Origin of the sequence: Miniimonas arenae, from assembly GCF_006351005.1 — a bacterium.
Taxonomy (GTDB): Bacteria; Actinomycetota; Actinomycetes; order Actinomycetales; family Beutenbergiaceae; genus Miniimonas; species Miniimonas arenae.
The window spans coordinates 1-57,671 of record NZ_VENP01000017.1 but is presented as its reverse complement, the minus strand read 5'-3'; the positions used below and the strand labels follow the sequence as shown (position 1 = coordinate 57,671).

General features: G+C 73.3%; 47 protein-coding genes, 1 tRNA gene and 1 pseudogene (1 of these 49 running past the window's edge). 24 read left to right on the top strand and 25 right to left on the bottom strand.

The window, feature by feature from the left end; all coding sequences use genetic code 11:
- The 3 genes in view from FH969_RS06420 to FH969_RS06410 are tightly spaced (at most 58 nt apart) and all read right to left on the bottom strand, a layout consistent with a single transcriptional unit that may run on beyond the window.
- Positions 1-443: the beginning of a heavy metal translocating P-type ATPase gene (locus FH969_RS06420; RefSeq protein ID WP_139986530.1), read on the bottom strand. Its footprint begins 2,116 nt before the window's first position; 443 of the gene's 2,559 nt are visible here — the first part of the coding sequence; its start codon is at positions 441-443; the stop codon falls past the left edge of the window.
- Positions 440-817 carry a heavy-metal-associated domain-containing protein gene (locus FH969_RS06415; protein WP_246071739.1) on the bottom strand — a complete coding sequence of 126 codons (378 nt, stop codon included), beginning with the start codon at positions 815-817 and terminating at the stop codon, positions 440-442. The genes FH969_RS06420 and FH969_RS06415 overlap by 4 nt, the downstream gene beginning before the upstream one ends.
- A gap of 58 nt (positions 818-875) precedes the next feature.
- Positions 876-1,157 carry a metal-sensitive transcriptional regulator gene (locus FH969_RS06410; RefSeq protein WP_108718810.1) on the bottom strand — a complete coding sequence of 94 codons (282 nt, stop codon included), beginning with the start codon at positions 1,155-1,157 and terminating at the stop codon, positions 876-878.
- 190 nt (positions 1,158-1,347) lie between these two features.
- Here FH969_RS06410 and FH969_RS06405 point away from each other — a divergent pair, with 190 nt between their 5' ends.
- From FH969_RS06405 to FH969_RS06395, 4 genes are read left to right on the top strand one after another with little or no spacing between them, the layout of a single operon-like run.
- Positions 1,348-2,490 (top strand): DUF2330 domain-containing protein, encoded by a 1,143-nt coding sequence (locus tag FH969_RS06405; RefSeq protein ID WP_139986529.1) that lies wholly within the window; start codon positions 1,348-1,350, stop codon positions 2,488-2,490.
- A 10-nt stretch (positions 2,491-2,500) separates the two neighbouring features.
- Entirely contained in the window at positions 2,501-3,571 is a 1,071-nt protein-coding gene (locus tag FH969_RS06400; RefSeq protein WP_139986528.1) for a class I SAM-dependent methyltransferase, read from the top strand.
- Positions 3,572-3,593: 22 nt separating this feature from the next.
- Positions 3,594-4,652 (top strand): hypothetical protein, encoded by a 1,059-nt coding sequence (locus FH969_RS15185; RefSeq protein WP_180359700.1) that lies wholly within the window; start codon positions 3,594-3,596, stop codon positions 4,650-4,652.
- Between the two features lie 41 nt (positions 4,653-4,693).
- On the top strand, positions 4,694-5,764 hold the full coding sequence (locus FH969_RS06395; protein ID WP_180359699.1) for a DUF2330 domain-containing protein: 1,071 nt from the start codon (positions 4,694-4,696) through the stop codon (positions 5,762-5,764).
- Between the two features lie 48 nt (positions 5,765-5,812).
- Here the strand turns inward: FH969_RS06395 and purB are convergent, their stop codons facing one another.
- The gene (gene purB / locus FH969_RS06390; protein WP_139986526.1) at positions 5,813-7,273 is read right to left on the bottom strand and encodes an adenylosuccinate lyase; all 1,461 of its coding nucleotides are present in this window, start codon (positions 7,271-7,273) and stop codon (positions 5,813-5,815) included.
- Positions 7,274-7,578: 305 nt separating this feature from the next.
- Here purB and FH969_RS06385 point away from each other — a divergent pair, with 305 nt between their 5' ends.
- Entirely contained in the window at positions 7,579-7,980 is a 402-nt protein-coding gene (locus FH969_RS06385; RefSeq protein ID WP_139986525.1) for a hypothetical protein, read from the top strand.
- The gene (locus FH969_RS06380; protein WP_139986524.1) at positions 7,977-9,437 is read left to right on the top strand and encodes an alpha/beta hydrolase family protein; all 1,461 of its coding nucleotides are present in this window, start codon (positions 7,977-7,979) and stop codon (positions 9,435-9,437) included. Before FH969_RS06385 ends, FH969_RS06380 begins: the two co-directional genes overlap by 4 nt.
- 184 nt (positions 9,438-9,621) lie before the next feature.
- Here the strand turns inward: FH969_RS06380 and FH969_RS06370 are convergent, their stop codons facing one another.
- On the bottom strand, positions 9,622-10,017 hold the full coding sequence (locus tag FH969_RS06370) for a phage holin family protein (protein ID WP_108718816.1): 396 nt from the start codon (positions 10,015-10,017) through the stop codon (positions 9,622-9,624).
- Positions 10,018-10,097: 80 nt separating this feature from the next.
- Here FH969_RS06370 and hisC point away from each other — a divergent pair, with 80 nt between their 5' ends.
- From hisC to FH969_RS06345, 5 genes are all read left to right on the top strand, one after another.
- Positions 10,098-11,186 carry a histidinol-phosphate transaminase gene (gene hisC, locus FH969_RS06365; RefSeq protein WP_139986523.1) on the top strand — a complete coding sequence of 363 codons (1,089 nt, stop codon included), beginning with the start codon at positions 10,098-10,100 and terminating at the stop codon, positions 11,184-11,186.
- Between the two features lie 618 nt (positions 11,187-11,804).
- Positions 11,805-13,124 (top strand): pyruvate dehydrogenase (acetyl-transferring) E1 component subunit alpha, encoded by a 1,320-nt coding sequence (gene pdhA / locus FH969_RS06360; RefSeq protein WP_425462450.1) that lies wholly within the window; start codon positions 11,805-11,807, stop codon positions 13,122-13,124.
- Positions 13,125-13,145: 21 nt separating this feature from the next.
- Positions 13,146-14,192, top strand: a complete 1,047-nt coding sequence (locus FH969_RS06355; protein WP_139986522.1) for an alpha-ketoacid dehydrogenase subunit beta — start codon at positions 13,146-13,148, stop codon at positions 14,190-14,192.
- Positions 14,193-14,278: 86 nt separating this feature from the next.
- A complete protein-coding gene (locus FH969_RS06350; RefSeq protein ID WP_139986521.1) occupies positions 14,279-15,835 on the top strand; it encodes a dihydrolipoamide acetyltransferase family protein in 1,557 nt (518 codons plus the stop codon).
- Between the two features lie 289 nt (positions 15,836-16,124).
- On the top strand, positions 16,125-17,138 hold the full coding sequence (locus tag FH969_RS06345) for a type IV toxin-antitoxin system AbiEi family antitoxin domain-containing protein (protein WP_342776996.1): 1,014 nt from the start codon (positions 16,125-16,127) through the stop codon (positions 17,136-17,138).
- A 280-nt stretch (positions 17,139-17,418) separates the two neighbouring features.
- On the opposite strand, the gene FH969_RS06340 is transcribed toward FH969_RS06345, so the two are convergent.
- From FH969_RS06340 to FH969_RS06315, 6 genes are read right to left on the bottom strand one after another with little or no spacing between them, the layout of a single operon-like run.
- Positions 17,419-18,348, bottom strand: coding sequence for a hypothetical protein (locus tag FH969_RS06340; RefSeq protein ID WP_139986519.1), 930 nt, complete (start codon positions 18,346-18,348; stop codon positions 17,419-17,421).
- Complete coding sequence (locus FH969_RS06335; protein ID WP_139986518.1) at positions 18,345-19,349, bottom strand: vWA domain-containing protein; 1,005 nt, start codon at positions 19,347-19,349, stop codon at positions 18,345-18,347. Before FH969_RS06335 ends, FH969_RS06340 begins: the two co-directional genes overlap by 4 nt.
- A complete protein-coding gene (locus FH969_RS06330) occupies positions 19,346-20,389 on the bottom strand; it encodes a vWA domain-containing protein (RefSeq protein WP_108718823.1) in 1,044 nt (347 codons plus the stop codon). Before FH969_RS06330 ends, FH969_RS06335 begins: the two co-directional genes overlap by 4 nt.
- Complete coding sequence (locus tag FH969_RS06325; RefSeq protein WP_139986517.1) at positions 20,383-20,910, bottom strand: DUF4381 family protein; 528 nt, start codon at positions 20,908-20,910, stop codon at positions 20,383-20,385. The genes FH969_RS06330 and FH969_RS06325 overlap by 7 nt, the downstream gene beginning before the upstream one ends.
- The gene (locus FH969_RS06320; protein WP_139986516.1) at positions 20,897-21,829 is read right to left on the bottom strand and encodes a DUF58 domain-containing protein; all 933 of its coding nucleotides are present in this window, start codon (positions 21,827-21,829) and stop codon (positions 20,897-20,899) included. The genes FH969_RS06325 and FH969_RS06320 overlap by 14 nt, the downstream gene beginning before the upstream one ends.
- 10 nt (positions 21,830-21,839) lie before the next feature.
- Positions 21,840-22,850 carry an AAA family ATPase gene (locus tag FH969_RS06315; RefSeq protein ID WP_139986515.1) on the bottom strand — a complete coding sequence of 337 codons (1,011 nt, stop codon included), beginning with the start codon at positions 22,848-22,850 and terminating at the stop codon, positions 21,840-21,842.
- A gap of 627 nt (positions 22,851-23,477) precedes the next feature.
- Between FH969_RS06315 and FH969_RS06310 the strand changes: the two genes are divergently transcribed.
- The 4 genes from FH969_RS06310 to FH969_RS06295 all read left to right on the top strand — a co-directional run bounded on the left by FH969_RS06310 (position 23,478) and on the right by FH969_RS06295 (position 36,803).
- Positions 23,478-24,746, top strand: a complete 1,269-nt coding sequence (locus FH969_RS06310) for a collagen-binding domain-containing protein (RefSeq protein ID WP_139986514.1) — start codon at positions 23,478-23,480, stop codon at positions 24,744-24,746.
- Between the two features lie 144 nt (positions 24,747-24,890).
- Entirely contained in the window at positions 24,891-26,942 is a 2,052-nt protein-coding gene (locus FH969_RS06305) for a bifunctional copper resistance protein CopD/cytochrome c oxidase assembly protein (protein WP_139986513.1), read from the top strand.
- The gene (locus FH969_RS06300; RefSeq protein ID WP_108718828.1) at positions 26,939-27,469 is read left to right on the top strand and encodes an adenine phosphoribosyltransferase; all 531 of its coding nucleotides are present in this window, start codon (positions 26,939-26,941) and stop codon (positions 27,467-27,469) included. The genes FH969_RS06305 and FH969_RS06300 overlap by 4 nt, the downstream gene beginning before the upstream one ends.
- Before the next feature lie 235 nt (positions 27,470-27,704).
- Entirely contained in the window at positions 27,705-36,803 is a 9,099-nt protein-coding gene (locus FH969_RS06295; RefSeq protein ID WP_139986512.1) for a DUF7927 domain-containing protein, read from the top strand.
- Positions 36,804-36,963: 160 nt separating this feature from the next.
- On the opposite strand, the gene FH969_RS06290 is transcribed toward FH969_RS06295, so the two are convergent.
- The 3 genes from FH969_RS06290 to FH969_RS06280 all read right to left on the bottom strand — a co-directional run bounded on the left by FH969_RS06290 (position 36,964) and on the right by FH969_RS06280 (position 38,946).
- A complete protein-coding gene (locus FH969_RS06290; protein WP_139986511.1) occupies positions 36,964-37,689 on the bottom strand; it encodes an LmeA family phospholipid-binding protein in 726 nt (241 codons plus the stop codon).
- Between the two features lie 13 nt (positions 37,690-37,702).
- Positions 37,703-38,185 (bottom strand): Cys-tRNA(Pro) deacylase, encoded by a 483-nt coding sequence (gene ybaK / locus FH969_RS06285; RefSeq protein WP_139986510.1) that lies wholly within the window; start codon positions 38,183-38,185, stop codon positions 37,703-37,705.
- 143 nt (positions 38,186-38,328) lie between these two features.
- The gene (locus FH969_RS06280) at positions 38,329-38,946 is read right to left on the bottom strand and encodes a TetR/AcrR family transcriptional regulator (RefSeq protein WP_108718832.1); all 618 of its coding nucleotides are present in this window, start codon (positions 38,944-38,946) and stop codon (positions 38,329-38,331) included.
- A gap of 139 nt (positions 38,947-39,085) precedes the next feature.
- On the opposite strand from FH969_RS06280, the gene FH969_RS06275 reads away from it, so the two are divergent.
- Positions 39,086-39,343 carry a DUF4235 domain-containing protein gene (locus FH969_RS06275; protein ID WP_139986509.1) on the top strand — a complete coding sequence of 86 codons (258 nt, stop codon included), beginning with the start codon at positions 39,086-39,088 and terminating at the stop codon, positions 39,341-39,343.
- 23 nt (positions 39,344-39,366) lie between these two features.
- On the opposite strand, the gene mnhG is transcribed toward FH969_RS06275, so the two are convergent.
- The 6 genes and pseudogenes from mnhG to FH969_RS06245 all read right to left on the bottom strand — a co-directional run bounded on the left by mnhG (position 39,367) and on the right by FH969_RS06245 (position 46,969).
- The gene (gene mnhG, locus FH969_RS06270; RefSeq protein WP_313554849.1) at positions 39,367-39,819 is read right to left on the bottom strand and encodes a monovalent cation/H(+) antiporter subunit G; all 453 of its coding nucleotides are present in this window, start codon (positions 39,817-39,819) and stop codon (positions 39,367-39,369) included.
- Positions 39,816-40,226, bottom strand: coding sequence for an MrpF/PhaF family protein (locus FH969_RS06265; protein WP_139986508.1), 411 nt, complete (start codon positions 40,224-40,226; stop codon positions 39,816-39,818). The genes mnhG and FH969_RS06265 overlap by 4 nt, the downstream gene beginning before the upstream one ends.
- Positions 40,223-41,032: a Na+/H+ antiporter subunit E gene (locus tag FH969_RS06260; RefSeq protein ID WP_139986507.1), complete on the bottom strand. Its 810-nt coding sequence runs from the start codon at positions 41,030-41,032 to the stop codon at positions 40,223-40,225. The genes FH969_RS06265 and FH969_RS06260 overlap by 4 nt, the downstream gene beginning before the upstream one ends.
- A complete protein-coding gene (locus FH969_RS06255) occupies positions 41,029-42,768 on the bottom strand; it encodes a Na+/H+ antiporter subunit D (RefSeq protein WP_139986506.1) in 1,740 nt (579 codons plus the stop codon). The genes FH969_RS06260 and FH969_RS06255 overlap by 4 nt, the downstream gene beginning before the upstream one ends.
- Before the next feature lie 350 nt (positions 42,769-43,118).
- Positions 43,119-43,553, bottom strand: a pseudogene (locus tag FH969_RS06250) (Na(+)/H(+) antiporter subunit C); the annotation flags it as partial.
- Positions 43,554-43,594: 41 nt separating this feature from the next.
- Positions 43,595-46,969 carry a Na+/H+ antiporter subunit A gene (locus FH969_RS06245; RefSeq protein WP_180359697.1) on the bottom strand — a complete coding sequence of 1,125 codons (3,375 nt, stop codon included), beginning with the start codon at positions 46,967-46,969 and terminating at the stop codon, positions 43,595-43,597.
- A 271-nt stretch (positions 46,970-47,240) separates the two neighbouring features.
- On the opposite strand from FH969_RS06245, the gene FH969_RS06240 reads away from it, so the two are divergent.
- From FH969_RS06240 to FH969_RS06230, 3 genes are all read left to right on the top strand, one after another.
- Positions 47,241-48,140, top strand: a complete 900-nt coding sequence (locus FH969_RS06240; protein ID WP_108718838.1) for a hypothetical protein — start codon at positions 47,241-47,243, stop codon at positions 48,138-48,140.
- A gap of 80 nt (positions 48,141-48,220) precedes the next feature.
- Positions 48,221-50,008, top strand: a complete 1,788-nt coding sequence (locus FH969_RS06235; RefSeq protein ID WP_108718839.1) for an outer membrane protein assembly factor BamB family protein — start codon at positions 48,221-48,223, stop codon at positions 50,006-50,008.
- 51 nt (positions 50,009-50,059) lie between these two features.
- Complete coding sequence (locus tag FH969_RS06230; protein ID WP_139986504.1) at positions 50,060-52,111, top strand: PQQ-binding-like beta-propeller repeat protein; 2,052 nt, start codon at positions 50,060-50,062, stop codon at positions 52,109-52,111.
- 30 nt (positions 52,112-52,141) lie between these two features.
- Here the strand turns inward: FH969_RS06230 and FH969_RS06225 are convergent, their stop codons facing one another.
- Entirely contained in the window at positions 52,142-53,077 is a 936-nt protein-coding gene (locus FH969_RS06225) for a hypothetical protein (protein WP_139986503.1), read from the bottom strand.
- Between the two features lie 29 nt (positions 53,078-53,106).
- Positions 53,107-53,685 carry a dCTP deaminase gene (dcd, locus tag FH969_RS06220; RefSeq protein ID WP_108720126.1) on the bottom strand — a complete coding sequence of 193 codons (579 nt, stop codon included), beginning with the start codon at positions 53,683-53,685 and terminating at the stop codon, positions 53,107-53,109.
- A 71-nt stretch (positions 53,686-53,756) separates the two neighbouring features.
- On the opposite strand from dcd, the gene FH969_RS06215 reads away from it, so the two are divergent.
- From FH969_RS06215 to FH969_RS06205, 4 genes are all read left to right on the top strand, one after another.
- A complete protein-coding gene (locus FH969_RS06215) occupies positions 53,757-54,248 on the top strand; it encodes a hypothetical protein (protein WP_139986502.1) in 492 nt (163 codons plus the stop codon).
- Between the two features lie 117 nt (positions 54,249-54,365).
- Positions 54,366-54,542 carry a hypothetical protein gene (locus FH969_RS15180; protein WP_180359696.1) on the top strand — a complete coding sequence of 59 codons (177 nt, stop codon included), beginning with the start codon at positions 54,366-54,368 and terminating at the stop codon, positions 54,540-54,542.
- 298 nt (positions 54,543-54,840) lie between these two features.
- Positions 54,841-55,308, top strand: coding sequence for a hypothetical protein (locus FH969_RS06210; RefSeq protein WP_108718844.1), 468 nt, complete (start codon positions 54,841-54,843; stop codon positions 55,306-55,308).
- 1 nt (position 55,309) lies between these two features.
- On the top strand, positions 55,310-55,507 hold the full coding sequence (locus tag FH969_RS06205) for a helix-turn-helix transcriptional regulator (protein WP_108718845.1): 198 nt from the start codon (positions 55,310-55,312) through the stop codon (positions 55,505-55,507).
- Positions 55,508-55,663: 156 nt separating this feature from the next.
- On the opposite strand, the gene FH969_RS06200 is transcribed toward FH969_RS06205, so the two are convergent.
- Entirely contained in the window at positions 55,664-56,707 is a 1,044-nt protein-coding gene (locus FH969_RS06200; RefSeq protein WP_139986501.1) for a glutathione S-transferase family protein, read from the bottom strand.
- A 134-nt stretch (positions 56,708-56,841) separates the two neighbouring features.
- Between FH969_RS06200 and FH969_RS06195 the strand changes: the two genes are divergently transcribed.
- Positions 56,842-56,912 (top strand) — tRNA-Gly (locus FH969_RS06195).
- 101 nt (positions 56,913-57,013) lie between these two features.
- On the opposite strand, the gene FH969_RS15175 is transcribed toward FH969_RS06195, so the two are convergent.
- Both FH969_RS15175 and FH969_RS15170 read right to left on the bottom strand, forming a co-directional pair.
- Entirely contained in the window at positions 57,014-57,235 is a 222-nt protein-coding gene (locus FH969_RS15175; RefSeq protein WP_180359695.1) for a hypothetical protein, read from the bottom strand.
- Positions 57,232-57,369, bottom strand: coding sequence for a hypothetical protein (locus FH969_RS15170; RefSeq protein WP_180359694.1), 138 nt, complete (start codon positions 57,367-57,369; stop codon positions 57,232-57,234). Before FH969_RS15170 ends, FH969_RS15175 begins: the two co-directional genes overlap by 4 nt.
- Positions 57,370-57,671: the final 302 nt, after the last annotated feature.

The following is a 57,671-nucleotide window of genomic DNA, read 5'->3' as shown; positions in this document are numbered from 1 at the left end:
GGGGCCGAGGTGTCGGCGTCGCCCGTGTGGCCGGCGTGGTCGCCGTGGCCCGAGAGCGCGTGCTCCACGTCGGCGCTCGCGGCCCGCTCGCCGTCGGCCGTGTGCGCGTGCGCGTGGTCGTGCCCGGCGTGCGGGTGGTCGTGCGCACCATCGACGAGGTCGGTGCGCTCGGTGACGCGCGCGGTGTAGCCCGCGGACTCGACGGCGCGCAGGAGGGCGGCGTCGTCGGTCGGTGCGGTGAGCACCACGTGCGCCGTCTCGAGCGCGAGGTTCACCTCGGCGCTCACGCCGGGCAGGCGGCCCAGCTTGCGCTCGACGCGTGCGACGCAGCTCGCGCACGTCATGCCCTCGACGGCGAGCTCGACCTCGGCGACCGGCGCCGGCTCGGCGGCGGTCGCGGAGCTGGTCCCGAGGGACGAGTGCGGGTCGGCGTGGGTCGTCATACCGTGCTCCCGTCAGCCCCTTCGCCGCGCTCGACCGCCTCGCGCGTGGTGAGCTCGACGCGCTGCGGTCCCTGGCCGCCGTCGGCGGTGCCGTAGACCTCCTCGCGCGCGTCGGCGAGCTGCGCGAACTCCTCCTCGGGGGTGCGCACGTCCACGCCGGTCACGTCGTAGCCGGCCTCGTCGACCGCGCTGCGCAGGGCGTCCTCCGGCAGCGGCTCGGAGGACAGCAGGGTGACGCGGGACGTGCCCCCGTTGTGCAGCTCGACGCTGACGCGGGTGACGCCGTCGACCGTCTCGAGCTCCTTGGTCACGGCGCTCACGCAGTGGCCGCAGGTCATGCCGGTGACGTCGAGGGTGGTGAGGGTGGTGGACACGATGTGCTCCTGTTCGTGGGGATGGTTCTGTGCGGGTGTGCCGGTGGGGGTGGTCGCGTCAGCTCCGGACGAGCCGCGCGATGGCGTCGGCCGCCTCGCGGACCTTCGCCTCGCCGTCGGCGGTGGAGTGGCGCGCCGCCTCGACGACGCAGTGACCGAGGTGGTCCTCGACGAGGCCGAGGCTCACCGCCTGGAGCGCCTTCGTCACCGCGGCGACCTGCGTGAGCACGTCGATGCAGTACACGTCCTCCTCGATCATCCGGGCGATCCCGCGCACCTGGCCCTCGATGCGACGCATGCGGCGGGTGTACTCGTCCTTGGTGCCGCTGTAACCGGGCATCGGACCTCCTTCGCTCCCGTTCACCGTATACCCCCCAGGGGTATTGTTCAAGGGCGCCGGCGGGCGCGAACGGCCGGCCGCCGGCGCCCGATCCGCGTCCTCGGGCGGCAGCCGTCACGATTTGGTGAAGATCCTGAGGCCGCCTCGGCTGCGGTTCGGGCCCACCTGTGACGTCCAATAGCGTGTCCGCATGACAGCCCGCCGCGCCGCTGCAGCCCGTGTCTCTCGCGCGCGGCGCCCGAACGGGATCGCGCGTGCGGCGGCCGTCGCCGGCGCCGTCGCCGTCCTCGGCGGCTCGCTCGCCGGCCCCGCCGCGGCAGCGGGCGGCGTCACCACCACCGCCGGCGAGCTCGGCGTGATCCGCCAGGAGGCCGCGATGGCCCTCGTCGACGGCAACGAGCACCTGGTCATCGATCTCAACGTCACGGGCGAGCTGGACGCCGGCACCGGCGGGATGCTGCTGGTCGCGACCCCCTCCCAGCCGACCGTGACGCCGCTGGCCGACGACTCCCTGCTGGACGCGTTCCGGTCCGCCACGGCGCCGGTGGAGATCGTCGAGGAGCGGTGGTGGCCGGACCTGGAGAGCTTCTCCGGAGCCGCCGACGAGGTCGACCCGGGCGATCAGCCGGTGCTCCCGCTCGTCGCCGACGAGACGGGCGGGGTGTACGGCCTGGGCCCCGCGGGCGGCAACGACGTGGCCGGGTGGTTCACCGCTCGGGGCTACGCCGTCTCGCAGGGGATGCTCAACGCCATCAACGCGTACGCGGCCGGCGGCTGGCACTTCACCGCGATCGGGTTCACGGCGAGCCCGACCGGAGCGGGCGACCTCGCGGACGGCACCGCGGCGGACGACCGCACGGTCGAGGCGCGTCTGCCCGCCGTCGAGCTCGTCTTCCCCACGGGGGAGCTGGTCTACCCGATGCTGCTGTCCGCCGACAGCAGCGACGCGCTCGAGCTGCGCACCTACGTCCTCGGCGCCGAGCGGCTCGACCGCACCGACCCGATGCGTGGCCTGTCCAAGGTCTCCTTCGCGGGCGCCGTGAGCACCTCCGTCGAGCCGGGGCTCGCGCCGTGGCTCGACCCGCTCGGCGGCAGCGGCTACATCACGGCCGTGGACCAGACCTTCACCAGCCCCTCCCGGATCTCCTCCGACATCCGGTTCGCCACCTCGGGCTACGGCGACGTCACGCCCGAGCCGGTCACGGTGGCCGAGCGCAAGATCCTCCTCGGCATGCCGGCCGGTCCCGTGCTCGTGTTCGGCGGCATGGTCGTGCTCGCGATCGTCGGGATCGTCGTGTCCCGCGTCCTGCAGGCACGCGACGACGAGCGGTAGTCCCGAGGACGTGACCGAGGTCGTGCTCACGGTGCTCGCGGGTGTGGCCCCGGCCGCGCAGCGCGAGCTCGAGCGGCTCGGGTGGGAGCCGCAACCCACCGGGACACCGGTCGCGACGGCCGAGGAGCTGCGCGTGACCCTCCCGCGCTCGGCTCAGACGATGGCTGCGCTCCAGGCTCTGCGCACCGTGGTCGCCGCGTTCCTCGTCGTCACCTCCCCCGCCCCCCGCCCCACCGGCCTGCTCGCCACCGCCGCGGTTCGCGCCTTCGCCGAGGCCCTCGAGGCGATCGCCTGGCAGCGCCCCCGCGTGCGCTTCCACGGCCTGCGCCTCGAGGCCGCGGGCGCGCACACGCCCGAGATGCGGCGCCTGGCGACCGAGCTCGCCGAGCTCGCCGACGTGCCCGTCGACGACGACGACGGCGACCTCGTCGTCCGCGTCCGGCGTGCGCCTGATCGAGGGTGGGAGCTTCTCGTGCGCACGACCCCCCGCCCGCTGGCGACGCGCGCCTGGCGCACCGAGTCCTACCCCGGCGCGCTCAACGCGACCATCGCGGCGGCGGCGGTCGACGAGCTGGGGGTCTCGCCGTCGGACGCGTTCGCCGACCTCATGTGCGGCTCCGGGACCCTGCTCATCGAGCGGATGGCGCGCGGACCCGCGGCTCGGCTGCTCGCCGCCGACGCCTCGGCGCACGCGATCGACACCACGCAGCGGCACCTGCGGGGCGCCCGCGTGCGCGGCCGGGTCGAGACGCGCGTGAGCGACGTCGCCGCGCTCGCTCGAGACGGTGGGACGCCCGACGGCGAGCCCACCCTCGCGGGCGCGTTCACCACGGTCGTCGCGAACCCGCCCTGGGGGGATCTGTGGGGCGAGCACGCGACCAACGCGACGCTGTACGCGGACCTGCTGGACGCCGTCGACCGCCTGGGGACGCGCGAGGTGCGTGCCGGGGTGCTCACGCACGACATCCGGCGCTTCGAGGCGGTGCTGGCCGACGATCCGCGCTGGCGGGTCGTCGCGATGCCGCAGTTCTTCGCCAAGGGCCACCGGCCACGCCTGTTCGTGCTCCGGCGGGCGGACTGACCACAGGGCCTACGCTGCCCCGATGACCAAGGTGTACAAGGCGCCGCTCCTGCCGCGGCTGATCCTTCTCGTGGCGGGAGCGTTCGTCATCGTCCTGATCTGCGTGAACGCGCTGCCGCAGGAGCTGCCGCGCTCGCTCGGCGGGCTGAACCAGCGCCGGCTGATCTCCCTGCTGATCGCACTCGTGCCGGTTGCGCTGGTCGCCTGGTGGACGCTCGTGTGGCAGAACCGCTCGCTCGCGGTGACGCCGACGGCGGTCGAGGTGCGGCGCGGGAGCAAGGTGAGGCAGCAGTTCGACCGCGCCACCACCCGGTTCGGCTCGCATGTGACGCAGCAGCGGTCCTACGGGATGAAGACCGGCGCCGTGCGCAGCCTCGTGGCGATGCCGCAGGGCGCGTCGAGGCCGGTGCAGGTCACCGTTCCCGGGCTGTCGAAGAACGACTTCAACGAGCTGTACGCGAGCCTCGTGCCGCTCGACGTGCCGCATGCGCCCGCTCAGGCGCAGGCGCCGGCCGCCCCGTGGGCCGCGCCGGGTGGCGTGCCGGCGTCGCCGTCGCAGGCGCAGGCGCCGGCTGCACCGTGGGCGGCGCCGGGGGGCGCTCCGGCGTCGCAGCTCCAGTCGCAGCTCCAGTCGCAGTCCCAGTCCCAGTCGCCCGCGGCGGCCCCGTGGGCCGCCCCCGGCGCGACGCCGCAGCAGCAGCCGGGCGGCCAGCCCGCCTTTCCCCACCCCGGCGCGGGACAGCCGGCGGGTGCCACCCCGAGCTCGTTCGCGCCACGTCGTGACTGGGCCGGCGGCTCCGGGCGCAAGGTCCCCGAGCGCATCGACGTCTCCGCGGGTCTACTGGTCGTGGACGGCGAGCAGCTCCCGTTCGCCGCGCTGCGCTCCATCCAGCTCACGCCCCCGGCGTACGACCGCCGCACGCTGACCGTGCGGGCGAGCGACGGCGGCACCCGCAGCTGGTCGCTCGGCCGCAACGGGAGCGACGAGGAGACCCCCTGGTCGACCTACACCGGGCTCATCGACGCGCTCCGGCACGCCGCGGTGGGCTACCCGGGCCTCGTCACGTTCGACCTCGGGTAGCACCCGTCCCTCACCTCCCGGAGGTCGTCGTGTCCCGCCGCGTGCCCCGCCCTCTGTTGCCCCGGACCGCCGCGCTCTCGACCGCGACGCTGGTGCTCGCCGTCGGACTGGTGGTCGCGCCGCCCGCGTCGGCGTGCGGCTGCGGGGGGTTCGTCGCGCAGGACGCGGTGGACGTCCAGCGCGAGCGCGCCGTCGTCTCGCTCGCCGACGGGACCGAGCGCGTGCTGATCGGGCTCGACGCCGTGAGCGAGGCTCCCGACGCCGCGCTCCTCGTGCCCACGCCCGAGCCGGCGACGCTCGCGCTGGGCTCGACGGACGTGTTCGACGCGCTCGAGGAGCTCTCGGCGCCCGTGGTCACGCAGGAGTCGCGCTGGTTCCCGCCGATCCTCGCCGGTTCGGCGGGTGCGGGTGCAGGACCGGACGGTGCCTCGCCGGTCGAGGTGTTCGAGGAGGTCACGCTCGGGCCGCTGCAGGCCGCGAGCATCCGCTCCGACGACCCGGAGGCGCTCACCGACTGGCTGGCGGAGAACGGGTACCAGCTCTCGACCGCGCTCGCCGCGCCGGTCCAGGAGTACGTCGAGGAGGGCTGGGCGTTCGTCGCGGTCCGCCTCGCCCCGGAGCAGGACGCGCTCGACGGCGAGCTCCCGCCCCTGGAGCTCACGTTCCCCTCGGACGAGCTCGTCTACCCGATGCGGATGTCGGCGGCCGCGGCGCAGCCGCAGCGGGTGCGCACGTACGTCGTCGCCGACACGCGGATGGACCGGACGGACGAGGCGGCGCTGTGGTCCGAGGTCGTCTTCGCGGGGCCGCTCGACGCGGCGCGCTACCCGGCGCTCGCGGCCTGGGCCGAGCCGTTCGGCGACCAGGCGTACGTCACGACCGAGGAGCAGTACTTCGGCGATCCCGCGACCGAGATCGTCGAGGACTTCACGTACGCCCCGCCCGACGGCGCGGGGGACCACCGCGAGCACGTCGTGGTCGTGGTGGACCGGATGATCGGACCGTTCTACGCCGGACCGGTGCTCGTCGTGGTCGGACTGCTCGTCCTGGCGGGCGGCATCGTCGCACTCGTGGTGGCCACCGCCCGCCGGGGTGCGCGCCGTCGGGCGTGAGCCGACCGCCCGGAGGCGAGGCTCGCCGTCGGGCGTGACGCGCCGGCGTCAGTCCAGGTGCGCGACGAGGCGCTCGGCGTACCCCGTGTACGAGGCGGGCGTCAGCGCGAGGAGGCGCTGCTCGACGTCGGACGGCAGGCCGAGGTCGGCGATGAAGGCGCGCATACCGGCGCCGTCGACGCGACGTCCGCGCGTGAGCTCCTTGAGGCGCTCGTAGGGGTCGGCCATGCCAGTCGCGCCGGCGATCCCGGCGGCGCGCATCGCGGACTGGACGGCCTCGCCGAGCACCTCCCAGTTGGCGTCGAGGTGGCGCGCCATCGCGGCGGCGTCGACGTCCAGGCCCGCGAGGCCGCGCGTGACGTTGGCGATCGCGAGGAGCGAGTGGCCGAAGGCGACGCCGATCGTGCGCTGGCTGGAGGAGTCGGTGAGGTCGCGCTGCAGGCGCGAGGTGACGAGCGTCGCGGACAGGTTGTCCAGCAGCGCGTTGCTCACCTCGAGGTTCGCCTCGGCGTTCTCGAACCGGATCGGGTTGACCTTGTGCGGCATGGTCGAGGACCCGGTGGAGCCCTGGGCGGACAGCCGCTGCGCGAAGTAGCCGAGCGAGATGTAGGTCCACACGTCCGTGGCCAGGTTGTGCAGGACGCGGTTGAACCGCGCGACGTCGGCGTACAGCTCGGCCTGCCAGTCGTGGCTCTCGATCTGCGTGGTGAGCGGGTTCCACGTCAGTCCGAGCCCCTCGACGAACGTGCGCCCGACCTCCTGCCAGTCCGTGTCGGGCACCGAGATCGCGTGCGCGCCGTAGGTGCCCGTCGCGCCGTTGATCTTGCCGAGCGTCTCGTCGCTCTCGATCCGGGCGAGCTGGCGGCGCAGCCGGTGCGCGAGGACCGCGAGCTCCTTGCCGAGCGTGACCGGCGTCGCCGGCTGGCCGTGCGTGCGGGCGAGCATCGGGGTGGCGGCCTCGGCGCGCGCGAGGTCGGCGACGGCGTCCGCGAGCGCCGTGGCCGCCGGGAGCCACACCTCGTGCACCGCGGAGCGGATCGTGAGGGCGTAGGAGAGGTTGTTGACGTCCTCGCTCGTGCAGAAGATGTGCACGAGCTCGCTCGCCGCGGGTAGCGAGGTGCCGTCGCCGAGGGCGTCGGCGGCGCGGCCCAGGCGGCGCTTGAGGAAGTACTCCACCGCCTTGACGTCGTGCCGGGTCTCGGCCTCGATCGCGGCGAGCTCGGCGATCTGGGCGGGACCGAACGTGGCGACGACGTCGCGCAGGTACGTGACCTCGGCGTCGCTCAGCGTGGGCGCTCCCGGGATCGCGCCGGCGGCGCACAGGTGGATCACCCACTCGACCTCGACGTGCAGCCGCGCCCGGTTGAGCGCGGCCTCGGAGAGGTGGTCCACGAGCGGCGAGACGTCGCCGCGGTAGCGCCCGTCCAGCGGGCCGAGGGCGATGGCGGAGTCGTCGGCGAGGGTCACCCAGGGTCGGGTCGCGTCGGGCATGGCGGCATTCTCCCGCATGCGCCCGACGGCGCGGCGTCGCGTCCGCGGGACGGGCGGCGGTCGGGTCGTGCGTGCGTGGCGAGCGCCCGACGGCGTGTGTCGCGTCCGTGGTGCGGCTGGTGGTGGGGTGGTGGGTGCGACGGCGCCGGACGGCGTGTGTCGCGTCCGCGGTGCGGCTGGTGGTGGGGCGGTGGGTGCGACGGCGGCCGACCGCGTCGTGCACACGGGGCGCGGGCTGTCCCCAGCCCGGCCGGGCGAGGGGGCGCTCGGCGTCGTGCACACGGGGCGCGAGAATCCGCGGTCCGCCGACCTAGCGTCGCGCCATGCCCTCGCTCCTGTTCCCCGCCGACCCGGTCGCTGTCGCGCTCGCCGCCGCCGAGACCGCCGTGACGTTCGCGCGCGCCGCGCTCGCCTGCGCCGAGCCGCGAGCCTGGTCCGACGGTGGCGCCACGAGCTTCCTCGTGGCGCGCGCCGAGGACCTTGCGGCGCTCGACGCCCTCCTCACCCAGGTCGAGTCGGCGCAGTCCGCGGCTGCGGCGCACCACCGCGCGACCGCAGCGTTCGCGCTCGCGCTGGGCTCGCCGTCGGGCACGGCGGCGCTCGGCCCGACGGGCGGCCTCGGCTCCAGCGGGCAGCACCCGCTGCTCGGGCCGCCGTCACCGCCCGCGTGGGCGGCACGGCCCGACCTGTTCCCGGGCCTCGCACCGACGGGAGGGCGGGGATGACCACGGGGCTGTGGGTGAGCACCGACACCGAGGAGATCGAGGGCATCGCGGCCGGGTTCGACGAGGCGCGTCGGCAGCTCGATCTGGCGTTGCTGCGGCTGCGGGCGGCGGCCGCGGCGCTGCGCGATGGGGGCGCCTACCCGCCGCTGGTGACCGGGGCGATCGCGGCGGCCGCGATCGAGGCGGCACGCGCGTCGTGCGAGGACGCGGTCGGCCGGGTCGCCGGGCGCGCGGACGCGCTGCGCCAGGCCACCCGCGGGTACGACGAGGCGGAGTCGAACGTGCTGGGCCGCCTGCTCGCCACGCCGCTCCCCGGGTCGGTGGTGGGTCCGTTCGGCGCGTCTCCGTTCGTGCTGGGTGGCGCGGCGGCAGGCGCGATCACCGGGACGTCGGTGCTGCCGGGCTGGCTCGCCGCTGCCTTCTCCGACAGCAGCAGGATGGGTGCGCTCGGCGGCACGCTCTCACGGGTGTTCGCCACGCCGGGCGCCGCCCAGGCGGAGGACGCCGTGCGAGCCGTGCGCTCGGCGGCGCCCGGGCTTGCGGCCGCCGGACCGCTGGCCGGGGTTCTCGACGGCGCGCTCGGGCTCTTCTCGGTGCTCGACGCGCGGCCGAACGATCCCGTCGCAACGGCGGAGCGAGAGGTCCCGGTCGGCCCGGGCGAGCGCTCCACCGCGCCGGCGGCCGCGGGCGGTGTCGCCGACCTGGCCGACCGGATCGGCATCGCCTACGACGCCTCGGGACCGTCCGACGCGGCGGTCGAGGTGCAGCGCATCGACCACGCCGACGGCAGCGTGAGCTGGACCGTGGCCGTCCCCGGTCTGCAGGGCGGGGTGCACGGCGCGGGACCCGACGGCGTGCCGATGTCGTGGGACTCGACGGTGCCCGCCTTCGTCGGCACGTCCACCGCCGTCGACGCGCTGGTCATCTCGGCCATGGCCTCGGCGGGCATCAGGCCGGGCCAGCCGGTCGTGCTGGCGGGGCACTCGCTCGGCGGCATCGTCGCGACGAACCTCGCGCTCGACCCCGCCGTCCGCGAGCGGTTCTCGGTCGCCGCCGTCGTCACGTACGGCGCGCCGGTCACGCACCTGCGGGCACCCGACGTCCCCACCATGACGATCCAGCACGTCGAGGACGGTGTCCCGGCGCTGAGCGGGGAGGTCGGTGCCCGGCCGGGCGGCCCAGCGCCGGGGGAGGTGATCGTGGTGCGCGAGCTCGGGTCCGACGGCGAGCGCGCGGGTCTGCTCTCGGAGCACCGGATCGAGGACTACGCCGAGACGGCGCGGTTCGCGACGGAGTCCGACCAGCCCGCGACCCTGGCCTGGGAGCGCGACACCGCGGGCCTGTGGGCGCAGGAGGGCGATGTCGTCACCGCGACGACCTATCGCGGTTCACGGGCCGAGCTCGGGGCGCCGCAGAACTCGTGGCTCTCCCCGATCTGGTGGCCGTGGTGGCTGTGACCGGCACCCGAGGTGCGCAGGTGCGGGTGCTGGGGGTGGGCTGGTGCGGGTGAGGTGCGCTTGGGGCGCGCTGGTGTGGCCGGTGTGGCTCGCGTGGCTGGTACGGCTCGCGTGGCTGGTCCGGCTCGCGTGGCTGGTACGGCTCGCGTGGCTGGTACGGCTCGCGTGGCGGGTACGGCCGGCGTCAGCGGTTGTCGCGGCGCGGTCGCGGCAGCACCGCGGTGAGGATCATCGTGGCGATCGAGATGACGATGCCGCCGAGCACGGCCGAGGGCCAGAACCCGTCGACGGTGATGCCCCACGAGAAGCTCTGCGTCAGCCACGAGCAGAGCATGAGCATGAGGGCGTTGACCACGATCCCGAACAGGCCGAGCGTGAGGATGTAGAGGAGGAACGTCAGGACCTGCAGGATCGGCTTGACGATCATCTGCACGATCGCGAGCACGGCTCCGACCACGACGTACACGAGGACCTGCTGCCACCACTCCTCGACCTGCGTCACCGCGATGCCGCGGACCAGGAGGTCGGCGACCCAGACGGCGACCGCGGTGACGCCGACGCGCCAGAGGAACTCCTTCATGCCGGCCATCCTCGCACCCGGCCCCTCCGGGCGGCGAGAGACCCGCCCGGGGCGTGCTCGCCGTCGGGCATCCTTGCTCCATGGCTGCCAAGAAGGTCCGACTGCGCGACCAGGTGATCTCGCTGCCCGCCTACGTCCCCGGCGCGCGCCCGCGCGGGACGATGAACGAGAAGCTGTCGTCGAACGAGAACCCGTACCCGCCGCTGCCGCGGGTGGTGGCCGCCGTGTCCGACGCCGCCGCGGACCTCAACCGCTATCCGGACATGCTCGCGGGCGAGCTCGTCGAGGCGATCGCCACGATGTTCGGGCTCGACGTCGACCAGGTCGTCGTCGGCAACGGGTCGGTGGCCGTCCTGGAGTCGATCCTCGCCGCGCTCTGCGAGCGCGGGGACGAGGTCGTGTACCCGTGGCGGTCGTTCGAGGCGTACCCGATCGCGGTCGCGGTGGCGGGCGCCACCGGCGTGCCGGTGCCGCTGCTGCCCGACGGGCGGCACGACGTCGACGCGATGATCGCCGCCATCACGCCGCGCACGAAGGCCGTGCTGCTGTGCTCGCCGAACAACCCGACCGGACCCGCTCTCACCGACGCCGAGGTGCGCCGGATCCTCGCCGCGCTGCCCCCGGACGTCATGGTGCTGCTCGACGAGGCCTACATCGAGTTCGTCCGGAAGCAGGACGAGGACGAGCCCGTTGCCGACGGCGTCGCGATCCTTCGCGAGGACCCTCGCCTCGTGCTGCTGCGCACCTTCTCCAAGGCCTACGGGCTGGCGGGTCTGCGGGTGGGGTTCGCGCTCGGGCGCTCGCGGCTCGTGTCGGGGTTCCGCGCGACCTCGACCCCGTTCGGCGTGAACGCGCTGGCCCAGGTCGCGGCGCTGGAGTCGCTCCGGGCGCACGACCAGCTCATGGAGCGCGTGGACGCGATCGTCGACGAGCGCGAGCGCGTCGTGGCCGGTCTGCGTGCCCAGGGCTGGGACATCCCCGAGGCGCAGGGCAACTTCGTGTGGTTCCCGGTGGGCGACGAGGCGGGGGTGCTCGCGCGGGCGTTCGCGGAGTCGGGGGTGCTGGTGCGGCCGTTCGCGGGCGACGGCGTCCGCGTCAGCATCGGTGAGCGTGAGGCCAACGACATCGTGCTTGCGGTGGCGGCGGAGTACCGCGACTCCGCGATCTGATCCGTTCCGAAGCCGGCACAGATCGCTGATGCCTGCCCATCGCCGACTGAACCCAGCGATCTGTCTCGGTCCCGGGCGTGAACCCAGCTATCTGTCCTGGTGTGAGGCGTGGATCCAGCGATCTGTGCCGGTCTGGAGCCCGAAGCCGGCACAGATCGCTGGCACCAGCCCACCGTCGGGCCGAACCCAGCGATCTGTCCCGGTGTGAGGCGTAAACCCAGCGATCTGTGCCGTTCTGGAGCCCGAAGCCGGCACAGAACGCTGGCACGAGCCACAGTCGACCCGAACCCGGCGGCGTAAACCCAGCGATCTGTGCCGTTCTGGAGCCCGAAGCCGGCACAGATCGCTGGCACCAGCCCATCGCTGACCGGATCCCGGCGTTCGATGGCGGTGCGTAACCGCAAGTCAGCGTTCGGAGTGCGAGCGTGCCCGACAGGCGTCGCGGCCCGAGCGCTGCGCCCGCGATCGAGCCGACACGCCGGGTGTGCCGTTGACCACGGGTCCTGGTCGTGGTTACGGTGCCGTAGGCTACGATGACGTAGGTTACGGGAGCGTAGGTTCGGCGCCGCACCCTCCCACCCGCCCCCGTGGCGGTAGGCGCGAGAGGAGACCAGTCCGTTGGAGACCGACGTCGAGCAGGTCGACGCAAGCACCGTCGATCCTGTGCCCCCCGCCGACACCACCCCCTTCGGCACCAGCGCCACCCCCTCCGGCACCACCCCCGCCGCCGCCGACGCCACCAGCACCCCCGCCGACCAGTCCGACACCGCCGTGCCGTGGCCGGACCCGTGCGAGGTCGCCGGCACCATCCGGTTCGTCGCACCCGAGGGGAGCCGGGTGCCGGAGGCGATGCTCGCCGTCGTCGATCCCGCCGTCCGCGCCGAGGCCGACCGCCTCACGGGCGAGGACCTGCGGGCGATGTACCGGGACATGGTGCTGGTGCGCGAGTTCGACCGCGAGGCCACGAGCCTGCAGCGGCAGGGTGAGCTCGGGCTGTGGCCCGAGTGCCGGGGCCAGGAGGCCGCCCAGATCGGGTCCGGCAGCGCACTGCGCCCCCGCGACCACGTGTTCCCGTCCTACCGCGAGCACGGCGTCGCGCACGTGCGCGGCGTCGACCTGCGCGAGCTGCTCCCGATCTTCCGCGGCATCGCGCAGGGCGGCTGGGACCCCGTTGCGCACGGTTTCCACCTGTACACGCTCGTCATCGGCTCGCACACGCTGCACGCCACGGGCTACGCGATGGGCATCCAGCGCGACGGCGACGTCGGCACCGGCGACCCCGAGCGCGACCGCGCCGTCGTCGCCTACTTCGGCGACGGTGCCACCGCCCAGGGCGACGTCAACGAGGCGTTCGTCTTCGCCTCGACGGTCTCGGCACCCGTCGTCTTCTTCTGCCAGAACAACCAGTGGGCGATCTCCGCGCCCACCACTGTGCAGACCACCGTCCCGCTCGTGGACCGTGGCGCCGGTTTCGGCATCCGTGCGTTCCGCGTCGACGGGAACGACGTCGTGGCCGTGCGCGCCGTCACCGAGGTCGCGCTCGAGCACGCCCGCTCGGGTGCCGGGCCCGTCCTCGTCGAGGCGGTCACCTACCGGATGGGCGCGCACACCACGTCCGACGACCCCACCCGCTACCGCGAGCGTGCCGAGGAGGAGGCGTGGCGTCGTCGTGACCCGATCGACCGTCTGCGCACCCTGCTGCTCGCCGAGGGACTCGCCACCCAGGAGTTCCTGGACGGCGTGGACGGCGAGGCGCGTGAGCTCGCGGCCGCCGTCCGCACCTACTGCCGGGCGCTCACCAAGCCGCCCGCGACCGTGATGTTCGACCACGCGTACGCCGCCGCCCACCCCCTGGTGGCCGAGGAGCGCGCGTGGTACGAGGAGTACGCGGCGTCCTTCGACGGTCCGGTGGCGAGCTCCTCGCCGTCGGCGCACTGAGCACCCGAGAGCGAGGCAACGATGACGACCACCCTGCCCACGCCGTCGGGCACGACGGCGCGCACCACCCAGCGCCTGCCGCTCGCCAAGGCGATCAACGCCGGCCTGCGGCGCGCCCTGGCGACCAACGACCGCGTCCTGCTGATGGGGGAGGACATCGGTCGGCTCGGGGGTGTGTTCCGCGTCACCGACGGCCTGCAGGCCGAGTTCGGTCCGCTGCGCGTGGTGGACTCCCCGCTCGCGGAGTCCGGCATCGTCGGTACCGCGATCGGCCTGGCGATGGCCGGGTACCGGCCCGTGCTGGAGATCCAGTTCGACGGCTTCGTGTTCCCCGCGTTCGACCAGATCACGACCCAGCTGTCCAAGATGAACGCGCGGACCCTCGGCCGCCTGCCGATGCCCGTGGTCATCCGCATCCCCTACGGCGGCCACATCGGCGCCGTCGAGCACCACAGCGAGTCGCCGGAGGCGCTGTTCGCGCACACCGCGGGCCTGCGCATCGTCAGCCCCGCCACGGCGGCGGACGGCTACACGATGATCCAGCAGGCGATCGCCTCGCCCGACCCCGTGATCTTCCTCGAGCCCAAGGCCCGCTACTGGGACAAGGCCGAGGTCGACCTCTCCGACGACGCCGCCCCCGACCTCGGTCCCGACGGCTGGGCCGACCTGCACCGCGCCCGCACCGTGCGCGCCGGTGAGGACGTCACGATCGTCGCGTACGGCCCGACGGTGCCGGTCGCCGTCGCCGCCGCGCAGGTCGCGGAGCAGGAGGGGCGCAGCGTCGAGGTGATCGACCTGCGCTCTGTCTCGCCGATCGACGTCGACGCGATCGTCGAGTCGGTCGAGCGCACGGGCCGGCTCGTCGTCGTGCACGAGGCGCCGACGTTCTTCGGTCCCAGCGCCGAGATCGCCGCGCGCGTCACCGAGCGGTGCTTCCACCACCTCGAGGCGCCCGTGCTGCGCGTCGGGGCGTTCCACGCGCCGTTCCCGCCCACCGCCGTCGAGTCGGAGTACCTGCCCTCGCTCGACCGGCTGCTCGACGCGGTCGACCGCGCGTTCACGTACTGACGCCCCCGGCCGCCCGACCCGCGCCGTCCCGCTCCGACGCACCCGACGTCCCCCGACTCGACCGACCTGCTCCGAGGAAGAGAACCGTGCCCCAGCTCCAGCGTTTCGCCCTGCCCGACGTCGGTGAGGGCCTCACCGAGGCCGACATCGTCACGTGGCGCGTCGCCGTCGGCGACACCGTCGCGGTCAACGACGTGATCGTCGAGATCGAGACCGCCAAGTCGCTCGTCGAGCTGCCGTGTCCCTGGGACGGCGTCGTGCGCGAGCTCCTCGTCGCCGAGGGCCAGACCGTCGACGTCGGCACGCCGATCCTCGTCGTCGAGACCGAGGACGCGCCCGGCGCGGCGGGCGGGGACGCCGGCGCGGGTGCGGCGGGTGCGTCCGGCGGTACGTCCGACGGAGCGTCCGACGGCGAGCAGGAGACCTCCGGCGGCGTCCTCGTCGGGTACGGCACGGCCCACGCGCCCACGGCGCGGCGTCCGCGTCGGCACGAGGGCGCAGGTTCCGCCGCGTCGCCGGCCTCCGGGGCTGCAGCGTCCGTCGCCGCGCCCCGGCCCGCGCCCGTCACTGCCCGGCCCGCTGTCCCGGTCGCTGCCGCGCAAGCCCCCGCGCCCGCTGCCCCGGCCGCACCGCCGCCCGCCGCACCCCCCGCGCCCGCCGCACCTGCGCCGTCGGCCGGGTTCGCCTCGGCCGGCCACGGCCCCTCCGCCCTGGTGTCGACCCCGACGTCGTCCGGGCTGCACGTGCTGGCCAAGCCGCCCGTGCGCAAGCTCGCGAAGGACCTCGGCATCGACCTGGAGACGGTGACGCCGTCCGGGCCGGGCGGCATCGTGACGCGCGACGACGTGATCTCCCGTGCGCGCCAGGGCGAGGCGCGCACCCTGGCGACCTACCCTGGCGACGACTCGCCGTGGCTCGCCGACGGCGTCGTGTCCGCGGACGGTCGCCAGACCCGGGTGCCCGTGAAGTCGGTGCGTCGGCGCACGGCCGAGGCGATGGTGGCGTCGGCGTTCACCGCGCCGCACGTGACCGTCTTCCACACGGCCGACGTCACGCACACGATGAAGCTGGTCGCCCGGCTGCGCGAGGACCGCGAGTTCGCCGACGTCCGGGTGACGCCGCTGCTCATCGCTGCGAAGGCGCTCATCCTCGCGATCCGTCGGCACCCGGAGATCTCGGCCTCGTGGGACGAGGAGCGCCAGGAGATCGTCTACAAGCACTACATCAACCTCGGCATCGCGGCGGCGACGCCCCGCGGGCTCGTGGTGCCCAACGTGAAGAACGCGCACGCGATCACGCTGCGCGAGCTCGCGGACGCCCTCGCCGTGCTCACCCGCACGGCGCGCGAGGGTCGCACGCAGCCGGGCGAGATGTCCGACGGCACGGTGACGATCACCAACGTCGGCGTGTTCGGCATCGACACCGGGACGCCGATCCTCAACCCCGGGGAGTCCGCGATCCTCGCGTTCGGCGCGATCACGCAGCAGCCGTGGGTGCACCACGGCAAGGTCAAGCCGCGCTGGGTCACCCAGCTCGCGCTGTCCTTCGACCACCGCCTCGTCGACGGCGAGCTCGGCGCGCGGGTGCTCTCCGACGTCGCCCGGGTGCTCGAGGACCCCAGCCGCGGCCTCGTCTGGGGCTGACGCGCCGTCAGCGGTCCGCGGTCCGCGGTCCGCGGTCCGGAACGTAGCTGCGGACCGGTGGTGCGCATCTGCGGACGTCTGCTCGCTCGGCGTTGGGCCGAAGGCCAGCATGTGGCGCTGACCTGCACGGACGCGGAGCCGCTGGGGCCGAGGGTCTCGTCTGACCCCCCAGTCGTCCGCGGTTGCGTACCGGGTGTCCGCGGCTGTGCACCGGCTGTCCGCGGCTGCGCACTGAGGACCCGGCGACGCCACCCGTCCACAAGCGGGCCAAACACGGTCAAACGATGTCATGATGACACTCATGACTGATCTACGTCGTGAACTCCGTAGACGCGGTGGCGCGGCACAGGTGAGGGATCTGTCGGTGTCGCGGCGGGAGCTCGATCGCGCATTGGCTACCGGGGAGATCGTGCGGATCGGGCGAGGTGCGTACGCACTGCCGGACGTCGACCACGACGTCCGGACGGCCGTCGCGGCGGGCGGGGTTCTCGGGTGTGTGTCGGCGCTGCGCCGTTGGCAGGTCGACGTGCCGGGCGATGAGTCCGTCGTCCACGTCTCCGTTCCGCGAGGCCGTGGGACCCGCGCGGGAGCAGCTCGCGCGGCGAAGGTCCGGCAGCACTACGAGGACGCCGATCGGCATCCCGTGCTCCCCGTCACCACCTTCGCCGCGGCGGCGGCTCGGGCCGCGCTCTGCCTGCCGTACGACTCTGCGGTCGCGACTCTCGACCGTGCTCTGCACCAGCGGCCCGACGCCGTGCGCGACGAGGTGTTCGCGATGGTGCGGCGGACGAGTCCGAGCAGGGCGAGAGCTTTCGCCGTCGACGTCGACCCCAGCAGCAGGTCGGCCGTCGAGACGCAGGTCCGTCTCGACCTGCGCCGGGTGGGGCTGGCTGTCGCCCCCAACGTGTCGGTGCCGGGAGTCGGCGAGGTCGATCTGCTGGTCGACGGTGTGCTTGACGTCGAGATCGACGGGTACGAGTTCCACCACCTCCGACCGCAGTTCGCCGCTGATCGGCGCCGCGACCGAGCGGCACTGCGCCTGGGCGTCCCGACGGTCCGGTTCGCGTACGAGGACGCGGGACCCGGGGTCGCCGACGAGGTGCTCGGCGTGCTGCGGGCGCTGGCGGGCAAGCCGGCGCCGGCCGACCCGCGAACGCCCACCGAGGTGCTCGAGCGGATTGCGGACCTCCGATCGCGATGCTCCGTGCCCGAGATGCGTGCTGAAGGGTGGCGGCACCTGACGGGGGCCGACCTGCAGACGGCGAAGCGCCGGGTCGAGGCCCTGAGGTCTCTGGTGCGGTAGACCGGCGCGACTCGTGGCCGGCTCGATCGAGGCCGAGCGCGCAACTACGGACCAGATGTACGCAACCGCGGAAGACTGGCGGCTCGACAGCAGAGCGACTGCCGGTGAGCGCCGCTGACCTGCGACGATGCGAGTGGCTGCGGCGCTGCCCGGAGCCCCACGGCTGGGTCGTCCGCAGGTGCGACGCAGCATCCGCAGTTGCGCGCTGAGGGCGGGCGAAGGGACGCGCGCCCGCTCGGCAGGCGCCCGCGGCGCAGCCCTGCGACTACCAGCCCTGCGACTACCAGCCCTGCCCGCCGCCGGACCCGCCGCCGGACTCCTGCTGCTCGCGGTCGCGATCCTCCTGCGCCCCGCGGTTGCGCTCCTCGAGCTCGCGCTGCTGGTCGCTCACCGAGGGGGACTCCGAGGGGTTCTGCCCGCCGTCGGACGGGTCGCCCGAGGGGTTCTCGGACGGCGAGGCCGAGGCGTCCGCGGACGGGTCCTGCGACGGCGACGCGGAGGGGTCGGCGGACGGGTCCTGGGAGGGGTTCTGCGACGGGTCCTCGCCACCCTCGCCCTGCTGCTGGTCCTGCTGGTCCTGCTGGTCCTGCTGCTCGTTCTGCTTCTGCTCCTGGCGGTCCTGCGCCTGGTCCGCGCTCTCCTGCTGCTCGTCCGAGCCACCACCGCCGCCGGCGCTCCCGCAGCCCTCGATCGTCGCCTGGGCCTGCGCGTAGTAGTCGACCGCGGTGGCGTGGTCGTCGCCCCGGGCGGCCTCGTCGCCGAGCCCCTCGTAGGCCAGGGACAGGTTCGTCGCGACGAGGCACTCCTCGCCGGTCCGGGGCTCGCCGTCGGCGGCGCGCGGGACGCGCTCCATGGCCTCGCCCAGCTCCTGGGTCGCGCGGAAGAAGGCGCCCTGGGAGTACTCCGCGGTGCCGGCGTTGTAGTACGCCTTCCACGTCTCCACGGCGTTGAGGTGCTGGATCGCGGAGAACTGGCGCACCGCCGTCGGGTAGGCCTGGGTCGCGTAGGACCGGCCGCCGAACGCGGTCACGACCGTGATCGTCAGCAGGTACAGCGCCGCGACGCCCACCACGGCGACCACCGGGGAGGACCACACGAGCAGCCGGCGACGGCGAGCCTTGGCCTCGGCGACGGCGCGCGCCTCCTGAGCCTGCTCGATGGTCTCGAACATGCCCGGCTGCGAGCCGGACGGCGTCAGCGTGGACGTCATCGCGCGACCTCCCGTCGCGTCGGGAACGTGCGGGCGAGGGAGAAGACCTCCCACGCGAGGAGCCCGAGCGCGATCGCGGCGCCGGGCCAGACGATCGGCCGGTAGACGACCTGCTCGCGCCGGCCGTCGCCGGCGATGTCCGCCACGTCGACCGTGGACGTGAACGGCTCGACCGTGTCGGGCGTGATGCGGTGGACGTACTCCACGCCGAGCTGCTCGGCGATGGTCCGCAGCGTCACCTCGTCGATCCGGGAGATCGCGTCGGTGCCGGTCTCCGGATCCTGGATGTAGGGCGCGTCGGCGGCGGCGGTGACGCCGTCGTTCACGCGCATCCGGCCGCCCTCGGGCGTGCCGTAGCCGAGCACGGCGCCGCCGTCGACCAGGGGTGCGAGCCCGGCGTAGGACTCCAGCTGCGCGTTCACCGAGGAGTTCTCGCCGTTGGTGTTCTCCCCGTCGGACAGGAAGTAGACCACCCGCACGTTCGCGGGCCGGCGCTCGGCCGCGCCCGTGAGCGCCTCGGTGAGAGCCGCGAGCGGCCGGTCGGCCTGCGACCCGGTCGAGAACGAGGTGAGCTCGGTGCGCACGGTCTCGGCCCACGACTTCACCGCCCGGGCGTCCGTGGTGAGGGGGAGCTGCTGGGTCGCCTGGGAGTCCCACGCGATGATCGAGTAGCGCGCACCGGGGAACGCGTCGACGATCGCGTTCATGTCGGCGCGCACGCCGTCGAGCCGAGGCTGCGCGCCGTTCCAGTCCTCCGCAGCCATCGAGCCGGTGCGGTCGACGACGAAGAAGATCTCGGCGTTGCTCTGCACCGTGGTGGCCGCCGTCTCGGTGACCGACGGGCCGATGGCGATGAGCGCGATGGCGGCCGCGATGCCTGTGCGCCGCGCCCAGGCGCTGCGCCGGGAGCGCTGGCGCACGAGCTGCCAGACGCAGAACACGAGGAGCGGCACGAGGAGCAGGACGACCGCCCACAGCGGCCACACCGGGTGGAGGCTCATGTCCGCAACCTCCAGACGGCGACGACGAGCAGCGCGAACGCGAGCCCGAGCACGGTCAGCGCGGCCGCGGGCCGGTCGGTCACCACGGTCTCGGGGCTCGCCTCGAGGTCCACCGCCTGCTGGGACTGGATCCGGTCGACGATCGCGTCCACCGCGGCGGGGTCGGACGCCTCGAAGTAGAGGCCGTCGTGAGCGGCGATGACGTCCTCGAACTCCTTCTGCTCCGCGGCCGAGGTGTCGGTGACCTCGCCGGAGTAGATGCCGATGAGACCGATGTTCCGCGCGGTCACGAAGTCGGCCGCCTCGGCCAGCGTGTAGATCGGGGTGCCGATGAGCTGGTTGTCGGACGCGAGCACGATCGAGCGGGACCGCTCGGTCTCGTTCTCGTCGAACAGCAGCCCGCAGCTGGCCAGCCCGTCGCCGATGAGCGACGTGGAGTTCTCGTCGCCGCCCTCGGTCCCCGCGACGAACGCGAGCAGGCGGTCCAGCGCGGCCGGGTCGTAGGACCCGTTGTCGAGCGAGGAGACGTCGAAATCGAGGGCGTCGCGCGCGGCCGTGAGCTGCTCGGTGACGAGCGTGTAGTCGTCGGTGAGCGGGAAGACCGTACGCGAGGTCTGGTTCCAGATCGAGAGGGCGATGCGCTCGCCGTCGAACCCCTCGACGAGCTCGAGGAAGCGGTCGACGATCTCGGCGTCGTACCCCACCATCGAGCCGGACACGTCCAGGCACAGCACGATGTCGCGGGTGGACAGCTCCGCGCTCTGCGTCTGCCGGTCCACCGGCCGGGCGAGCAGCACGCCGGCCGCCACGCCACCCACCAGCGCGAGCGCCGCGGCCGCGGCGAGGCCACCGCGGAACAGCGCGAGCCGGCTGCGGAACGAGGGCAGCTCGGTGAGGTAGGACGCATTCGCGACCCAGCGCACGTCGTCGGGCGTCCGCGAACCGCGGCGCGTGAGGTACCCGACGGCGAACGCCGCCACGAGCACGACGATCGCCCCGACGATGAACCAGGGGTGCAGCAGCACGCTCTCGGTCACCACGCGCGCACCACCTCCCGCGCCTGGTCGACGGCGGAGGCCGCCTGGGCGTCGGACACCGCGGCGAACGCGGGCTCGGAGTAGTCCCCGAGCAGCACCGACAGCGCCGACCCGTGCTCGATCCGGCCGAACTCGGCCACGGTGAGCGAGGACGTGTCGATGCCGGTGCGGGCGGTGGCGAACTGCCGGATCACGTGGTTGAGGTCGAGGTGCAGGGCGCGCAGGTCGGACTCGCCGGACTCGAACCGCTGCTGCGCCTCGTCCAGGAGCGCGAGGTGCTGGGTGCGGATCGCCGCGTACGGGTCGCCGCGCCGGCTGCGGCCGGGCGCGTGCGGGCGGGTGGACCGCAGCACCCACCAGTACCAGCCCGCGATGAGCGCGAGCAGCACGAGGCCGAGCACGCACACCCACCACGAGTACTGCGTGGGCGGCTGGGCCTCGGCGGGCAGCGCGAGCAGGGCGCCGTCGGCGGTGCCGCCGGCCCAGAGCGTGCCGGCCGACCCGCCGGTCTCAGTGACGCGCACGGCGGCTCCTCGCGAGGAGGTCGGCCAGGCGGTCGACGGCGTCGCTCTCGCTCGCCACGGTCACCGTCGGCACGTTGTAGCGGCGCAGCATCGCGGCGACGTCGCTGCGGCGGCGGGCGACGGCGTCGCGCGCCTCGGCGGCCATGTCGCCGCGGGCGCGCAGGAACTCGGGCAGGCCCAGCGGGGTCTCGACGTCCTCGACGGGGTCCGTCCCGAAGTCGGTGGGCAGGGCGTCGGCGACCTGGATCACGAGCAGCTCGTGCCGGGTGCGCAGCCGCTTGATCGTGAGCTCCGCCTCGAGCGGCGGCCGCACCTCGTCCGTCACCACGACGACGAGGCTGCGTCGGGTGAACCACGTGAGCACCCGGTCGAGCACGTGGGTGATGTTCGACGGCGGGGCCTCCAGCGAGAGCATCGTGTCGATGCGGCGCAGCAGCATCTCCATGTGCTCCGTGCCGCCTCGCGCGGGGACCTGCACGATCCGCTCGGCGTCGCCCGCTACGAGCGCGAGCGTGTCGCCACGACCGCGCGCGAGGTACCCGATCACGTCGCAGACGAAACGGGCGATGTCGGCCTTCGTGCCGCCGTCGGGCGCGAGCGCGGCCATGGTGCGGCCGGTGTCGACGGCGAGCACCATCGCGAGGTTCGACTGGCGCTCGAACCGGCGGATGACGGGGTGGCCGGAGGACGCGGACGCCTTCCAGTCGATGTCGCCCACGTCGTCGCCGGGCAGGTAGAGCGCCATCTCGTCGAAGTCCTGGCCGTGGCCCGAGAAGACGGAGCGGTGCCGGCCGTCGAGCATCCCGGACGCGCGGCGGACCAGCGGCAGCTCCAGGCGCGCGCGGACGGCCGCCAGCCGCGAGTGCGCCTGGCTGGCCTGCGGGTCGGGCGCGCCGGACGGCGTGCGCGGTGACGTCATCGATCGCGCCTCACGGGCTGGGGACCGCCGCGAACACCGCGTCGATGAGGGACTCGGGCTGCACGTTGTTGGCGAGCGCGTCGTACGTGCGCACGAGGCGGTGGCGCAGGACGGCGTGGCGTAGCGCCTTGACGTCGTCCGGCACCACGTAGGCGCGGCCGGCCTGCAGCGCGAGGGCCTGCGCCACCCGCATGAGCGCGATCGAGCCACGCGGGCTGGCACCGACGCGGACGTGCTGGTTGAATCCCGGCAGCGGGCGGGGTCCGCCGCCGCGCGTGGTGTTGATGAGCGCGACGATGTACTGCCGGATCGCGGTGTCCACGTACACCTTGTCGACGAGCCGCTGCAGGAACAGCGTGTCGTCGAGGCCGATCGGCCGGGCCGTGATCGGGGCGGTGAGCGCGCCGGACGCCATCCGGTCGAGGATGTCGACCTCCTCGTCCGGAGCGGGGTAGGTGAGAACCTCCTTCATGAGGAACCGGTCCATCTGCGCCTCGGGAAGGACGTAGGTGCCCTCCTCCTCGATCGGGTTCTGCGTCGCGAGCACCATGAACGGCTTGGGCAGCGGGTAGACGTCGCCGCCGATGGACGTCTGCTTCTCCTGCATCGCCTCGAGCATCGCCGACTGCGTCTTCGCAGAGGAGCGGTTGATCTCGTCCAGCAGGACGAGGTTGGCGTGCACCGGGCCGAGCTGGGTGGAGAACTCACCGGTTGCGTAGTTGTAGATCTGCGTCCCGATGATGTCGTTCGGCATCAGGTCCGGGGTGCACTGGATGCGGTGGAACGTGCCGCTCACGCCGGCGGCCAGGGTCTGCGCGGACAGCGTCTTCGCCAGGCCTGGCACCGACTCCAGCAGGACGTGCCCGCCGGCCAGGAGCGACGTCACGAGCGCGGTCCGCAGGCCCTGCTGGCCCACGATCCGCTGGTCGAAGACGCGCCCGATCCGGGTGAGCAGCTCGCGCGCTCGCTCGCCGTCGTCGTAGGAGATGGGGCTCGTCTTCGGCGCCAGGTGCGTGGTCAAGGTTTCCCCGCTTCAGCTCGGCAGTCGTGGCGTCTGGGCGGCGGCCTACCGGGGTGGTGGGCCGGGCCGAACCAGGTCGGTCCACGCGGAACCCGGTCATTCTGCCATCCCGGGCGTCGGGTCACGCGTGACAGCGGCGCGACGGGCGTGCGACGGCTGGCCGGACGCGCGCCTCGTGAGGGGCCTCTCGAACGACCGGAGCACGACGGTCGGGCCTGCTGTGAGGGTGGTCACCACGTGAGCCCCGAGATACAAGGTCCCTCCAGCGATTCCACAACGATCGTGTAGGGTCGAAGGGTACTGGGAGGTACCGCGCAGGTTGCGTGACTCGTGCGCCACGGTCGTCCGACCGGATCGGCGCTGGCCTCTCGTGGTGGGAAGACATTCAGTCGGGGCCTGCTCATGACCACGTCCGTAGATGTTGCTGCGCCGGAAGACGCCGGGCGGCCCGAGGGGCACGGAGCACCCGGTGAGCGCGCGAGGCGTGCGATCTGACCGCGGCGATCCGTCCGGAGCGCCGGCGCCGCGATCGCCACGCTGGCGCTCGTGGTGCTCGGCGGCGGCGCGGTCCTCGCCGCCGGTGGAGCGGCACCCGCTGCCGCTGCGCCGACCTGCACCGTTAACCCGATGGGCGCCGCCACGCCCGTCGGCTCGGCTGACGGCTTCACGATCTTCGTGACGGGCGACGCGGTGCTCGCCAACAGCGAGCTCGAGGGCTCGTTCGCTGTGCTGGGGTCCGCCACGTTCGGCGACTCGCGGGGACAGAGCAGCGGTCAGTACCCGATCGTGCACAGCATCGCGGGGAACAGCGCCTACTCCGTGCCGACCATCGACGGCGACCCCACCCGGGTGCTCCTCCAGCGGTACGCGGGCTCGCCCGCCGACGCCACGAAGGTCGTGCAGGTCAAGAACCAGGGCGACCCCGCAGGCGTGGCCGCGGGCTTCAAGCTCGCCGACCCCACCTCGCCCGACGGCTACACCTTCGGTCCGCAGTTCGGCGGGTCGGGCACGACCTTCTACCCGGTCGGCGGCAGCAACCAGAGCCCGCAGATCGAGTCGCTGGTCACCCCCTGGGTCGACCTCACGACGGCGCAGGCAGAGATGGGCACCGAGCTCGCCTCGGCCGCGGCCTACTTCCCGGCCGACGACGGCGAGGCGATCCTCGAGGGCATCGACTACCAGGATGCAGTGGTCACGAACGGTCAGGAGGCCCGCGTGGTGCTGAGCGTGGACGGTCCCAGCCGGATCACGCTGTCCGACCTTGCCGGCGCGCAGAAGCTGTTCCTCCAGGACTACTCGGAGACGTCGTTCCTCGTCGTGACGGTCTCGCCGTCCGACGTCGTGAACGGTGTGCTCACCCTGCCGACGTACGCCGGGGCAGGAAACGTTGACGAGGGTTCGAGCTACCTCCTCTGGGACCTCAGTGCACTCGACGGGGACGTCACGGTGGTCTCGACGGCCAACCGCGTCCGCGGGTCGCTGTACGCGCCGAACGCGCACGTCACCTTCCCGGCCGGAGGCAGCCAGTTCGAGGGCCAGATCATCGCGGAGGGACTGACCGCGCTCCAGGGTGGCGAGGAGATCCACACGAACCTCTTCAAGGGTGCGGCGCCCTGCGCCACCGAGCCGACGCCGGAGCCGACGGTCACGCCGACGCCGGAGCCGACGGTCACGCCCACGCCGACGCCGGAGCCGACGGTGACGCCGACAGCCACCCAGACGCCCACGCCTGCCCCGACTCCGACCACGGCCGGCCCCAGTGCCTCGGCGAGCGCCCCGGCTGGTGGCGGCGGGAGCCTGCCGTCGACCGGGGCCGCGGTCGGTGGCGTGCTGGCCGGCGCAGCCGCTCTGATCGGGCTCGGTGTTCTCCTGGTCCGTCGCAGGAACGCCGCCTGACGTAGGCCCAACCACGCACGACGGCGAGGGGCCGGGGGCGCAGACGCGTCCCGGCCCCTCGCCGTCGCCGCCACGCGTGATCCCGCACCCCGGCCTGGTGCTGGACCGACCCGGGCCGCCCCGTAGCGCGCCTACCCTGGACTCGTGAGGTCGGACGCCGCGTGGGAGCCACCGCGCTGGCGCACCCTCGGCGCCGGCGCCGTTCTCGCGGCGGTCGCCGCCCTGGTCGGGATCGCGCTCACCGGTGCCGCGACCCCGACGATCCTCGCGGACCCCGGCGCCGTCGTCAGGTGGGGACTGCCGGTCGTCGAGCTCGTCGTCGACCTCGCGTGCGCCGTGACGATCGGCGCGCTGGTCCTCGCCGCCGTGGTGCTGCCGCGGGCGGGTGACGCACAGGCGTCTGCTCGCCGTCGAACGCGCGTGACGCCCGACGGCGGAGCCTGGGTCCTCGCGCAGCGCACCGCCGCCGTCGCGAGCGTCGTGTGGACGCTCGCCGTCGCGGTCCAGCTGGTGCTCACCTACGCCAGCGTGTCGGGACGCCCGATCGGCGGCCCGACGTTCGGCGACGAGCTGGGCGTCTACCTCACGCAGATCGGGCTCGGTCAGGCCGGCCTGTGGGCGCTCGCGCTCACGGCGCTGACGTCGTTGCTCGCCGTCGCCGCGACCGGTTACGCGAGCGCGGCGTGGGCCGCCGTCCTCGCGCTCGCGGCACTGGCGCCCGTCGCACAGACAGGGCACGCCGCCGGCGCCACGAACCACACGCTCGCCGTCGGGAGCCTGTGGCTGCACCTCGCGGGCGTCACGGTGTGGATCGGCGGGCTCGCCGTGCTCGTCGTCGTCGCCGGCGCGCTCGGCCGCGATCTGCGGACCGTGGCCGCTCGCTACAGCCACCTCGCGATCTGGGCGTACGCGCTCGTGGCGGTGTCCGGCGTCGTGAACGCGTACGTCCGGATCGGATCGCTCGCGGGGCTCGCGACGCCCTACGGCGCGATCCTCCTGCTCAAGGTCGCCTGCGCGGTGCTGCTCGGCGTCGCCGGCTGGTGGCACCGCCGCCGCACGATCCCCCGCCTCACGAGCGGTCGGACCGCGCCGTTCTGGCGCCTCGTCGCAGCGGAGGTGGTGCTGGCCGGCGCCGTCATGGGACTCGCCGTCGCGCTGTCGAGCACGTCGCCTCCGGTCCCCGACACCCCGCCGACGGCTCCCTCGCCGGCCGAGGCGATCACGGGCTACCCGCCCCCGGCCGAGCCGACCGTGGCCGGCTGGTTCACCCTCGTGCAGCCCGACGTCCTGGTGCTGACCGGAGTGGTGAGCGCCGCCGTCGTCATCGTGGGCTGGACGCTGCGGCTGCGCCGCCGCGGCGACGCGTGGCCCGCCGGGCGAGGAGCGTCGATGCTCGTCGGCCTCCTGCTCGTGGCATGGGCGAGCAGCGGCGGCGCGGCCGTGTACGGGCACGTGCTGTTCAGCGGGCACATGGTCCAGCACATGGTGCTCGTGATGCTCGCGCCGATCTTCCTCGTGCTCGGCGCCCCGGTGACCCTCGGTCTTCGCGCTCTGCCAAGCCGCGACGACGGCTCTCGGGGACCGCGCGAGCTGCTGCTCGCCGTGGTGCACTCGAAGGTCGCCGCGTTCTTCGGCCACCCGATCGTCGCGGCCGTGAACGTGGCCGGCAGCATGATCCTCTTCTACTACTCACCGCTGTTCGAGCTGTCACTCACGAACCACCTCGTGCACCTGTGGATGATCGTGCACTTCACGCTCGCGGGCTACCTGTTCGTCAACGTGCTCATCGGGATCGACCCCGGCCCGAGGCGACCGTCCTACCCGCTGCGCCTCCTCCTGCTGTTCGCCACGATGGCGTTCCACGCGTTCTTCGGCCTCGCGCTGACGGAGGGCACGCAGCTCCTGGCCGCGCGATGGTTCGGCGCGCTCGGCCTGCCCTGGGGGGTGGACGCCCTCGCCGACCAGCGGCTCGGCGGTGCGTTCGCGTGGGGGTTCGGCGAGATCCCGTCACTCGTGCTCGCGATCGCACTCGGGCTGGCCTGGATTCGCGACGACGAGCGCACCGCGCGGCGCCTGGACCGCGCCGCGGACCGCTCGGGGGACGCCGATCTCGCGGCGTACAACGCGATGCTCGCGCGGATGGCCGGCACATCCCACACCGAACGCCCATCTAGCCCGACGGAAGTGGACCGATGACCCTCGACCTGCGTGCCCTCATCCGCGACGTGCCCGACTTCCCCAAGCCCGGCGTCGGGTTCAAGGACATCACGCCGATCCTCGCGTCACCGCAGGCGTTCCAGGAGACGGTGGACCTGCTGGTCGCGGCGGCGCCGGACGACATCGACGTCGTGTGCGGGATGGAGGCGCGCGGATTCATCTTCGGCGCGCCCGTCGCGCTCGCGCTCGGCGCGTCGTTCGTCCCGGTGCGCAAGTCGGGCAAGCTGCCGCGCGACACCGTCGAGACGACGTACGACCTCGAGTACGGCACTCAGACGCTGGCCGTGCACTCCGACGCGATCGACGAGGGCGACCGCGTGCTGATCGTCGACGACGTGCTCGCCACGGGCGGCACCGTGGCCGCCACGGCCGATCTGGTCCGGCGGCTCGGGGGGGCCCTCGTCGCGGTCGACGTGGTCATGGAGCTGGCGTTTCTCGAGCCCCGCGCGTTGCTCGCGCGGCACGGCATCGACGTGGTGCACACGCTGGTCGGTTACGCCGAGTGACCGGGCAGAACACGCGACCTCTACTGTCGTTCCACTGAACCCTCCCCAAGAGGGTCACTTCTGTGCCAAGGTACGTTCGCACGGACGTGTCCACCATCTGGGGGTGCGGCGGACTGCGTACGCGACCATGGTGTCGCGGCCGCGGCGTCCGAGCACCAGAAGCAGGGGGCTCCAGGGACACCGACCGCACGTCGGGCACCCTCGATCGCTCGCTGCGAGGCCGAGGAGATCGATCATGGGTGTCACGCCGCGTCACGCGAGCCGCAGGGCGACGATCCGGGAGCGACGTACGCGTCTCGTCTCGGCTCTCGTCACGCTTGCGCTGCTGCTCGGAGCTCTGCCCGTGGCGACGCTCGCCGGGCTCGTCGCCTCCGCGACGAGCGCCGAGGCGGCGACCGTCACCGTCCCGGCCGCGCAGCGGCCGCAGGCGCGGATGATCAACCACATCGGGTGGACCGCCGCCAACGGAACCGCGAACCCGCAGAGCAACGACTGCTCGAGGTTCGGCATCGCGCCGGACGCCACGACGTCGGGCACGGCCTCCAACACCGGCGGATCGGGTGGCACCGCCGCCGCCGCACGCACCGACGGTTCCACCGCCTGGGTCTCGGCCGGTACCACCGCGTATTCGGCGCACGGCAACAACTCGTGCTCCACCATCAGCGGCACAGACGTAGGAAGCGTCAGCCTCTCGAACCAGAGCGCGATCGGGTTCTCTCCCCGCGACGTCTCCACGTTCGACACCGGTGCGGTGTTCAACCTCGGCCGGATGGTGCACCGCAACAACCCTGTGAACGTCGTGAACGAGTGGTTCCGAGGCGACATCGGGCTCCAGTTCATGGGTATGGACATGACGTTCCGGTGGCGGATGGACGAGACGCCGAACAACTACTCTCCGCAGTCCGATCCGCGGAACAATGACATCCTCGACTTCCTCAACCAGACCACCGACCAGACGTTCACCGTCGGCGGGCTCGTCTACACCCTCGTCGTCGAGGGGTTCACGGCACCGAACGGCACCAACAACACCTGCCTCGCCACGCTCAGCGGTGCCGCCACTCCGGTGAACCAGTTCTCCACAGTCGAGGGCACGAGCACCTACGGGTGCCTGTGGGCCTCGGCCGAGCAGGTGAGGACCGTGACGGTGGTGAAGCAGGCCGAGGCGCCCTACGGCCTCAACGGCGCCACGATTCCCGCTTCCACGTTCACCTCGTCCAGCTCGCTCGCGGGGTCGCCGTGGGCCACCGGCTTCTCGCTCACGCCCACCGCGATCGGCGCATCGGGCACGGCGAGCGTGACCCGCACGTACACGACGGGGCAGACAGTCTCGATCACCGAGACCACCCCGACGAGCCCGTGGGGCTTCACTGACGTCGTCTGCCGCGACGGCAGCGGCGTCGAGCTTCCCGCCGGGTACAAGAGCGGCGCGACGGTGACGCTGAACGAGACGACGGCGCCGGCCGTCACGAGCGCTGCAGCCGTGCCCATCACCTGCACCTACACGAACACCGTGCGGCCCACCGCGACGCTCACTCTGCTCAAGAGCGTGACGTCGACCGGCCAGCCCGCCCCGCAGGCCGTCGCCAGCAACTGGACGCTGACGGCGACGCGGAATCCCGTTGCCGGTGTCGCGACCCCGGTCTCCTCGATCTCCGGCGTGGGTCAGGCGACGGCTGGAGCCACCGCCGCGATCACCAACCAGAGCGTTGCCGCGGGCACTTACGTCCTCAGCGAGACCGCCTCCGGTACCAACACGGGCGGGTACCAGCAGAGCGGCGCCTGGACGTGCACAGCCGGCACCGTGTCGACGACGGACGGCGTCACCTCCGTGACCCTCACGCAGGGTCAGAACGCCACGTGCACCGTGCGCAACGTGTACCAGACGGGCAGTCTCGTGCTCTCCAAGACGGTCACGGGGGCCGGGTATACGGGCGGCACGACGAAGTCCTTCACCGTGCAGTACGTCTGCACCACCACGGACTCGCGCACCGTGACCGGAACGGTCACGCTTGCACCCAACGCGACCAACGGCCAGCCGGGGTCGGCGATCACCGTGTCCAACGTCCCGGCCGGCTCGACCTGCACCGTGGCGGAGACCGCACCGAGTGGCGGTCTGGTGAACTCGTCGTGGATCTGGGGCACGCCCACCACGACCTACTCACCCAACCCCGCCGTGGTGCCCGCCAATGGCAGCGCGAGCGCCGGGGTGACCAACCCGACCGTGCAGCAGTTCGGCTCGTTCACGATCGCCAAGGCGATCACGCCGCGCTCCGGTGTGCCCGCCTCGGGCTACGCGGGAGGCGCGGCGCGCACGTTCGCGGTGACCTACCAGTGCACCATCGCTGGGACCGTGACGCGTTCGGGGACCGGCGTGATCAGCGTGGGGACACCGCTGACGGTGACGGGGGTGCCGGCCACCTCCGTGTGTGTCGTCACCGAGACGGCGCCGACCACTCAGTCCGGCGACTTCGTGGACGCCTCGTACGCGTGGGACGGCAGCTCGGGTGCGCTCACCCTCGGCGCAGTGCCCGCGAACGGCAACGTGGGCGGCACGATCACGAACTACTTCACGCGGGTGTATGCGAGCCTCACCGTCACGAAGACCGTGGTCGGTGGTGGCTACATCGGCACCGGCGAGCCGTTCCAGGTCGTGGTCACGTGCGGCTCCGGTGAGAGCCAGGTGGTGCGGACACTGACCCTGAGCTCGACCGGCTCGAAGACCGCCAGCGTGCCGGCGGGCGTCGCGTGCACCGTCGTCGAGACGACGCCGTCCGAGTCCCTCCTGTCCGCCGAGTACGCCTGGCAGGCGCCCTCCTACACCGGGCTGACCAACGGCGTCGTCTCGGTTGCGGCGAACTCCTCCGCGACGGTGGGCGTCACGAACACCACCGTGATCGACCTGGGCCGAGTCTCGGTGACGAAGGCGATCGCCCACTTCGGGTCGGCGGTCGCCAACGGGACCACGTTCGCCGTCCAGGTGAGCTGTGGCACGGCAGGCACCTTCGCGGCGACGCTCACATGGTCGGGTGGCGCGTCCTCCACGTGGACCTCCGGACTCCTTCCGGTCGGTACCTCGTGCACCGTGACGGAGGACCAGCCGACGGGCGGGCTTCCGGACGCCAGCTACGCGTGGGGCGCGGTTCCGAGCGCGCAGACGGTCGTGGTGCCGTCGAGCCTCGACCCGGTCGGGGTCACGGTCACGAACGACATCACGCGCGTGCGCGCTCCCTTCACGATCGTCAAGGACGTCCAGAAGCCGGACGGCGCACCGGGCGCCACCATCTTCTCCGGGACGTACTCGTGCACCTACGGCGTCGGCGCCTCGGCCGAGACGATCTCGGGAACCTGGACGGCGCCGCCGGGAGGCGGAGCCGCCACGCTGTCGCCCGTCGCGTCCGTTCTGCTCGGCTCCTCGTGCACCGTGACCGAGGCCGACCCGACCAACCCGCCGGACCCCTCCTACAGCTGGACCAAGACCGTTCCCGGCGCGACGTCCGTGACGGCCGTGACGGGGGCTCAGGCCACCGTCTCCAACACGCTCAACCGCTCCACTGGCTCCTTCAGCGTCGCCAAGGGCGTGCGAGGCGGCGCGGCCGGCACGGCGTTCGAGGACGAGGCGTTCACGTTCGCCTACGTCTGCACGCCGCAGACCGGCGATCCGATCAGCGGCACGCTCACGATGTCGGCAGGTGGGTCGCAGTCCGTTGCCGACATCCCGTTCGGCAGCACCTGCGCGGTACGCGAGACCGGTACGGCCGACCCGATCGACCCGTTCCGCTGGGACGGCGTGACGTTCTCCGGCGGTGGCGGTGAGCTCGTGGCCGGCGCCTGGACCTTCACTACCCCGTCGTCGGACACCCCGGTCGCGGTGACCGCGACGAACGCGATCAGCGCACGGTCCGGATCGGTGTCGGTGACCAAGGCAGTGACGGGCGAGACCGCAGGCTTCACCGGGGGCTCCGACGCGATCTTCCCGATCGGCCTCACCTGCGACGGCGTCTCCTACGGGACGCAGGATGTCGCCGACGGCGAGTCGTTGGTCTTCTCCGGGATTCCGCTCGGTGCCGCCTGCACCGCGAGCGAGAGTGGCTTCTCCGGTGGTCTCGCCGACGCGTCGTTCGCCTGGGCGTCGCCGATCGTCGGAGAATCCGTGACCGTCGACGTCGAGGGTTCGACGCCGTCGGGCACAATCACCGTGACCAACCGGATCGTCCGCGTCTACGCCCCGGTTCAGCTGACCAAGGAGGTCCGGATCGGGACCTACACCGGGGTCGTGGACCCGGCTGCGACCTACGACGGCTCCTTCCAGTGCACGTACTCCGGCGCAGGCGACGACGAGACCGTGACGGGCAGCTGGTCCGGGACGGACGCCACCCCGACCGACGACGCCGGTTCGCTGCAGACCCTCACGCCTGCCGGCGGCGAGCCCGCGACGAGAATCGAGGTGCTCGTCGGCTCCGTGTGCACGCCGACGGAGAATCCGCTCGACGACCCGTCGAACGATCCGTCGTTCGTGTGGGCGGATCCTGTGGTCACCCCCGTGACGGTCACGGCGACGCCGGAGTTCTCCACCATGACGGTGGTCAACACGCTCGAGCGCACTACGGGCGACCTGGTGGTCTCGAAGCTGCTCTCCGGCGAGACCGACGGCGTCACCTCAGGCACCGTGTTCCCGGTGTCCGCGGTGTGTGGGTACGAGGGCGTCGAGGGCACGTTCACGGGCAGTGCGAACGTGACGGCAGGCGCGGACCCCGTCGCGTTGATCTCCGACGTGCCGGCCGGCTGGACGTGCACGGTGTCCGAGGGGGTCGCGAGCAACCCCGACGGTCCGCCCCTCTACGACGCGTCGTACGCGTGGGGAGCCACGACGATCCGCGTCGACGGCGTGGACACCGTCGACGTGGTCGTCACGGCGGACGAGACCGCTCAGGTCGAGGTGACCAACGACGTGGTCCGCGTCCGCTCGGGCTTCGAGATCGTCAAGGCGCTCGGGTCCGGAACGCCCGAGCTCTCCGACGACGCGCAGTTCTCCGGCAGCTACCAGTGCACCTACACCCGGGACGAGACCCCCGGGCAGACGTACACCGGCACGTGGGCTGTCGACGGCACCGGCGCGGCAACGTTGACGCCGGACGACGACGGGCCGACCACCTTCCCTATCGGCACGAGCTGCGCGGTCACCTCGGAGGCCGCGCTCGGAACGAACGAGTTCCTGCCGGACACCTCGTGGGCGTGGTCCCCGGCGGACCTCGGCCAGGCGGTGACCATCGCGCCGGGCGTCACCCCCACCGTCACCGTGACGAACACGGCCACGCGGGTCTTCACGGACCTCCAGGTCACGAAGAGCTTCACCGGTTCTTCGGCAGCGCTCGTCGACGGCGCCACCGTCGACGGGTCCTGGGCGTGCTTCTACCCCGCCGACGCCACCGATCCCGGCTCCCAGGTGGCCGGCGGGACGTGGACGCTTCCGGCGAGCGGTGGCTCGGCGGTGCTGGCAACGGCCGACGCCGGCGACGACGGCGACAGCGTCCCCGCTGAGTCCCGGTGCGAGATCCGGGAGAACACGCCGGACCAGGCGAACCTCGTCAACTCCTCCTACGCCTGGACCACCCCGGCCTATGCCCCGGCTGGCAGCGACGGCGCCTCGGGCGCCGTCACGACCGTTGCCGGCCAGGCGGTCGGCGTGACCGTGACCAACTCGACGCAGCGCGTGACGGGCACCTTCACGATCACGAAGGACGTGCAGCTCTCGGCGAACGCCACCACGGCGGCGTCCGCGATGGCAGCGCTCACCTACTCGGGCACGTGGCGGTGCACGCTCGACGGCGAGACCGACGTCCCGCAGCCCGTCACCGGTACGTGGGGTCCGGTCCTCGACGGGGCCGAGTTCTCGGTGCCGGGTGTGCTCCTGGGTGCTTCGTGCGAGGTCACCGCGGAGACCAGGCCGGCCGATCCGGTCGAGCAGGACGTCTCGTTCGTCTGGCTGCCGTGGACCTCCGACGGTCCGGTGAGCGTCGACTCGGTGCAGACAGCGCCGGTCGTCACCGTGGCGAACCCGGTCGATCGCGTGCTCGGGTCGTTCGCTGTGAGCAAGACGGTGCTCGACGAGCAGGGCGGTGTCCCCGCGGATGCCCGCTTCACGTTCGAGTGGCAGTGCGAGGCGGAGAACGGCGACCTGTATCCGGACGCCGGGCCCGGGACATTCACGCTCGCGAGCGGCGAGACGTGGGACTCCCCGGCGGCGGTTCCGGACGACAGCTCCTGCACGGTCACCGAGGCCGGGCTGCCGACGCCGAACCACCCGTCGTTCGCGTGGAGCACCACGAACACGGTGCTCACCAACGGCGACGAGAGCGGGTCGGGGACGGAAACCGCGACGTTCCAGACGGGCGGGCCGAGCGACGTCGTCATCGCCGAGTTCACGAACACGCTCACCCGGACTCCGGGGAGCTACTCGGTGAGCAAGACGAGCGATCCGCCGACCGGCTCCACGGTGCTGCCCGGCGACCCCATCACCTATACGGTGACCGTGACGCCGGGTGGGGCCGGCTTCGTGGACGACGTCGTCGTCACCGACGACCTCACGGCCGTGCTGGCGAACGCGACCCTGTCGACCGAGGACCTCGAGCCCTCGCAGGGTTCGGCGGTCTTCGACGACGCCACGAACCACATCGTGTGGAGCGTCGGCACCGTCGACGCTGCGAACGGGCCGCTCACGTTGGTCTACACGGTCAAGGTGAACGACGAGGCGTTCGGCGTTCGCCTCACCAACGTCGTCACCGCCACCGGCGAGTACCCGCCGCAGGAGTGCCAGGGCGACTGCTCGACGACCCACGTCACGCCGGCCTGGACACTCGCGAAGTCTGCTGACCCCGCCACGGGCTCGACGGTTCTTCCGGGGCAGGACGTGACGTACACGCTGACCGTGACGAACACGTCCGAGGCCACGGTCGCGGGCGCGGTCGTCACGGACGACCTGTCCGACGTCCTCGACCACGCGAGCCTCGCCGGCACCCTGCCGGCGGGCCTGACTCTGGACGGGTCGACGCTGACGTGGGACGTCCCGACGATCCTCGCGGGTGGCGAACCTGCCTCGGTGTCCTACACGGTGACCGTGGACGACGACGCGATCGGGGTCACCCTCGCGAACGTCGCGACGCCGTCGAGCCCTGGCGGCACCTGCGTCGAGGAGAGCGGGTGCTCGACCGAGCACCCGACCCCAGGGTTCACGCTGTCGAAGGCGTCCGACCCCGCCTCCGGGTCCACCGTGGTTCCGGGCGACGTCGTGACGTACACCCTCACCGCGACCAACACCTCCGACGGTGTGGTCGAGGGCGCGACGGCGGTGGACGACCTCACCCAGGTGCTGTCGCACGCCGACATCGTCGGCACGCTGCCCCCGGAGCTCGCGCTCGTGGGCTCGACGCTCACCTGGTCCATTCCGACGCTCGCACCCGGGGCCGATCCCGCATCGGTCTCGTACACGGTGCGGGTCCGGGCGGGCGAGGACGGTGCCACTCTCCTCAACGTCGTCACGACCGACAGCCCGGGCGGATCGTGCCTCGGCGCGTGCTCGACGACGCACGTGACCCCCGCGTGGACTCTCGCGAAGTCCTCCGATCCGGCCACGGGCGCGACCGTGGTGCCCGGGCAGCAGGTGACCTACACCCTCACGGCGGCGAACACCTCCGATGCCGTCGTCCGTGGGGCCCTCGCGACGGACGACCTGTCCGGTCTGCTCGCGCATGCCGCCCTGGTCGAGCCGCTGGCCGAGGGTCTCGCGTTCGACGCCGAGTCCGGCGTGCTCACGTGGACGATTCCGGAGATTGCCGCCGGTGCACCCCCGGCGAGCGTGAGCTACACCGTCACCGTGAACCCGGACGCGGTCGGTGCGACGCTGACGAACGTGGTCACGCCGCAGGGTCCCGGTGGCGAGTGCGTCGAGGGTGACTGCACGACGACGCACTACACGCCCGTCTGGTCGCTCGCCAAGACCTCCGATCCGGCCTCGGGCACGACGGTGGACGTGGGCAGCACCATCACGTACACGCTGACCGCCACGAACGAGTCGGAGGAGGCGGCGGTCCTCGGCGCATCCGCGGTGGACGACCTGTCCGACGTTCTCGACGACGCCGCGATCGTCGGTGAGCTCCCGGCCGGCCTGACGCTGGACGGCACGACGCTGACGTGGGCGATTCCGACCATCGAGCCCGGCGGGGAGCCGGTGAGCGTGAGCTACAGCGTGCGGGTGAACGACGACGCCACGGGCGCGACGATTCGCAACGTGGTGACGCCCGCGACCGGTGGCAGCTGCGTGGAGAGCTGCACCACGCAGCACCCCACACCGGCATGGACGATCGAGAAGTCCTCGGACCCGGTCTCGGGCAGCACCGTGCTCCCGGGCCAGAGCGTGACGTACACGCTCACCGCGACGAACGTGTCCGACGCGGTGGTCGCGGGCAGGACCGCGGTCGACGACCTGTCCGACGTCCTCGACGACGCCACGCTGACCGAACCCCTCGCCGACGGCCTCACGTTCGACGCGGAGACCGGTGTGCTCACCTGGGCGATTCCGGAGATGGCCGCCGGCTCGGCTCCCTCGACCGTCTCCTACACGGTGACCGTTGCTGACGGCGCCTTTGGAGCGACCCTCCGCAACGTCGTGACCTCGCCGGGAAGCTCGCCCTGCGTCGCGCCCGACTCCGAGGGCCGGGCGCTGCCCGGGGCCGTCGCGGATCCCGAGCTCTGCCCGACGACGACCGAGCACTACACACCGGCGTGGACCCTGCAGAAGAACTCCGACCCCGCTACCGGGGCCACGGTGGCAGTGGGCCAGCACATCACGTACACGCTCACGGCCGCGAACACCTCCGAGGCCGAGATCACCGGTGCGACGGCCGTGGACGACCTGAGCGAGGTGCTCGCGAACGCCCGCCTCGTGGGCGACCTTCCGGCGGGCCTGACGCTGTCGGGGACGACCCTCACGTGGGAGATCCCGACGATGCCGGCCGGCTCGGACCCGGTGTCGGTGTCGTACACGGTCGAGGTGGGGACCGCCGCCGGAGTCACGATCACCAATGTGGTGACGCCGTCGGGTGGCGGCGGCGAGTGCACCAACGCGTGCACCACCACCCACGAGGTGCCGCCGACGGTGTCGCCGAGCCCGAGCCCGAGCCCGAGCCCGAGCCCGAGCCCGAGCGCGAGCGCGAGCGCGAAGCCGCTTCCGGGCACCGGCGCGGCCGTCGGCGGGGCCGCTGGTATCGCGCTCCTGCTCCTGCTGGCTGGTGGGGGCGCAGTCCTGGCGAGCAGGCGCCGCCGGACGGAGCGCGACTGAGCGCAGAGGTCGAACCCGGCCGACGGAGTGGGCCCCTTCCTCGAGGACGGGGCCCACTCCGGTAGCCCGCGGGCGGAGCGATCTCGAACAGCCGGTGAGGTGGTCGTGACCGTCGGGCGCGACGCAGGGAGCGCGTCCGCCGTCGGCGCCTCGCGCCGAGTCAGGGGAGCACGACGTCGGTCCCCTCGACCGTCAGCTCGACGCCCGCGTCCGACGGCGTGACCGCGGTGACCTCGGTGCCCGCCGGCAGTCCCTCGAGGGACACCGTGGCGCCGTCGAGCGCCTGCTGGATGCTGTCGCCGAGACCGAACGGAAGGTCCGCGGGGTCGACGCTCATCCCGGCGACCCGCAGGTCCGAGACCGACAGCAGGATCTCCCGCCCGGCGGGCTCGGGCGTGATCTCGGCCTGCACCGCGGTGAGGCCGAGCACGTCGACCGAGGCCGTGATCCCGCCGTCGTGCGGCGTGACGATCACCCCGCCGAGGGCTTCCGCCACGGACCCGAGCCCGGCGACCCGGTCGTCGACCGCCTGTTGAAGGCTCGCCGTCGGGAGCGTGCCGTGCACGGTGAGGGCGTCGATGCCCGACCCGTTGGTCGCGACGCCGGACGCCGTGCCCGACACGTCGGTGAGCGCGAGGCCCTCGAGCGTCACGGAGTCGAGGGAGTACGAGACGTCCTCGAGCGCGCCCGCGGCGAGCTGGGTGAGGAACGGGAAGCCACCCACGGCCACGTCGACGCCCTCGCCGGCGACCTCGGTGGCGAGCCCGTCGGCGATCCGCATCGCGGCGACGGCGGCGGCTACGCGGTCGGCGGCGAACGCCGCACCCGCAGCGAGCAGCACGATGCCGGCCGTGACTCCGACGGCGCGCAGGGGGTGGCGACTCATGGCCCGACGGTACCTAGCCGCGGGCGATGTCGGCGTACTCGCCCCCGGTGACGGCGAGCAGGTCGTCGGGGGCGAGCTCGACGTCGAGCCCGCGTCGCCCGCCGGACACGAGGATCTGCTCGCACAGGATCGCCGAGGAGTCCAGCACGGTGCGGTGCGCGGTGCGCTGCCCGACGGGCGAGATCCCGCCGACGACGTACCCCGTCCGGCGCTGGGCCACGGCCGGGTCGGCCATCTCCGCCCTCCGGCCGCCGACTGCCGCGGCGAGCCGATTGAGGTCGAGGCGCGCGGCGACGGGCACGACGGCGACGACGAGCGCGCCGTCGACGTCCGCCATCAGCGTCTTGAACACCCGTTCCGGCGCGATGCCGAGCTTCTCCGCCGCCTCGAGCCCGTACGCCGCGGCGCGCGGGTCGTGGGCGTAGGTGTGCTGGGTGAACGGGACCGATGCCGCAGTGAGGGCGAGGATCGCGGGCGTGCCGGCGGGAGTGCTCACCCCGACATCGTCCCGCGCCGGACCGTCGGTCGGCGCGATCGTCGTGCGCGCCCCGACCCGCGCACGACGGCAGCCCGCCCCTCGAGAGAGCTCGGCGCGCGGCTCCCCGCCGCGGATCCCGTGGTCGTCCCGGCCTGAGACGCTCAGGCGGTGCGGCGTCCCACGAGGTGAGGGTCCACGCCGACGGCGCGCATCACGAACGCCACCGTCTCGTCGATCGCGCGGGTACGCCCGGGCCCGTCCTCGGGCACGTTGCGCGCCGACAGGCACGAGTTGATGAGGGGCACGACGGCGTCGAGGTCCTGACGCGGGAAGCGCCCGGTCGCGATGCCCAGCACGAGGATGCGTCGCAGGGGCGCCTCGACCTGCTGGATGTGCTCGCGCAGGCGCATCATCGTGGCGCGCGAGACGACCGTGCGCAGGTCCGGGCCGGGCGCCAGGTGGTAGACCCGCTTGAGGTGGATCTGCTGCTGCACGTACGTGCGCAGCTGCTCCACCGGGTCCTCGAGGCCGGCCAGGGACTCCTCGAGCGCCGCGATGTAGGAGGTCGTCTCATGCTCGATGAAGCCGAGCAGGAGGGACTCCTTGTCGGGGAAGTGGTTGTAGACCGCGGTACGCCCGACGCCGGCCTCGGCGGCGATGTCGGCGAGCGTGATGGCGTCGAACCCCTCGCGCTCCATGAGCGTGGACAGCGCGGTGAAGAGTCGGAGGCGCACCTGTTCCCGGTGCTCGGCCAGCGTGGCCCCGATGATCTTCGGCACCTCCTCACTATGCCACGGATCTGACTGGGCCCGCTTACGTGTCAGATCGACGACCACGTGGCGTATGTCTCGCGCGCGGTGGGCCGGGGTAGGGTCGTGACGTGGTCGCCGGCGGCGCGGCCGACACAAGGAGGCACCCGTGAATCAGCAGAAGATCGTCCAGACGGTCGCCGTGATGGCCGCGGGCTTCGTCGCGACCCGGGTCCTCAGCCTCGTCTGGAAGCGCGTCTTCGGTCACAAGCCGCCGGGCACCGTGGACGACGAGCAGGACTCCAGCCTTCGCGAGATCGTGCTCTTCGCGGCCGTCTCCGGGGCGATCGCCGCCCTCGCTCGCGCCGGCGCCACCAAGGCGGCCGTGCGCTTCACGGACAAGTCGCTCGCCGAGTCGCGCGACTGACCGACCGGCCCGGCGCCGCGTCCTCAGGCGTCGCTGCCGCGCTTCTCGGTGTCGGCGAGCGCCTGCACCATCGCGTCGTCGGCATCGTCGATGTCGGTGACGTGCTCGGTCCGCCGCACCGCGGCGAGGTCGTCCGTGAGCTCGTCCACCACGAGCAGGTCGTCGCGCACCCGTCCGGTGCGGTAGCCCGCGCGACCCACCATGTGCGCCGACACCGGCGCGGTGATGAGCTGGAAGAGCAGCACCAGCACGAGCGTCCAGATCACGACCCCGGTCCGGATCTCCAGCGCGAGTCCCGTGAGCAGCATGCCGAGGCCCAGCACCTGCGGCTTCGTCGCGGCGTGCATGCGTGCGAGCAGGTCGGGGAACCGCGCGATCCCGAGCCCGGCGACCATCGCGAGGAACGACCCCGCCAGGAAGAGCACGGCGGCGAGCACGTGCAGCACGGTGTCCAGGATGCTGCCCTCGGCGATCACGATCCGCCCTCCTGCTGCTCGCGGCCCACCGTCGCCGAGCTCCCGCCCGATCCGGAGCGACGCTCCTCTGCCTCGGCGAGCTCGGCCTCGCGCCGGGCGCGTTCGAGCTCGCGGGCCTCCTCGCGGGAGAGGATGCGGCGGTCGTCGTCACTGTCGGCCGCGGCGAACCGCGCGACGGTCACCGAGCCGATGAACCCCACGAGAGCGAGCACCACGAGCACGGGCACGAGGTCCACCCGTCCCGTCCAGGCGGACACGAGCGCCACCGTCGCGAGCACGCTCGCCACCACGACGTCGACGGCGACCACCCGGTCGAGCATGCTCGGCCCGCGTTCGGCGCGCACGAACGCGCACACCGCCCCGATCGTGAGCATGATCCCGCAGGCCACCGCCACCCAGAGCGTCATCGCGCGTCGCCTCCCTCGTCGCGTCGCCGAGACCGCGTACCGCGATCACCTGCGCCCGAGACCGCGCTCGAGCCTGAGCTCGAGCCGGACCGGCCCGACCCGGGCGCCCCCTGGTCGGGCACCGCACGCGACGCGACGGCCGCGCCGCCCCGCGCGCGGGAGGGCCCGCCGAACCGTCGCGGCGGGAGCCCGGCGGCAGCGATCTCCTCGTCCGAGGCGAGCGCGTAGAGCACCCGCGCCTCCTGGTCCAGCACCACGGTGCGGGCGTGCTCGACGGCGCCCGGCCCGCTCAGGTCCAGCGTGTGGACGTAGAGGGTGCCGGTGGCGCGGTGCGCCTCGACGATGATCGACCCGGGCACGAGCGAGCACAGGTCGGCCGTGAGCGTGAGGTACAGGTCGCTGCGCGAGCGCAGCCGCACCCGCAGCACGCCCCCGCGCGGCTCGTGGCCGAAGCGCAGCGCCACGGCCGCGACGTGCACGCTCGCCACGACGATGTCGCCGGCCAGCCGGCCGAACAGTCGCACCAGGCCGAACCCGGAGGGGCGGCCGGCGAACGGCACGCGCGGCAGCGGGAGGAACCACGCGACGGCGAGCGCGACCATCAGTCCCGCGAGCACGTTCGCGATCGTGAGATCGCCCCACAGCAGCACCCACACGACGGCGAGCCACACCACCGCGGTGACGGAGGGTCGCCGGCGCAGCGTCACGCCGGGCTGCGCGGCCCCCCCCGCGACGCCGCTGGTCGCAGCGGCGTCGGTCCGAGGGGCATCGGCCCGCACCACGTCGTTCGACGGTCGCCTGCTCATCCCGCGCTCCCGTCCCGCGCTGCGGCCACGCTCGACGGCGCACCCACCGCGTCGCTCGCCGTCGTGCCCTGGGCGTCGCTCGCCGTCGTGCCCTGGGCGTCGCTCGCCGTCGTGCCCTGGGCGTCGCTGCCGCCGGTGCCATGGTCGCCGCTCGCGTCGTCGGCACCGCCGGCGCTGTCGGCGTCGTCCGGCGCACCGCCGGTCTCGTCGGCGACCTCGGGCGAGCGGCCCTCGCCGCGGTCGCCGTTGACGAGCACCGCGTCGATGTAGGGCGAACGGGCGGTGAGGTCGTGCGCGGCGTTCTGCGCGTAGCTGTAGAGCGGACCGGCGAGGAAGGTGAGCGCGCACGAGACGGTGACGATCGCCGTCGCCGCGCCGAAGGTGGTCCGGGGTGTGCGCACGTCCGGCAGCGGCGCGGGCGCGGGCTGCCAGAACGCCTTGTTCCACGCCTTCACGATGGCGTACAGCGTGAGCAGAGAGGTGAGCAGTCCCGCCGCGACGACGGCGTACGCCAGCGGCGTGCCGAGCTGGACGCCGGCCTGGAGCAGGCCGACCTTGCCGAGGAACCCCGAGAGCGGCGGGATCCCCGCGAGGTTCATGGCCGGCACGAAGAACACGATCGCGAGCGCGGGCGCCACCTTGACCAGGCTGCCGAGCCGGTCCAGCGACGTGGTCCCGCCGCGCTGCTCGATGAGGCCGGCGACGAGGAAGAGCGCGGTCTGCACGGTGATGTGGTGCACCACGTAGAAGATCGTCGCGGCGATCCCGACGTCGGACGCCACGGCGATGCCGAAGAGCATGTACCCGATGTGGCTGACCAGCGTGAACGACAGCAGACGTTTGAGGTCGTCCTGCGCCACGGCGCCGAGGATGCCCACGACCATCGTGAGCAGCGCCAGCACGAGCAGCGCGTCGTTCAGGGCGCCGGACGGGAACAGCAGCACCTGGGTGCGGATGATCGCGTAGATGCCGACCTTGGTGAGCAGGCCCGCGAACACCGCCGTGACCGGTGCGGGCGCGGTCGGGTAGGAGTCCGGCAACCACGCCGAGAGCGGGAAGATCGCGGCCTTGATCCCGAACCCGAGCAGCAGCATGACCTGCAGGATCAGCTGCGTGCCGGGGTCGAGCTCGGGCAGTCGCTGCCCCAGCTGGGCGAGGTTGAGCGTGCCCGTGGCGGAGTAGATCATCGCGATCGCCACGAGGAACAGCATCGACGACAGCAGCGAGACGATGACGTAGATCGTCCCGGACCGGATCCGGTCGCCCGTCGCACCCAGCGTGATGAGCACGAAGCTCGCGCCCAGCAGGATCTCGAACGCGACGTACAGGTTGAACAGGTCGCCCGAGATGAAGGCGTTCGCGACGCCCGCCGCGAGCACGAGGTACGTGGGGTGGAACACCGAGACCGGGGTCTTGTCCGAGTCGGTCTCGTCGTTCGCGCCCTGCGCGATCGAGTACGCGAGCACGCCGAGCAGCACGACGCTCGAGACCGTGAGCATGAGCGCCGAGAGGCGGTCCACGACCAGCGCGATGCCCACCGGCGCCGCCCAGTCGCCGACGTTCATCACGAGCGGGCCACTGTTCGCCTGCACCAGGAGCGCGATGGCGACGGCGAGCATCGCCGACACCGCCGTCACCGAGATGGCGGCCTGGAGCCTAGGCCTGCGGGCCATCGTGAGCGCGAGGCCCGCGCACACGAGCGGGATCGCGACGGGGAGCGGGACGAGCCAGGTCATCGCGCGTCACCGCCCGGGCGCGGCCCGCCGTCGGGCGCCCCGCCGTCGACCGCCCCGCGGTCGGCCGCGTCGCGGTCGGCGGTCTCGCGGTCGTGCGCCTCGTGCGGGCGGGTCGCGCCGTCGGTTGCCTCGTGCGGGGACTCGCCCGCGGTCGTCTCGTGGCCGGCCTCGCCGTCGGCTGCCTCGCCGGGCGCCTCAACCTGCGTCGGTTCGCCGTCGCCCGCTGCGTCGCCCTCGCCCTCGCCCTCGTCGTCGTCAGCCGTGCCCGACGGCGAGGCGTGCCTCGGGTCGTTCGCGTGCGCCTCGGGCACGGGGTGCTCCTCGTTCCCCTCGGCCGGGCTCGTCCCGAGGGCCTCGGGGGCGAGCTCGGGGGCGAGCTCCTCGGTCTCGTCGCGCACCTGCGCGGCCTCGAGGGCGCGGTTCGGCCCGGCCTCGTCGGTGCGGGTGTCGAGCTCACCGCGCTCGGCGCGCCGGGCGATGCGGCGGTCCTCGACGTCGTCCTGGATCTCGTCGTGGCCGTGCAGCTGCCACGAGCGGTAGGCCATCGCGAGGATGAACGCGGTGAACCCGAGCGTGATGACGATGGCCGTCAGCACGAGGGCCTGGGGGAGCGGGTCGCTCATCGGCTCGTCCGAGTCGCCGATGAGCGGCGGCCCGCCCGCGGCGCCGCCCGCGACGAGGATGAGAAGGTTGACGCCGTTGCCGATCAGCGCGACGCCGAGCAGCACCCGGGTGAGCGAGCGCTCCAGGAGCAGGTAGACGCCGGTCGCGATGAGCGCGCCCATCACCACGACGAGCACGAGGTTGGGGCTGTTGTCGGTGACGATCACGCGCGCTCACCCCCGGAGCCGTGTCCCGAGGAGCCGCCGGACCCACCGGGGCCGTCGTCGAGGCCCCCGTGCGGCCCGGACCCGGACCCGCCCGCCCCGACGGCGACGGGCACCCGAGCGGCGGCGCCGTCCCGGATCGCGTCGTGGGCGATGTCCGGGGCGCTGATGCCCTCCTGCTCGCCCTGCCGGTCGATCTCGGCGCCGAGCGAGCGCAGGACGTCGAGCACGAGGCCGATCACGACGAGGTACACCCCGATGTCGAAGAAGAGCGTGGTGACGAGCTTGATCTCGCCGAAGGGACCGGCGTCGAACGTCACGACGGCAGACTCGAGCATCGAGCCGCCGAACAGGAGGGGCACGAGCCCGGCGCCCACCGAGAGGAACAGGCCCGAGCCGAGCAGGAAACCGGCGTTCACGGGCGCGGCCTCGCCGAGCTCGTAGCGACCGCCGGCGAGGTACCGCAGCACGAGCGCGATCCCGGCCACCAGGCCGCCCGCGAACCCGCCGCCCGGCGCGTTGTGGCCGGAGAAGAGCAGGAACACCGAGAACACGACCATGGTGTGGAAGAGCAGGCGCGTGGCGATCTCGAGGATGACCGAGCGGCGCTGCGGCGCGAGGGTCGCCCCAGCCGACAGCCAGCGCTGGTTGCGCAGGGTGGCGCCGAGCGAGCCGGCGGTGGACCGTGCACCGTCCGAGGCGTCGGACGGCAGACCGTCGGGGTTGAGGCCACCTGCTGCGCCGGGCTCATCCTCGGCGCGCGAGTCCGCTCGCCGGGGACCCACGAGTCCCACGCCGCTGTCATCCGCGACCTGCGCGTCCGACCAGTGCTCGCCGTCGTGCGCGTGGTCGTCGCCGGGCCGACTGCGTGCACTCGACGCGGGCTCGCCGTCGTACCCGCTGCCTCGCCGACCCGGGCTGCCCACGCCGTAGGGCGCCCGCGGCGCGGCGTTGCCCACGAGGTCCTGCCCCCCGGCCTCGCCGAGGCGAGCCAGCGCGGGCGAGCCGTGTGCGCTCTCGCTCCAGACGGCGCCGCGCGCGTCACCGGCGTCGGCGGCGCGCTCCACGCGGGCGGTGCGGACCCGGAGGAAGACGATCGACGCGACGCCGGTGGCCGCGACGAGGAGCACCGAGATCTCGCCCATGGTGTCCCACGCGCGGATGTCGACGAGCGTGACGTTGACGATGTTCCGGCCGTTGCCCCAGGCGTAGGCCTCGTCGGGGAAGTCCACCGACACGGGCTGAGCCACGCGCGCCTGCGCCGCGACCAGGACGCCGATGCTGATGACCGTCCCGACGGCGATCCCGAGCGCCGCGCGGAACCAGCGGCTCGACGCGAGCGGGCGGTTGGAGAAGTAGGCGGGCAGGCGGCGCAGCACGAGCACGAACACGACGAGCGTCACGGTCTCGACGAGCACCTGGGTGAGCGCGAGGTCGGGGGCGCCGTGGAGCTCGTAGAGCACCGCGACGCCGTAGCCGGAGATGCCCAGCAGCAGGACGGCCTTGAGCCGGCGGCGTGAGCGGGCCGCCGCGATGCCGGCCACCACCACGAACACGCCCACCACGAGCTGGACCGGGCTGTCCCACAACCGGACCGAGCCGATCGACGCGCCGCCGCCGTGCCCGAGCAGCATGGCGGTGCCCGTGGCGACCGTGGCGGTGACGAGAATGACGCTGAGGTACACGGGGATCGACCCGCGCTGGGTGAGCGAGGTGAGGAACCCGGCGCCCCGATCGAGCCGGCGCATGAACCGGCGGTAGGTGTCCTCGGCGTCGAGCACGAAGGCGTCGTGCGCCTGCAGGCGGGAGTCGCGGCCGCCGAACCAGAACAGCGCGGCGCCCGACGCGAGGATCACCACGGTGAGCAGCAGCGGCACGCCGAACCCGCCCCACAGCACGAGGTGCCCGGCGGAGCCCGTGGGGTACGTCTCCGCGTAGGGGCCGAGCAGTCGCTCGCCGAGGCCCGGGACGAGCCCGGCCGCGAGGCCGCCGAGGGCAAGCACCGTCGGCGGGAGGAACATCGGCCACGCCTCGCGGTCGACCTCGTTGTCGGACAGCCCCCGCTTCGTCGAGAACGCGCCCCACCAGAACCGCAGCCCGTAGGCCACCGTCAGGACCGAGCCGAGCACCACGACGGCGAGCAGTGCGACCGAGGTGGGTGCGCCGTCGAGCGTCACGCCGTGCCAGAGGCCCTCGAGCGCGGCCTCCTTCGCGACGTACCCGGCGAACGGCGCGATGCCGATCATCGAGGCGATCGCGAGCGCGGCGACGACGGCGAGGAACGGCATAGTCCGGCGCAGGCCGGAGAGCTGGTGGATGTCACGCGTGCCGGTGGCCGCGTCGACGATGCCGACGACGAGGAACAGCGACGCCTTGAACATCGCGTGCGCGCCGAGCATCGCGATGCCCGCGAGCGCGACGGCGCGGTCGCTCTGCCCGACCAGGAGGATGAGCAGGCCGAGCTGGCTCACCGTGCCGTAGGCGAGCACGAGCTTGAGGTCCCACTGCCGTAACGCGCGATACCCCCCCAGGAGCAGCGTGATCGTCGCGAGCACGAGCAGCGGCCAGGACCAGGCGTCCCACGTGGCGAAGCCGGGGGCGAGCCGTGCCACGAGATACACCCCGGCCTTCACCATGGCCGCGGCGTGCAGATAGGCGCTGACCGGCGTGGGCGCGGCCATCGCCGAGGGCAGCCAGAAGTGGAACGGGACGAGGGCGGACTTGCTCACGGCGCCGACGAGCACGCACACGATCGCGGTGGAGGTCACGCCGGTCAGCGCGGGCGGCGCCGCGGCCAGGGCCGAGAGCGAGTAGGACCCGCCCGGCGCCTCGCCGAGCAGGATGATCCCGGCGAGCATCACCAGGCCGCCGAACGTCGTCACGATGATCGCCTGCATCGCGGCGCGGCGGGAGACCTTGCGCTCGAAGTAGTGCCCGATGAGCAGGTAGGAGAAGACGGTGGTGAGCTCCCAGAACACGTAGAGCAGGAGCGTGGAGTCGGTGCTGACGAGGCCGAGCATCGCGCCGGCGAAGGCGACGAAGACGCCCGCGAAGCGCGGTTTCCCGGTGGCGCTCTCGGCGAAGTACCAGGCGCAGTACAGCAGCACGAGGGCACCGACGGCGCCGACGATCAACACCATGAACCAGCTGAGCGTGTCGATCCGGAAGTCGATCGTGAGATCCAGCCCCGGCACCCACGGGATCGACTGCACCCACGTGCGGCCGGCCAGCACGTCGGAGGTGAGGGTGAGCGCCCAGACCGCGGCCGAGGCGGGCGCGAGAGCGAGGACCGCGAACATGCGACGACCCCACCGGCGCACGAGAACGGGAGCCACGAGGGCGGCCGCGACGTGCAGCAGGAGGATCTGGAGCATGGGGGGTCCCGTCGTCAGGAGGGCGGGCGTGCCCATCTTAACGGCGTCCCGTGGGTCGCCGGTGGTCCGCCGGTGGTCGGCCGGTGGTCGGCCGGTGGTCCGCCGATGGCCCCGCCCCGGGGCGCCGTCGCCGGGCCGGCCTGCCCGCGGGCCACGCATCGTCGGCCTCCCGCGGGTCTCCCCGTCAAGCACAGGTCAACAGGCGGCCATCCGGGCGCGGTCGTGGCACCATGGGAGCGTCACGTGGAGTTCCTCCCGAAAGGTACGTTCGATGGCGAGCATCCTTCTGGTCCACGGCCGCAGCAGGCCGCTGTTCGGTCCCGCGCAGATGCGTGAGCAATGGCTCGTGGCGCTGCGCTCCGGGTTCGAGGCGGCGGGCATCGACGCCCCCTTCGCCGACGAGGACGTCCGACTGCCGTGGTACGGGGACTCGCTCACGCACCTCGTCGGTGGCGTCACGCGCGCCGAGGCGGAGCGGGTCTCGCTGCGCGGGCACCTGCACGCGGGTGAGCGTGAGTTCGTGCTCGACGTCGTGGTCCAGGTCGCACGCGCGTACAACTTCTCCGCGGCGCAGCTCGCCGCGGTGGCCGCACCTGACGACGAGGGCGCAGCCCCGCCGTCGTGGGGCTACGTGCGCACGGTGCTCGCCGCCGTCGACCGCTACGTCCCCGGGATGACGGGCGCGACCGTCGCCTTCGTCGCGCGGGAGTGCTACGGCTACCTCACCGACACTCGCCTGCGGCAGATGATCGACGACGGCGTCGCGGGCGTCGTGCGCGCGGGCGAGCCCACCGTGGTGCTCGCCCACTCGCTGGGCGCCGTCATCGCCTACCACGTGCTGCGTGCCCACCCCGCGGGGGAGTCGTGGCGGATCCCGCTCCTGGTGACGCTCGGCGCGCCGCTCGCCTGGCAGGCGGTCATCACCGCGCTCGGCCGGCTCGAGATCCGGCAGTTCCCGCGGCCGGTCGTGAACTGGGTGAACGCGCGCGACCCGCAGGACGCCGTCGCGATCGGGGGCGACCTCGTCGGGTCGCTGCTGCCGGTCGGCGCGGGCCTGCCGGACGTCCTCGAGGAGACGGGCGTGGTCAACCCCGAGGACGGCCGGCACGCCATCGAGTACTACCTCGCGGATCCGCTGGTCGCGGCGCACGTGGCGCGCGCGCTCGGGTAGCGCACCCGTCCCGGTCGCTCGGCGGCCCCCGGTGCCCCGGCTGCCACAGGTGGCCCCGTGCCCGCCGGTAGGGTCGCCCCGTGGCGCGTCGGCAGTGGGGGCTCGGGCCGCCCGTGCCCGATCGCGAGGAGCCGGCCGACGACGAGCCCAACCCCTACCTCCCCCCGGACGCGCAGCGTGAGCTGCGACGGGCGCGCGACGCCGAGAGACGGTCGCGGCGACGCCTGGCCGCCCGCCGGGCAGCCGCCGAGCGCGCGGGCGGTCGCCGCTCGCACTCCTGGGGTGCGTGGTTCGGCGCGCTCCTCGGTCGGCGGAAGGCGGAGCGCGACCCCGATGCCGGGCCCGACTCCGCCCCCGATACCGAGCCCGGCGCCGTGCCGCAGGACGCACCCACCGACGACGAGCCCACGCCGCACGGCGTCCGCGCCGTCGACGTCCCTCCCGCCACGGACGCCGGTTCCCGTCCCGACGACGAGCCGGCGCGCCCCCGCACCCCGAGCCGCAGACCCGCCCCCGGCCGCTCGGCGGGACGCGCCGCCGCGGGACGCTCGAGACGCGGTCCTCGCTCGTGGCTGCGCCGCACGCGCCTCGTGGTCGCCGCCGCCGCGCTCCTGACCCTCCTGGTGATCGGCGGCGTGCTGACGTACGTGCAGGCCAACCGGCCGGTCCAGCCGGACACGGCGCTCGACGTCGTGTGGCGCACCGACCTCAAGGACCTCGCCGCGAGCCCCGGGCCGCTCGCCGGGCTCGGCGACCTCGACGCCGTGCTCGTGTCCGGTGACCTCGTCGTGCTGCGCCTCGGGGAGACGACCTACCCCGACACCACGCGCGTGATCGCCGCCCTGGCGCTCGCGGACGGCACACCCGCCTGGCGCCTCGACCTCGCGGGCGGGGTGTGCGCGGACGAGGCGATCAGCTGGGAAGGCGCGCCGGCCGTCGTCTGCGCCGGGGTGCACGACGGCGAGCAGCAGCTTCTCGTCGTCGACGTCGCCGACGGGAGCGTACGGGCGCAGGCACCGCTCCCCTGGGACCCGGTGAGCATCGGCGCCGGCACGGACGGCGTCGCGCTCGTCGGCCCCACCGACCCGGCGACGGCGGCGACCCCGCTGGCCTGGTGGGCGCTCGACGACGGTGGGCTCGCCGTCGAGCCGGCGTGGGAGACGGACCTGCTCGACGTCGAGCCCGAGCTCGAGGAGGACCTGCGCAACAGCGACGGCGTGGCCGACCTGCGGCAGGCGGACTGGCTGCGAGCGGGCGACGCGGTGCTGCTGGACCTGCCCTACTACGCGAGCATGCGCGTCGACGCCGACGGCGTCTCGCTCCTCGACCGGTGCTGGTCGGTGCTGGTGGACGGCGACGCGTTCGTCTGCTCCGGGAGTACCGAGACCGTGCGCTACGGACCGGACGGTGCCGTGGAGTGGACGGTCCCGGACGCCGCGCTGAGCGCCGAGGCGGGCTGGGCGGTGCCGGTGCTCGTGACGCGGCACGACGCCGTGGGTGACGACACGTACGCGATGGTCGGCCTCGACGACGGCGCGACGCTGGGCGAGGTCGACCTCGACAGTGACGTGTCGCCGGCGCTCGCCGGCACGCCCGGGGACCCCCTGGTGGTCGTGGGCGACCGCCTGCTGGCGCTCGCCCCGGACGGCGCGCGGCGCTGGAGCGCGCCGCTCGGGGACCAGTGGGTGTCCCGGGTGTCGGTCGCGGGCGACCGAGTCGCGGTGGTCCAGTGGGACCTCACCGCGGTGTTCGACCTGGCCACGGGTGAGCGGGTGGCGCGCCTGGACCTGTACGACGCGATCCCGGTCGGCGACCGGCTCGTGCTCGAGCGGGGGGCGCACTCGGTGTCGTTGGTCCGGCTGCCCTGAGTCCGCCGGACGCGGCCGGAGGGGGCCGAACCGGTTGGGTATCGTCGGCCCATGCCCGGACCCGGTGACCAGCGCGACGGCGAGCAGCCACCCGAGTACGACCTGTCCGACGACCTGACGCTCGGTTTCGAGCGGTCCACCGCGACCCCGGCGCCGGGGGCTCCCGGAGCCCCGGCGATTCCGTCGGCCGCGCCGGGTGCGCCCGCCTCCGGCACCGGCTCGTGGGCGCCGAGCGCTCCTGGCGGCCCGGCCACGCCGTACTCGTCGGCGACGTCGGCACCGGGCTATCCGGCCCACCAGTCGGGCACGGGCGGCTACCCGCTGGCGCCCGGCCAGCCGGGCCAGCCCGGGCAGCTCGGCCTGCCGCCCCAGTCCACCTCGCCCGTGTGGCCCGCGTCGAGCGCCGGGTCGGCGGCGGCGTCGCCGGCCTCGTCGAGCCAGACGGCGCCCTCGCACGCGAACCCCTACCTGCCGCAGCCGTGGCAGGCGACGCCACCTTCGCCGTCGGGCGCCGCGCCGTCCTCCGCGCCGGGCTACGGCGCCGCGCCCTACGCCGCGCCGTCGGGCGTGCCCGCCTGGGGCACTCCGGCCGGCGCGCCCCCGGCCGGTGCCGGGCCGGCACAGCAGGGCACGAGCGGCTACGCCGCCGCCCCCGGCGGGACCCGGGCCCCCTCCCGGCCCGGCGGCTACGGCCCCTCGACCCCCGCCCCGGTCGGGTTCGGGCGCCCCGCCCGCCCGACCCCGAAGCGGAACGGCGGGTGCGTCGGTATCGTCGTGGGCGCGATCGTCGTCCTCGGCTTCGTCATCGCGGGGATCAACAACAGCCGTCCCGACGCCCCGACCGGCTCCGACCCGCAGCCGACGATCGCGAACCCGTCGATCCCCGCCGCACCCGCGGGCTCGACGGCGGAGCTCGCCCCGACCTGGACGCTCGCCTTCGACGACTCGACCGGGTACCCGACGAGCCGCGACATCTACGGGCTCGGCGGTTACCAGGCCGGCGTCGTCGCGGCCCAGGACGTCCTCGTCACCGCGATGACGCGGGACTTCGTCGGCGACGAGCCCGTCGAGGTCCGCGCGCTGTCCGTGGCAGACGGTTCGACGGTGTGGACGGCCACGCTGGACAGCGTCGTGTGCGCCCAGGACGTGATCGCCACGGACGCGGCGCCGTCGGGCGAGGTGGTCGTGTGCGCGGGCGCGCGGGCCGGCGGCGAGCACCTCGTCCAGCTCGACGTCGCCTCGGGCGCGGAGGTGCTCGACGTTATGGTCGACGCCCCGACGGCGAGCATCGCCGCGACGTCGGCCGGCGTGGCGCTGCTGGGCGAGACGGACATCGACACGGCCAGCACGTCGCTGGCCTGGTACGGCGTCGACGGGACGCGGACCTGGGTGACCGACCTCGTCGACCTCGACCCCGACTTCGCCGAGGACGTGACCTACGAGGACGAGGCGATCATCTACGACGCGTCCTGGGGGCGGTTCGCCGACGGCGTGCTGCTCGGCGTCGGCTCGTCGACCTACCCGCTCACCGCGGCCGAGGCCGGCGGCCCGCTGGAGTGCTACTCGGCGTACGTGGGGGAGACCGGGTACGTGTGCGACTCCTACCCGATCACCGCCTTCGACCCCGCCGGGGACGAGCTCTGGACGATCGACTACGACGACATGACCTCACTCGCCGGCGGCTGGGGCCGCTGGACGACGATCCCGCTCGGCCGCTCCTACCAGTCCTCCGGCTCGGTCTACTCCCCGTTCGACCCCGCGACGGGCGACGTGGGCGACCCGCTGTACGCGACGGACGAGTACCCGTACGTGGTCGGGTCCCCCGAGCATCCGCTCCTCGCCCTCGAGACCGGGCTCATCGGCATCTCGGCCGAGATGGACGCGTTGATCTGGGAGTACGACCTCAAGGACGGCCGGCCCTGGGCGGTCGGCGTCGCCGGGGACCGGATCCTCACCGCCGCCGACGACCGCGTGGACGTGCTCGACGCGGCCACGGGCGCACCGGTGGGGTCCATTCCGGAGGGCTACGGCGCGACGCCCGCCGGGGATCGCCGCGCGGTGTCCATCGGCTACGACGAGATGGCGTTCTACGCGCTGCCCTGAGCGGGCGGCCAGCTCAGCGCCGCGCAGCGGTCAGGCGAGGTCGACGAGGAACCCGTCCTCGTCGAGCACCTCGCCGCCCACCACCGCGCGCAGCGCCGCGGCGGCGCGTTCGATCGCCTCGCGCACCGATGCACGACGGCGCAGCGCACCTCGCGTCGTCGGCTCCCGTTCCGCGCCCTCCGCGAGCCAGCGCAGGCGGTAGGTCACGACCCCCTGACCGGTCCACGCCGCGTCCGCGAGGGGGGCGGGCAGCACCTCGGCGCCCTCGGCCTCGATCAGGACGCCCGGCTCGTCGTCGCGCTCGGACGGCCGCCAGAACGCGTGGTACCCGTCGAGCTCAGCGGTCGGGACCGCGCCGTCGAGGACCGTCACCCCCGGCAGGACGGGCCCGAGCACGTGGCCCATGGCCTCGGGGGTGAGCCACACCGGGGCGTGCACCGTGAGGTCGACGGCGGAGTCCGGGTCGGGCTCGAGCAGCACGCCCGTGGTGGTGCGCAGGATCCCGGCGAGCCGTCGCGCGCACGCGTGCACGACGTCGAGCACCTGTCGCTCGACGCCGTCGGGGTGGTGGGCGCCGAACGCGTCGAGCAGCGGGCCGTACCCGTGGGGCAGCGCGGGCGCGGGACCGGACCGGTCGGGCTCGACGTCGACCACCCACGCCTGCGTCACCCACGCCGGGAGGGCGAGGGCGTGCCGGGTGCGCAGGTCCACGCGCCACGGACCGGTGAGCGTGGCGCGCTCGGTGAGGGCGGGGGGCAGGTCGCCCGCCCCGTGCGTGCTGCCGCGCTGGTGCCGGGGCAGCAGGTCGAGCACGCCGGGCAGCTGCGGCGTGGGCAGCGCGGTCCACTGCGAGCCCGCGACGTGGGAGAGGACGAGTGAGGCGACCTCGTCGCTCTCGACGTCGTCGGCCAGCAGCAGCAGGTGGTGGTGATGCGCGACGGCGGGGGCGATGCCAGGGCGCCTCACCCTGCTCACGGCACCGGGCACGGCACCGCTCACGGCACCTGGGTGCGGTGGAACCCGAGGTGCGACCGGGACGCAGTGGGACCGCGCTGGCCCTGGTAGCGCGAGCCCTGCGCGCCGGAGCCGTAGGGCTTCTCGGCGGGGCTGGAGAGGCGGAAGAAGCAGAGCTGGCCGATCTTCATGCCGGGCCAGAGCGTGATCGGCAGGGTCGCGACGTTGGACAGCTCGAGCGTGACGTGGCCGGTGAACCCGGGGTCGATGAAGCCCGCCGTCGAGTGCGTGAGCAGGCCGAGGCGCCCGAGCGAGGACTTGCCCTCGAGGCGGGCCGCGACGTCGTCGGGCAGGGTGACGAGCTCGTGCGTGGCGCCCAGGACGAACTCGCCCGGGTGGAGCACGAACGGCTCGTCCGGCTCGACCTCGACGAGGCGGGTGAGGTCGCTCTGGTCCTTCGCCGGGTCGATGACGGCGTACTTGTGGTTGTCGAAGAGCCGGAAGTACCGGTCCAGGCGCACGTCGACCGAGCTCGGCTGGACCATCGCGTCGTCGAACGGCTCGAGCACCACGCGGTGCGAGGCGATCTCGGTGCGGATGTCGCGGTCGGAGAGCAGCACCCGCCCACCGTAGTGCGGCACGAGACTCGGGTCGGGGGCAAGCCCCGCGCGGCTCGAGACACGATGGGGTCATGATGACTTCACGCGAGGTCGACCGCGTGCCGACCGCACTGCTCGTCGCGGCGGCCGCCCTCGCGCTCGGCGGTTGCGCCGCACCCGCGGGTCAGGGCGCGAGCGCCGATCCGTCGCGTGCTGGGGCGGCCTCCCGTTCGCCCCAGCGGCGTTCGACGGCGGGCTCGAGCCGAGCGATCCGGACGCGGTTCTCGCGGCGCTGGAGACGCTCGCCCGTCGAGGGCGGCATCGACGCGCCGCAGGAGCTGCAGGATGCGCCCGTGGCTGACGCGCGGTGGATCGTGCTGCGCGAGACCGGCGACGAGGTGCTGGTCGGGCTGGGCGCCTGGGGTCCCGTGGGTCCGCTGGACGACGCGGCGGAAATCGTGACCTTCGCCAGGACGCCCGACGGTCTGCAGGCGTTGGACTGGGGAGGGTGCTCGCTCGCCCCGGTGCCGCCGGAGCCCTGGACCTTCTGGGCCCACCTGGGCGCCCCCGACGCAGCCGCCTAGGACACCACCCTTCGGCTCCAGGTCACCGAGACCGCGTGCACGGGCGGCCGCGACCCCTCCCCGTACCTGCGCGAGCCCGTGGTGGTCGTGACCGCCGACTCCGTCACGATCTGGTGGGTGAGCGGCGACTTCGTGGGCGAACCGCCAGCCGATGCGGACGAGCCGCGCTGGACCTGGTCGAGCAATCCGATCGTCGAGCGGACCGTCGTCCTGGCCGAGCCTCTGGGGGGCCGCGCGGTTCTCGACGCCTCGAACTGGCCACCGCGGGACGTCCGGGGGGTGTCGCTCGGCTGAAAGCCTGCTGTGCGCCGGCTTGAGCGACGGCCGGCTTGCGCTCGGCCCGCGTGCGGCGAGTGCCCCGCAGTGACCCGCTCGCCGTCGCACACGGACCCTTGCGAGGTGCCGAGGAGCTCCTCTCGTTCATGGACTGTCCGGCCAGCCACGTCATCGCGCGGTGTACTCCCACCGCACGGTCGCGCGGGTCACGGCTAGGTCGCCCCCCTCCGTTGTGTGAAGTGCGCTTGACATGTAAAGTCCGTTTTACAGCGGGTCGCGCGCCGCGCGGCCGACGGACTCGGACGAGGAGCAGGCCATGGGCGATGGGGTGGCACGCAGCAGGTGGGGTCGATCGCGACTGGGTGGTGGCCGCTGGTCGGCACTCGCCGTCGCACTCCTGATCGGGGTGGTCCTCGCGGCGGGGTTCGGGGCGCTCGCGGCGGCGACGGGAGTCGTGGCGGACCACCCGCTGCTCGGCGGCGTGGTGTTCGCCGTGTGCACGGTTGGGCCGTGCGCTGCGCTCGGCTACCTCCTCGTGGTCGATCGCGACACGATCGCGGGGGCGACGCGTCGTCCCGAGGAGTCGGTGGAGTCGGGGTGGTACGAGCGCGCGGCGGCGGGCGCGCTGGGCGACATCGTGGTGCTCGCCGGGCTGACTCTGGTGGTCGCGACCTTCGTGCCGGCGATCGCCGACCTGCCGTTGCGCCTGGTGCTCGTCGTGCTCATCGGGGTGGCAGCGGCGTCCTGCGCGTTGCGCTACCTCGTGGCTCGGCGAAAGGGCTGACGTGCGCAACTCCGTGCTCGAGGCGCGCACTCGGCTCGGCTGGTCCCAGCAGCGCCTCGCCGACGAGCTCGGCGTCTCGCGTCAGACCGTGATCTCGATCGAGCGGGGACGCTTCGATCCCTCACTCCCGCTCGCGTTCCGCATCGCCGCCGTGTTCGAGGCGCGGATCGAGGAGCTGTTCTTCCCCGGTGACGCCTGAGTGCCGCCGGGGGCCTCGGGTTTCCGAGGCGCTCGGGCCGCAGGGGCTGCGCCGACTACGGCCCGTGGCGTCGAGAACGGTCCGCCGGGGGCCGTTCTCGACGCCACGGGCCGTTCTGGGCGAACTCACCCACCGGCGCAGCCGCGCCGAGGCGAGTCACGCCAGAGGCGAGTGCCCCGCGGTGACGCGCTCGCCGTCGCGCACGGGTCCTGGCGGGGTGCCGTCACCGAACGGGCGACCGCCGAGCTGCTCGCGGTGGTGCGGAGTGAGCCAGCCGGCGAGGTTCGGCCCCTTGGGCACGATGCCGGTGGGGTTCACGTCGTGGTGCACCACGTAGTAGTGCTGCTTGATCTGCTCGAAGTCGATGGTGTCGCCGAAGCCGGGGGTCTGGAAGAGGTCGCGCGCGTAGGCCCAGAGCGCCGGGAGCTCGGTGAGCTTCTGCCGGTTGCACTTGAAGTGGCCGTGGTAGACCGGGTCGAACCGGGCGAGCGTGGTGAAGAGGCGGACGTCGGCCTCGGTGATGGTGTCGCCCACGAGGTACCGCTGGCTCGTGAGCCGTTCCTCGAGCCAGTCGAGGGCGGTCCACAGGCGGTCGTACGCCTCGTCGTAGGACTCCTGGGAGCCGGCGAACCCGCACCGGTAGACCCCGTTGTTGACCTCGGTGTAGATGCGCCGCATCACCTGGTCCATCTCGTCGCGGTGGGCGGCGGGGAGGAGGTCGGGCGCGCCCTCGCGGTGGTAGTCGGTCCACTCGGTGGAGAAGTCCAGGGTGATCTGAGCGAAGTCGTTGGTCACGACGGCGCCCGAGCTCACCTCCACGATGGCCGGCACGGTGATCCCGAGCGGATACCCGGGGTCACGGCGCAGGTACGCGTCGCGGAGGAAGTGGATGCCGAGAACGGGGTCCACGCCGTCGGGGTCGAGGTCGAAGGTCCACGAGCGGTCGTCGTGGGTCGGGCCGGGCAGGCCGACCGACAGCGCGTCCTCGAGCCCGAGCAGGCGGCGCACGATGAGGGTGCGGTTCGCCCACGGGCACGCCCGCGCGGCGACGAGCCGGTAGCGGCCCGGCTCGACGGGATACCCGTCCTCGCCGTCGCGGGTGATACGGGTCGTGATGTAGCGCGCGTCGCGGGTGTAGCCCGCACCCGCTGTGGTGTAGCTCGTCCGGTGCTCGCCGTCGTTGCTGCCGTCGCTGCTCATGGGTCCATCATGACCCGGCGGGCGCGCGGCGCGCTCGTGCGCGGATCGTGCGGTGGCACGCACGACGGCGAGGAGCAGGTAGGATCGACGTCGTCGTCAGGCCGGACGCCTCACAGCCCCGGAACGGCGGCAGCGCGGGTGTAGTTCAATGGTAGAACTTCAGCTTCCCAAGCTGATAGCGCGGGTTCGATTCCCGTCACCCGCTCCCATGAGCCGGTCGGCGTCGACCAGTCGCCTTCCTTCTTCTTCTGCCCTGCGGCTCCCGGTCATCGCCCGCGGCACTCGGCCCGCGTCGGTCGTGCCGCCTCAGCGGCCGAGCTCCGCGCTCGGCGCGGGAGCACCCACCCGCCCGCGGACGAGGAGCAACGCGATCAGCGCGACGGCGATGAAGACGATGTTGAACGGTCCGGCGAGCGCCACCAACGGACTCGGGTCGGTGGTCGCCACGTCGACCCCGCCGGAGCCGAGGAATGTGGTGGGGTCGGTCAGGCCGTGAATGAGGATCGGCCAGACCAGGCTTCGGGTCACCGGAGCACGAGATACATCACCATCCCGAAGCCGAACGCGAACGCCATGGTCAGCGCCACCGTCGTGACCGCCTGGCCCGTGAGCACGTTGACGGAGTGCAGCAGCGCGAACAGCGCGGAGGAGACCACGGCCACCCGCGCGCTCGCGGTAGCCGGCGCTGCGCAGGATCCGCACCGCGATGCCGCGGGTCAGCAGCTCCTCGGTGAACCCGATGAGCAGTCCGGAGGCGAACGTGAGCGCGATGACCGAGGGGTCGAACGCGGCGTAGTCGATGCCAAGGAGCCGCAGCGCGATCGGGACCAGCGTCAGCGCGACGGCGACCCACATCCAGCGCTGCCCGTCGATCGGCTGTCGGCACAGGAGCTGGCCTAGCCACCCGAGGCTCGTGGTGAATGCGACGAGCACCACGGCTCCGAACAGGAGCGAGACGAGAAGT

What these genes read in the sequence shown, in the direction of transcription:
- FH969_RS06410 (WP_108718810.1), bottom strand. Translation starts at nt 1,157, where the DNA reads ATGCCCGGTTACAGCGGCACCAAGGACGAGTACACCCGCCGCATGCGT.
- FH969_RS06405 (WP_139986529.1), top strand. Translation starts at nt 1,348, where the DNA reads ATGACAGCCCGCCGCGCCGCTGCAGCCCGTGTCTCTCGCGCGCGGCGC.
- FH969_RS15185 (WP_180359700.1), top strand. Translation starts at nt 3,594, where the DNA reads ATGACCAAGGTGTACAAGGCGCCGCTCCTGCCGCGGCTGATCCTTCTC.
- purB (WP_139986526.1), bottom strand. Translation starts at nt 7,273, where the DNA reads ATGCGGGAGAATGCCGCCATGCCCGACGCGACCCGACCCTGGGTGACC.
- FH969_RS06385 (WP_139986525.1), top strand. Translation starts at nt 7,579, where the DNA reads ATGCCCTCGCTCCTGTTCCCCGCCGACCCGGTCGCTGTCGCGCTCGCC.
- FH969_RS06380 (WP_139986524.1), top strand. Translation starts at nt 7,977, where the DNA reads ATGACCACGGGGCTGTGGGTGAGCACCGACACCGAGGAGATCGAGGGC.
- FH969_RS06370 (WP_108718816.1), bottom strand. Translation starts at nt 10,017, where the DNA reads ATGAAGGAGTTCCTCTGGCGCGTCGGCGTCACCGCGGTCGCCGTCTGG.
- hisC (WP_139986523.1), top strand. Translation starts at nt 10,098, where the DNA reads ATGGCTGCCAAGAAGGTCCGACTGCGCGACCAGGTGATCTCGCTGCCC.
- FH969_RS06355 (WP_139986522.1), top strand. Translation starts at nt 13,146, where the DNA reads ATGACGACCACCCTGCCCACGCCGTCGGGCACGACGGCGCGCACCACC.
- FH969_RS06345 (WP_342776996.1), top strand. Translation starts at nt 16,125, where the DNA reads ATGATGACACTCATGACTGATCTACGTCGTGAACTCCGTAGACGCGGT.
- FH969_RS06340 (WP_139986519.1), bottom strand. Translation starts at nt 18,348, where the DNA reads ATGACGTCCACGCTGACGCCGTCCGGCTCGCAGCCGGGCATGTTCGAG.
- FH969_RS06335 (WP_139986518.1), bottom strand. Translation starts at nt 19,349, where the DNA reads ATGAGCCTCCACCCGGTGTGGCCGCTGTGGGCGGTCGTCCTGCTCCTC.
- FH969_RS06320 (WP_139986516.1), bottom strand. Translation starts at nt 21,829, where the DNA reads ATGACGTCACCGCGCACGCCGTCCGGCGCGCCCGACCCGCAGGCCAGC.
- FH969_RS06310 (WP_139986514.1), top strand. Translation starts at nt 23,478, where the DNA reads ATGGGCGCCGCCACGCCCGTCGGCTCGGCTGACGGCTTCACGATCTTC.
- FH969_RS06300 (WP_108718828.1), top strand. Translation starts at nt 26,939, where the DNA reads ATGACCCTCGACCTGCGTGCCCTCATCCGCGACGTGCCCGACTTCCCC.
- FH969_RS06295 (WP_139986512.1), top strand. Translation starts at nt 27,705, where the DNA reads ATGGGTGTCACGCCGCGTCACGCGAGCCGCAGGGCGACGATCCGGGAG.
- FH969_RS06290 (WP_139986511.1), bottom strand. Translation starts at nt 37,689, where the DNA reads ATGAGTCGCCACCCCCTGCGCGCCGTCGGAGTCACGGCCGGCATCGTG.
- FH969_RS06265 (WP_139986508.1), bottom strand. Translation starts at nt 40,226, where the DNA reads ATGACGCTCTGGGTGGCGGTGGCCTGCGGGATCATGCTCACGATCGGG.
- FH969_RS06260 (WP_139986507.1), bottom strand. Translation starts at nt 41,032, where the DNA reads ATGAGCAGGCGACCGTCGAACGACGTGGTGCGGGCCGATGCCCCTCGG.
- FH969_RS06255 (WP_139986506.1), bottom strand. Translation starts at nt 42,768, where the DNA reads ATGACCTGGCTCGTCCCGCTCCCCGTCGCGATCCCGCTCGTGTGCGCG.
- FH969_RS06245 (WP_180359697.1), bottom strand. Translation starts at nt 46,969, where the DNA reads ATGCTCCAGATCCTCCTGCTGCACGTCGCGGCCGCCCTCGTGGCTCCC.
- FH969_RS06240 (WP_108718838.1), top strand. Translation starts at nt 47,241, where the DNA reads ATGGCGAGCATCCTTCTGGTCCACGGCCGCAGCAGGCCGCTGTTCGGT.
- FH969_RS06230 (WP_139986504.1), top strand. Translation starts at nt 50,060, where the DNA reads ATGCCCGGACCCGGTGACCAGCGCGACGGCGAGCAGCCACCCGAGTAC.
- FH969_RS06215 (WP_139986502.1), top strand. Translation starts at nt 53,757, where the DNA reads ATGATGACTTCACGCGAGGTCGACCGCGTGCCGACCGCACTGCTCGTC.
- FH969_RS06210 (WP_108718844.1), top strand. Translation starts at nt 54,841, where the DNA reads ATGGGCGATGGGGTGGCACGCAGCAGGTGGGGTCGATCGCGACTGGGT.
- FH969_RS06200 (WP_139986501.1), bottom strand. Translation starts at nt 56,707, where the DNA reads ATGAGCAGCGACGGCAGCAACGACGGCGAGCACCGGACGAGCTACACC.